Below are 56382 nucleotides of genomic sequence, written 5' to 3'. Positions count from 1 at the left end.
GAGACGAACAGCACGTGCACCACGTAGACCGGCAGGGTGTTGCGGCCGATGTACGTGATCCAGTCGGCGGCGCGCACTCCCGAGAGGAAGCGCGCGAGGACGAGGCCGGCGAGGACCGCGAGCACGCTCACGAGCACGAGGCCCACGGTGAGCAGCGGGAACGGTCCGCGGGCGACGAGGATGCCGGCCGCGGCCACCAGGAAGAGCACGCCGAAGCCGATCCCGCTCAGCAGTCCGCGGCGCTCGACGAACGCGAGGATCGCCGTGCGCAGGTGCAGCCCGATCAGGAAGAACATCAGGTAGCGGGACATGCCGTCCCAGGCGATGTTGCCGGTCCCCTCCGACGTCGTGGAGCGGATCGCGTACCAGGCCACGGCGATCGCGGTCGCGATGCCCACCTGCACGCGCCAGTCGACGCGTCCGTCGGCCAGCTTCGCGAGCACGAAGAAGATGGTGAGGGCGTAGAGGAACCAGAGCCCGTTGTGCGGCATGAGCGGCGACAGCAGCAGGTCGATCGGGTTCGTCTCGTCGGTTCCTCCGGGGTTCGGGACCACGGTGAAGAAGAGGAACCGCACGAGCGTCCACAGCAGGAACGCCCAGACGAGGAGGCTGAGGCGCGAGCGCCAGAGCTCGCGCCACGAGCGCTTGAGCACCGAGCCCGCGAAGAGCCCGGAGGCGAGGAAGAACAGCGGCATGCGGAAGACGATCAGGAGCAGGTTGATGTCGTCCCAGGCCCGCGGGGCGATGCCGGCCGAGATCGTCCACTGCACCGAGTGCGCGAGGGCGACCAGGATGATGGCGATCCCCTTCGCCGTATCCACCCAGGTGATGCGCGTGCGTGCCATGGTCCCTCGTCCGTCGTGATCATCGATGACAGTGGCGTCGGTGCCGAGCAAGTGTTGCACGGCTGTGGGGCCCCTGAAAGTGGTTCAGCGGCTCGGTGCGTTACGGGCATGTGACAGTCGGGCCCGGTGCGGGGGAGTGCCGAGCACGCGCCCCCCGACGGGGGCGGAGGCGTCACCGGCCGACTCCCGTGCCCGATGATCGTCGTATGACTCGCGCGACGCCTCCGACCGGCGGCGGACGACGCCGACGTCCCGTCCTCCTCGTCCTGCTCGGCATCCTGCTGATCGCAGGGGTCGTGGGAGTGGTCGTCGCCGTCACCGTGCCGAGGGACGGGGCGTCCTCGTCGCGCTCGACGGTCGACATGGAGGAGCGCGTCGCCGCGATCGCGGAGCGCTTCCCCGACGGATACCCGCAGCACAGCGTCCTGCTCACGGGCAGCTCGTCGTTCGGCCGGTGGACGACGTCGAAGGAGGACCTGCGCCCCCTCGAGACCTACAACCTCGGCATCGGCGGCACCACCGTGGCCGATCACCTGGCCCACCTCGACAGCATGATCGCGCCGTTCGATCCGCGCGCGGTCCTCGTCTACGTCGGTGCGAACGACATCAGCGGCGACGCCGACGGGCTCTCCGGTACCGAGACCGCCGACGCGGTCATCGAGTACCTCGGCCGGCTGGAGGAGGTCGCGCCGGACGCCGAGGTCTTCTACGTCGAGATCGCCGAGACGCCGGCGCGCGAGGCCGTCCGCGAGGAGGTCGAGACCGCGAACGACCTGATCCGCGCGTACGCCGACACCGACGACCGGGTCGTCTTCGTGCCGACGGCCGAGGCGCTGCTCACCCCCGAGGGCGCGATCGACCCGTCGCTCTTCGTCGAGGACGGCCTGCACTTCGACGACGCCGGCTACGACCGCTTCGCGGAGGCGATCCGCTCGGTCGTGCTGCCCGCACTGGAATAGTCGGATCCCTCCGCGGTCTTCGAGGGGCTACTCGTCGGCATTGTAGACCTTCCGGAACGCGTCCTTGCGCGCGATCCTCCCGCCGCGGAACTCGTAGATGTCGCAGCCGCGCGTGACCTGGACCTCGCCGTCGGGGCCCGTCCCGGTGAAGGACCACGTGCCCGCACCGCGGGTGCCCGCGATGAGGGGCTGCGCGTCCTCGTGGCGCTCCTGCCCGGTGTCGAAGGCGAGCATGAGCGCGAAGCCCTCCCGCACCTGCTCCCGGCCGGTCCAGGTGCGGCCGGGCTCGGGACCGACGGACGCGCTGTAGACGCAGTCGTCGGTGATGTGGCTCATCAGAGCCTCGAGGTCGTGGCGGGCCCAGGCGTCGCTGAACGCCGCGAGGATCTCGGGCGTCATCTCACTCGCGCTGGTCTCGGTCGAGGAGGAGTCGTTCATGAGCCGGTCCTTCGAGTCGGGGGACCGTCGTCGGTCGCTCTGCGAACCCTGGCAGGTGCGCGGTCGCGGTGGCAACAGCCTCTAGCGGTCATGTCCGGAAGCGGGCGATCGGGGGCTCGCGTCCACCACGTGCACGGTGACGCCCGCGTCGCTGATCTCGCGCAGCGCGGCCGGGTCGGCGGAGGAGTCGGTCACCAGGTCGTCGACCTCGCCCAGGTCGGCCATCTTCGCGAGGGTCGCCTGCCCGATCTTCGATCCGTCGGCGACGACGATCACGCGCTGCGCCTTGGCGACCATCGCGTGGTTCGTCCGCGCCTCGGTCTCGTCGTGGGTCGTGACTCCTCCTGCCGCGCTGATGCCGTCGGTGCCGAGGATCGCGGTGCCGACGTTGATCGCCCGGAAGGACGCCTCGGCCAGCGAGCCCACCGCCTCGAGCGAGCTCGGGCGGATGACGCCGCCGGTGATGAGGACCTGGAGCCGCGGCCATGCGACGCACTCCATCGCGATGGCGAGGGAGTTGGTGATCACGGTGAGCCCCGAGCGGTGCCGGAGCGCGCGGGCGACCTCGGCCGTCGTCGTCCCTCCGCTCAGGGCGAGTGCGTAGGGGCCGGCGGGGATCAGATCGACGGCTCGACGCGCGATGACCTGCTTCTCGTGCCGGAAGCGGGAGTCGCGCAGGCGGACGGGTATCTCGCTCCGGGATCCGCGCTCGCGGGCGCCGCCGTGGGTCCGCACGAGCTCGCCCTGCTCGTCGAGGTCGGCGAGGTCGCGGCGGAGGGTGGCGGCGGAGACGCCGAGATCCTCGGCGAGCTCCGCGAGGGACCGGCTCGAGTGCTCGTGCAGGAGCTGGAGGATCCGCCGCATCCGGTCGGCCCGCTTGCCCGACATCGAGCGTGCGGCGGCATCGGAGGTGCGGCTGGACGGCATGGTGCTCTCCTCACGGGCCCGAAACGAGCACTCTGATTGATCACTTTAGCCGGGATAGTGCGCGAAACGCTCACTTCGGCTCCATGATCTCGTCATGCCTCTCACCACCACCCGTGAACTGATCGACGCTGCCGTCGCTCGGAGCAGTGCCGTCTTCGGTTTCAACGTGATCACCCTCGAGCAGGCCGAGGCGGTCGTCGCGGGCGCCGAGGAGGCGGGTACCGGCGCGATCCTGCAGGTCAGCGAGAACGCGATCGGGTTCCACGACGGCGACATGGGACCTCTCCTGTCGGCGTGCGCCGGCATCGCCGCCGCGTCCTCCGTCCCCCTCGCGCTGCACCTCGACCACTTCCGTGACGAGGCGCTCATCGGAGAGGGGATCGAGCGCGCGGCGGGACTCGGAGTGAGTTCGATCATGGTCGACGCCTCGCACCGCTCCCACGACCGCAACGTCTCCGAGACCCTCCGAGCCGCGCAGCGGGCGCAGGAGCTCGGTCTCTGGGTCGAAGCGGAGCTCGGCGAGATCGGCGGGAAGGACGGCGCTCACTCCCCGCTGGTGCGGACGCGACCGCACGAGGCCGTCGACTTCGTCGCCGCCACCCGCGTGGACGCCCTGGCGGTCGCCGTCGGCAGCTCGCACGCGATGACGTCGGCGAGCGCGGAGCTCGACCTCGAACTGACGGCGCTCCTGGCGCAGGTCGTCGACGTGCCTCTCGTGCTGCACGGATCGTCCGGGGTGCGCGACGCGCTCCTCGTCTCCGCCGTCGCCGCGGGCGTCCGGAAGATCAACGTGGGCACCGCCTTGAACATCGCCTTCACCGAGCAGATCCGACTCGCGCTCGCCGAGGACCCCCGCATGCACGACCCCCGCCGCTACATCGCGGGCGGCAGGCAGGCGATCAGCAGGACGGTCGACCACCTCTGCGGCCTCCTGACCGGAGCGTCCGACAGCGGACTCGTCCGATGACGCACCACCGCGCCCTCTCGCGCCGCCCGCCCTCCCGAGCGGCCCACGCCGCTCCGACACCGCCGTCCCCCGACAGGAGAACCGTGACCGACCACCTGTGGAACACCGTCCGCGACCATCGAGCGGGCGAACCGCTCGGCGTCTACTCGGTGTGCTCCGCGCATCCGACCGTGCTCGAGGCCTCGATCCGCCAGGCGCTCGAGGACGGCACCTACCTCCTCGTCGAGGCGACCTCAAACCAGGTCGACCAGTTCGGCGGCTACACGGGCATGACCCCCGCCGATTTCCGGGAGTTCGTCTTCGGGATCGCCGACCGCCTCGGCTTCGCCCGCGACCGCCTCGTGCTTGGCGGCGACCACCTGGGACCCAACCGCTGGCAGCGCCTCGACGCCGAGCAGGCCATGGTGAACGCCGAGGCGCTCGTGGCGGCGTACGTCGAGGCCGGCTACACGAAGATCCACCTGGACTGCAGCATGGCCTGCGCGGGGGAGGAGGCGCCCCTGAGCGACGACGTCGTCGCCGAGCGCTCGGCCCGTCTGCTGCGCGTCGCCGAGGACACCGCGGCGCGGACCGGCCGCCGACAGCAGGTCCTCTACGTGATCGGCACGGAGGTGCCGGTGCCGGGCGGCGCCCACGAGACGCTGCACGAGCTGGTCCCGACGGCCCGCGAGGCGGCGCTCCTGACCCTGGACCGCCACCGCGCCGCGTTCCTCGCCGAGGGTCTCCTGCACGTCTGGCCGCGCATCATCGCCCTCGTCGTCCAGCCCGCCGTCGAGTTCGACCACCTCCAGGTCATCGACTACCGGAGCGACGCGACGCTCGATCTGCGCACCGTGCTCGACGACGAGCCGGGACTGGTGTTCGAGGCCCATTCGACGGACTATCAGGAGCCGGCCCGGCTCGCCGAGCTCGTCGGGGACCACTGGGCGATCCTGAAGGTCGGACCGGGACTGACCTTCGCGCTGCGGGAAGGGCTCTTCGCCCTCGCCGGCATCGAGGACCAGCTCGTCCCCGCCGGGAAGCGGTCGAACCTCGTCGAGGTCATCGAGCGCCGGATGCTGGAGCACTCCGGCTACTGGGAGGGCTACTACGAGGGCAGCGACGACGAGCAGCGCATCGCCCGCCGCTTCAGCTACAGCGATCGGATGCGCTACTACTGGCCGGACGCGGACATCGAGGCCGCCCAGGAGCGGCTCTACGACAACCTGACGGCGCAGGCGATCCCGCTGCCGCTGATCAGCCAGTTCCTCCCCGACCAGTACGCACGGATCCGCGCCGGCGATCTGAGCGCCGACCCGCGCGAGCTGGTCGTCGACAAGGTCCGCGACGCCCTGCGGCCCTACGCCCAGGCCTGCTCACCCTCCCACCGCGACATCGTCGTCCCCTGACCTCACGGAGCACACCATGACCACCACAGACCTCCCCGAGACCCTCGCGACAGCCCGCGAGATCGACCAGCAGCCCGATGTCTGGCGCGAGTGCGCCGGGATCGTCAGCGACCGGCGCCCGGCGATCGACGCCTTCCTCGCCCCGCTCCTCGCACGCCCCGACCTCCGGATCGTCCTGACCGGAGCGGGGACGTCGGCCTTCGTCGGCGACATCGCGGCCCCCGCCCTGACGCGTCTCCTCGGACGACGCGTCGACGCCGTGGCGACCACCGACCTCGTGTCGAACCCGCGCCAGCACCTGGCGGAGGACCTGCCGACGCTGCTCGTCTCGTTCGCCCGCTCGGGCAACAGCCCCGAGAGCTCCGCCGCGACGGTCCTCGCCGATGAGGTGCTCACCTCGGTCCGCCACCTCGTGATCACCTGCGATCCGACCGGCGCCCTCTACCTCGCGCACCACGGGCGGGACGCGTCGCACGTCGTCCTGATGCCGGCGCTGTCCAACGACAGCGGCTTCGCCATGACGTCCAGCTTCACGTCGATGCTCCTCGCCGCCCTCCTGATCTTCACCGGCGACGACGACGCGGCCGTCTCGAAGCTCCGGGCCGCCGCGTCGCAGATCCTGGACGACCGGCGCTCCGAGATCACCCGGCTCGCGTCCTCGGACTTCGAGCGCGTGATCTACCTGGGCAGCGGACCCCTCACCGGCCTCGCGCGGGAGTCGGCCCTGAAGCTGCTCGAGCTCACCGCCGGGAAGGTCGTGACCTATTACGACTCCGCCCTCGGGTTCCGCCACGGCCCGAAGGCGGTGCTGGACGCCACCACCCTCGTGATCGTCTACCTGTCCTCGGACGAGTACACGCGCCGCTACGACCTCGACATCGTCGCCGAGCTGCGCACGACGCTCTCGCCGGAACGCGTCGTCACCGTCTCGGCCACTCCGGTGCCCGAGTCGACGGCGGACGACTGGGTGCTCGCGGACCTCGACGGACTCGACGACTCCTCCCTCGCCGTCGCCTACGTCGTCGTCGCGCAGCTCCTGGGCCTGTCGTTCTCGATCGCCCTCGGGATGACCCCGGACAACCCGTTCCCCGACGGATCGGTCAACCGCGTCGTCCGCGGCGTGACGATCCACCCGCTCACGCCGTCCTCCGGCCGCGCCGGTCGCGGGGAGGAGTAGCCGTGGCTCTCTTCCTGGGTGTCGACGGCGGCGGGTCGAAGACCGACTTCGTGCTCCTCGACCACGACGGGCACATCGCGGCACGGACGACGACGGCGAGCTGCTACTACTTCACCGAGGGGATCGAGCTGGTCACCGGCATCCTGACCGCCGGTCTCGCCGAGATCACCGCGCAGGCCCGCATCACCCCGGCCGACATCGACCAGGCGTTCTTCGGCCTCCCCGGGTACGGCGAGGTCAGCTCGGACATCGAGCGCCTCGACGCCCTGCCCGGAGACGTCCTCGGACACACCCGCTTCACCTGCGACAACGACATGGTCTGCGGCTGGGCCGGCTCTCTCGGAGCCGTCGACGGCATCAACGTGATCAGCGGCACCGGCTCGATGACCTACGGCGAGCGTCAGGGCGCGACGCACCGCGTCGGCGGGTGGAGCGAGCTGTTCGGCGACGAGGGCTCCGGGTATTGGATCGCCGTCCAGGGGCTCAACGCCTTCAGCCGGATGAGCGACGGACGCCTCCCTCGGGGCCCGCTCTACGAGCTCATGCGCTCCCGGGCCGGGATCCTCGGCGACCTCGACCTCATCGATGTGGTGGTCAACCGGTGGAAGGGCCTCCGGGTGAACATCGGCGACCTCTCCAAGACGGTCGTCCAGGCCGCCGAGGCCGGCGACGAGGTGGCGCAGCGCATCCTCCGCGACGCCTGCAGCGAACTCGTCGAGATCGTCGAGACCACGCGCACGCACCTGGGCTTCCTCGACGAGCCGGTCCCCGTCTCCTACTCGGGAGGCATGTTCAGCACGGCGCTCATCCGCGACGGATTCGTGGCCGCGCTGTCCGCGCTGCCGGCGGACTACGACATCCGGACGCCGCGCTTCAGCCCGGGAGTCGGCGGAGCGCTGTACGCCGCGAAGACCGCGGGAACGCCCCTCCCCGAGAGCGCTCTGGCGCGACTCGCCTCGCACTAGACCCCCCACCGCACCACCCCCTCCTCCCCTCCCACCGACGTCAAAGCCGAGGTCATCGCATGAACACGACACGCTCCTGGATCTTCTACGCCGCCCTCCTGGTGCTCTTCTGGGGGGTGTGGGGAGCCTTCTCCTCCCTCCCGATCACCCTCTACGGCTACCCGGACGAGATGATCTACGTGATCTGGGCCTTCACCATGATCATCCCCGCGGCCTTCGCACTGCGGGGCCAGAAGTTCGACCGCCGACCCGCGGCGGCGATCTACGGCCTCCTCATCGGGCTGACGGGCGCCGGCGGGCAGCTGCTGCTCTTCAATGCGCTCTCGACCGGACCCGCCTACCTGATCTTCCCGATCATCTCCGTCTCGCCGGCGATCACCGTGCTGATGGCCGTGGCCCTCCTCCGCGAACGACTGCGACGACTCGCCGTCATCGGCCTCGTCGCCGCCCTCGCCGCCATCGTCCTGTTCAGCATCGCCGGCGCGTCCGGAGAGGCGACGCCGGGACCCTGGCTCGTGATCGCGATCCTCGTCAGCATCGCCTGGGGTGTGCAGGCGTTCTTCATGCGCAAGGCCGCGACCATCGGGGTGAACGACGCGACGACGTTCGCCTGGATGGCCGTGAGCGGACTCCTCCTGGTGCCGTTCGCCGTGATGAGCATGGGCGGCCTGCCCCTGGACGTGCCCTGGCAGGCTCCGGCGCTCACCGCCGCGACGCAGCTCCTCAACGCGGTCGGCGCCCTGTTCCTCGTCATGGCGCTGAGCCGCGGCAAGGCGTCCATCGTGGCTCCGACGACCAATGCGCTCGCGCCCGTGCTGACCATCGCCGTGTCCCTCGTCTTCTACCAGACCCTGCCCAGCGTCTTCGGGACGATCGCGATCGTTCTGGCGCTCGCCGGATCGACGCTGATGGTCTACAGCGACGAGAAGAGGGGGGAGTCGGTCCCCGCGAAGCTGGCGACTCCGGAGGAGGCGACGACCACGCGTCGCTGACGCCCCGCTCGTGACCGCCGCCCGGCCGGGCTCCTCGGAGTCCGGCCGGGCTTCGTCGTGTCACCGCGCCCTTCCCGGTCGACCTTCGCACTAATGTGAAGGTCGAATCGTCGGAGGAGAGCGGATGCGCATCGGAGAACTGTCGAAGCGGACGGGAGTCCCGTCCCGGATGCTTCGCTACTACGAGGAGCAGGGGCTCATCACCCCGCGGAGACTCGACAACGGGTACCGGGAGTACGACGACTACCTCATCGACCGCGTCGGCAAGGTCAGGGGACTCATCGACGCCGGCATCCCCACCCGGATCGTGACGAGCATCCTGCCCTGCCTGGGACAACCTCGGTCCATCGTCGTCGAGAACGCCGACCCCGGTCTCTTCGACCTGCTCGAGACCGAGCGCGACCGGATGAGCGAGAAGATCGACTTCCTCACGCACAACCGCGACGCCCTCACGAGCTATCTCGAGGATCTCGCTCGGGTGGGCGTCCGGTCGCGGAGCGAGGCGAGCTGAGCGGAGCTCCTCCGCGCGGCACCGCGAATTGACCTTCTCACTAGTGAGAATGTCGAGACTGGAGACGGACGCCCTCGTCGACGGTGCGGTGCTGTGTCCGGTCGGCGCTCGCGGGGGCATCGCGTCGGCCCGTGGCCGCGCATCCGCCCTCCCTCATGAACCGGAGTACGAACCCATGACTGCACGCGACGTCATCCTCGGGATGACCCTCACCGACGGCTACGGCAACCTCCACGGCGCCTGGCGCGCGCCCGGGGTCGATCCGGGAAACTACGCCGACATCGACGCGAGCATCCGGTACGCGCAGGCGGCGGAGCGAGGCCTGTTCGCGTTCCTCTTCACCCCCGACTTCCCGGCCGTGCGCGGGGATCTCGAGCACTCGACGATCAGCAACGTCCTCGATCCGATGGTCTCGCTCACCGCCGTCGCCCGGGCGACCGAGCGCATCGGCTTCGTCGCGACCGGGTCGACCACGTTCCAGGAGCCGTTCAACCTGGCACGCCAGTTCAAGGCGCTCGATGTGATCAGCCACGGCCGGGCGGGCTGGAACGCGGTGACGACGAGCGACCCGGCGGTCGCGGCGAACTACGGCCGACCGGTCGCCGAGCGCGGCGAGCGGTACGAGCGCGCGCACGAGGCGATCCAGATCACCCAGGCCCTCTGGGGGAGCTGGGAGCAGGACGCCTGGGTCAGGGATCAGCCCGGAGACCGCTTCATCGATCCGGCCAAGCTGCGACCGATCAACCTGCAGGGGCGGCACGTCGCGTCCCGCGGGCCCCTGGCGATCCCGCCGTCCGAGCAGGGTCAGCCCGTCGTGTTCACCTCCGGTGGCCCGAGCCCGCACCTGCTGTCGATCGCCGGGCGCTACGCCAGCGGCTTCATCGCCGAGGTGTGGACGATCGAGGAGGCCCGCGCTCAGCGCGAGCTCGTGCGTCGGGCCGCTCGGGACGCGGGCCGCGACCCGGACGAGGTGAAGTACTTCGCCGGTCTGATGACGACCGTCGCACCGACGGTCCGCGAGGGACTCGACCGACGGATCGCGATCGCCGGCGACATGATCGAGGCGCGCCTCTCCCACCTCGGCGCGATGATCGGCGTGCCGCTGAGCCCCGATCGGATCGACGTGCCGCTCTCCGAGCGCGAGCTCGCAGCGGCCCGGCCCTCCTCGGCCGACCCGCGGTCCGGTGTCGCCCTCGACGTCGCCCGCCGGGGCTGGTCCCCCCGGGACGTCCTCGCGCACGGCGTGATCGACTACCACCCGACCGTCGTCGGTCCGGGTGCGGTGCATGCGGACCACATCCAGGAGTGGATGGAGGCCGACGCGGTGGACGGCTTCTGGATCTCGCCGGACGTCTACGAGGACGGCGTCGACACCTTCGTCGACGAGGTCGTGCCCCTGCTGCAGCAGCGCGGGCTCTACCCGACCGAGTACCCCGGCGCCACGCTGCGGGAGAACCTCGGCGTGCCCGCGCAGTACGGGATCGACCCGCGCATCAGGGAGGAATGAGGCGGTGCGCGCTTGCGCACGCGGCGTCGGGCGGGGATACTGAAAACCACACGTTGCTAGGTTTCCTGCGCCGACACTGCGCAGCGGCACGCTCGAGGATGAGGGGAGTCGGACATGACCGGTCGTCGGACGGCTCTCGGACCGCTCGATGAGACCGACGCACTGCCGCGGATGCGCGCCAAGCTGGTCGGCGGCGTCCTCGCCTCCCCGAGCGCCCGGACCGGCGACGGATCGCACTCCACCGTCTGCCCGGAGGCGGCGCTCCTCGGCCCCGCCGTCATCCTCCCCCTCAGGAAAGTCCGATAGACCGGGTCGGTCCGCCTGATCCGGACCGGCTGCTCCACCCCACGAATGAAAGCGGTACCGACCATGACCCTTCCTCTGGCCTCCGTCCAGCTGTACACGCTGGCCAAGCAGTTCTCCGACGACCCGCACGGGTCGCTCGACAAGCTCGCCGCCATCGGCCTCCGGAACGTCGAGGCGTTCGACTTCGTGGGCCGCCCCGCCGAGATCCGCGCCGCCCTCGACGCGAGCGGCCTCGCCGCTCCGACCGGGCACGCCCCGCTGCTCTCGGACGAGCTGTGGACCCCGGACGGCTCCATCCCGACGCCCGCGCCCGAGGTCGTCTTCGAGGCGGCCGCGCAGATCGGCATCCGGACCGTCATCGACCCCTTCGTCCCGGTCGAGCGCTGGCTGACCGAGGACGGCGTCGCCGACATCGCCGACCGCCTGAACAAGGCCGCCGAGATCGCCGCGACCTTCGGCCTCAAGGTCGGCTACCACAACCACGCGCAGGAGTTCATCGCCTCCTTCGACGGGCAGACCGCGTACGAGCGCTTCATCGCGAGCACCGACGAGCGCGTGGAGATCGAGCTCGACCTGTTCTGGGCGCTGACCGGCGGCCAGGACGTCGCGGCGCTCGTCTCCAAGCTGGGCTCGCGCCTGGTGGCCGTGCACGTCAAGGACGGGATCGCTCCGGCCGAGAACCCGTTCGCTCCCGGGGCCGCCGCGTTCGGCTCCGACACCCTCGACCAGCGCCGCCCGGGCGAGGGCGACGTGCCGCTCGTCGAGGCGCTCAAGGCCGGAGAAGGGTCGATCGAGTACGCCGTCATCGAGTACGACAACGCCCCCGGAGACGTCTTCGCCGACATCCAGGCGAGCTACGACTTCCTCGTGAAGGGCGGGTACGCGGCATGAGCGGCCCCATCGGCATCGGCGTCATCGGCGTCGGCGTCATCAGCGACACCTACCTCGAGAACCTGGCCTCCTTCCCGGACGTCGAGGTGCTCGTCGTCGGCGACCTGATCCTCGACCGGGCGAAGAGCCAGGCCGAGAAGCACGGCATCCCCGCCTGGGGCTCGGCCGAGGACGTCCTCGCCCACCCCGATGTGCAGGTCGTCGTCAATCTGACGATCCCCGCCGCGCACATCGAGGTCTCGGCCGCCGCGATCGCCGCCGGCAAGCACGTCTGGAGCGAGAAGCCGCTCGGTCTCGACCGCGCGGCCGCCGCGCAGCTGCTGCAGGACGCCGCCGCGAAAGGCCTCCGGGTCGGCTCCGCGCCGGACACCGTCCTCGGCCCGGGCTTCCAGACCGCGAAGCGCGCGATCGCGGAGGGCGTCATCGGCGAGCCGATGTTCGCCTCCACCACGTTCCAGACCGTCGGACCGGACCTCTGGCACCCGAGCCCCGCGTTCCTCTTCGCCCAGGGCGCCGGCCCGCTGCTCGACATGGGCCCGTACTACTTCACCGGCCTCGTCAGCCTCTTCGGCCCGGTCGAGCGCGTGGCGGCCCTCGGGCGCAAGAAGCTCCAGGAGCGGGTCATCCGCTCCGGACCCGACGCCGGCACGACGTTCCCGGTCGAGGTCCCCACCTCGCTGCAGGTGCTGACCTCGTTCGCCGCGGGCCAGCAGGCGGCGAGCCTCCTGAGCTTCGACTCCGCTCTCGAGCGCCACGGCGTCTTCGAGATCCACGGGACGGAGGGATCGCTCGTGATCCCGGACCCGAACCAGTTCGAGGGCCGCACGGCGTTCGTGAAGGCCCCGACCTCGATCGCCGACGGCGCGTGGGGCGAGCAGGAGTGGACCGAGATCGAGCAGAAGGGCACGGTCGTGGGCCGCGGCCTCGGGCTGCTCGACATGGTCCGCGCCATCGCCGAGGACCGTCCGCACGTGGCCACCGGCGAGCTCGGCTTCCACGTGCTCGACGTCATGCTCTCGGCGCAGGAGTCGGCCGAGAACGGCGGATTCGTCGCGGTCGACAGCACCCTGTCGGCGCCGGTGCCGGCGGTGCCGGTCGACTTCGACCCGTTCGCGCAGACGGTCTGACGGTCCCTTCCGACACGAACGGCCCGCGACTCCGCTTCACAGGAGTCGCGGGCCGTTGACGAAGAATTCCCTCACGATCCACGAGCGTAGATTCCGCACACGGCGCGGCGAGCGCCATGCAGGAAAGCTCGGGTCGTCCCAACACGATCCTTTCCTGGTGCGTGTCTATAGCGCAGCGCATGGTCTCAGGACTCGCTGACGATCAGGTTTAGCGTGAGCAGTCCCTTAAGAGGGTGCGCAAGCGTTCGACGCCGCGGGGTCGGGCGTTGGTCGGAGCACGCTCGGGCTCTCTTCAAGTTCGGCTGCGTCAGCGGCCCTTTGACGACGTCCCTCAACGTGTGCCGCGGACAGTCGAGATGGCCGACCGCGCGGCGACCCTCCGCGCCGATGGTCATCGAGGCGGTGCAGGATACCGGTCGATGACTCGACTTCCACGCAATACGGCTTCGCATATCCTTTAGCTACAGATGGCGCAATATGCCCACCGTCAAGACGCCTCTGTCCTTTTGAAGCGGGCCAATGTACCCCGATCGGTCCCCTTAAGAGTCGACTTGAAGTGATGTCGGTGATCCCCTTGCTTGTGCGAGAAAGTCATTACTCAATACCATCCGGAGTGCGTGGAATTCGCTCACGCTGAACGTTGACTCACTAGTCCTTAAGGGAGATCGCTTTGTCCAAGCACGGAAGAACCATCACCTCGGCAATCACGTCAGCAATTCTCATCGTGGGTGCCTTCTCTCCCGGCGCGAGTGGCGAAAATTCCGATAGCTCTGCGATCAAGATGGCGACGCGCATCGACGGAGAAATAGTATTCACATCCGAGGTGCAAATCGCGGAGTCCGTGTCTCAGCTTCCTCCAAGCGGCGCCACGGCCAGTCGGGGAACTGATGTCGCACCGCAACTGATCGGTTTCAATCAGTGGGTTGATTGTTTCAGCCTTAATAATGAGAACGGGGTCTTCGCCGAATATAATCACTTTTATGACGGAGTCGGACAGGATGTTCGACTGAAATGCGGAAACAACACTTGGGGCTACAAGCACATTCGGAGCGGAACGAAGGGGGATAACGGCAAAGAATCTCTCTAGCAGGCCAAATTGGATGGTGCGCGCGCCGCCGGCTGGGACGCCGAAGCACAGGGTGTCGAATCGTGGGATGATCTGATGGCTGCGTCCGCTGGGAACGTCATCACCTGGCCCGAGTACCGTGCGGTGAACCCCGTCAACAAGAAGACTTGTGGCGTGACCGAGATCATTTTCGTCAACATGAACACCGGAGAGATCGTCTACTCTTATCTAGATCTGGTGATCTGGTCAAATACGAACGATCGCCTCCTCACCACTTACCCCCAGCCGAGAAGTACGTGCTACCCGAGCTAGCTCCTTGTTCGAGATGTTTGCGGTCGCAGGTTCGAGTGGCCGCAAACATCTAGAATGCGCGCTCGACAATACCTATCGGCCAGAGCAACGCTTCCATCTCTTGGAGAATTCGCTCTCCCTCGAGTACCCAACTGGACTCTCGTAGCGAATGCTGATCGGTGCTCCATTCGGATTGCCATCGCCTGAGAGCGTTCGCTAATTCTGCGGAAATTCCTAATTCCTCTGGATCGACCAGAGCATGGTCGTCGACCCAAACCGCGTATTTGAGGCCATGCTCAGGGCCCACGATTACATTTAGCAAGTTGCCATTTCGCGCGTTCTCCATACGGGCCTTCGTCAACGTTTCCGTCGAGAAGGCCGGAATCGGCCATTCGACCTGCGTTTCGGGGTCTACAATGATTCTTTTCAATGTGCTGCTCCTTTTGCGCTTTCGGGGGCAGTGGTACTGCCCTTCCGTTACGAGTCCAAAGGGCTTGACCTCACCGATGAAGACACCCTAGTCGCCCGTCACTCAATCGGGCAGTCGACGAAGTGTCCTGATGCTCGATTCGCAAATGCGAGTCTCGATATCGAGGATCGAAGGTGCCGAGGCCTACCGAACCCGTGGGTGAGCCGGTGACCAGCGGTACCGGTGCGCGCCGAAGGGTCGGGGTGCGTCCGACGTTCCTTCGGTGTCGCGCGGCTTGCTGAAGTCGGCTTCCCCTCTTGAATAGTCGAATCGAAAAGGGACCCTCGCGTGGCCCGATCGGTCGCGTTGCGGAGGCGCCGGTCGAGCGTCGCGGTGTTGGCGCAGGACTTCTCCGTCCTCCGGCACGTTCCTGGCGTTTCGTCGAGACACGACGATGGCAGCCTTTGCGCGAGGCAACGCACTCAGCGCGTTTCTGAACCAGACGCTGTACAGAAGCCCCTGGCTGGCGCCTGGGGAATGGAGGCGGAGGAGCGGTCGGACTTCGTGCGGCCGTCCGTCGTGGCAGCGTTCACGACCTGCTCGGGATCGGAGTCGGTCCTCATGACCGGCGTCATGCACTGCCGACGAGACGACCGGGAACCCGAGCCGCGCTGGTCGTCTCGTAGTAGCGGTCGGCGGGAACCGATCCCGTGCGCACCACGAGGATGCAGCACGCGATGATCCCCACTCCCATGCTGACCAGGAGGGCGTATCTCCACCGCTCGTAGGCGCGTTCGGGGATCGCGGAGGTGGCAGCCGCCAGGGCGAGTGTCGCCAGCGCCGCGACGGACAGGTCCGGCCAAGGGACGGCGAAGCCGGTGCACTGCGGAGGGATCGGCTCGTTGCACGCCAGCGCGACCCCGTCGAGAACGAATGCCAGCCCCACGACTGCGATCGCCGCGGCGCCGACCATCAGCACGGGCACCCTCGGAGACCGTCGAGCAGACACGAGGAGATCGTCACCGACCAGGGTGAACGATCGGCTTCATTGCGGTCAGTCGTCACGTACGCCCGGAAACACGGAAGGCCCGCCGAAGCGGGCCGCTCAACCACGAAAGGCCCGCCGAAGCGGGCCTTCCAGCACTCTCGCGAGTGGCACTGTCTCAACCAGTACTCGGTGGCTCCGAACCACCGAGTGGTCTGGATTCCGAGTGCGCCCGGAGGGATTCGAACCCCCAACCTTCTGATCCGTAGTCAGATGCTCTATCCGTTGAGCTACGGGCGCAGTCCATCGCGTGACCCCGGGGGGCGCACGCAACGAGGTACGACTATACACGCCGGCGGGCCCCTCCGCGAATCGGCGTGCGGGCGGAGGAGGGTGCTGCTCCTCCGCCCGCACGGCGCTCAGTCGACCGCGGTCATGCGCGCGCCCAGACCTTTCAGTCTCGCGACGGTCAGGGTGCCGACCGCCTGCGGAGCGCCGTCCGGCGAGAGCACTAAGGCGTTGCGGGCGACGTACAGGGCGCCGTCGCGCAGCTCGATCGCGGCCGGCGACGTCACGGCGAGTCCCGTGACCGGCGTCGAGGTGCGCGGCAGGATCAGGGCGACGCGGCCGGAGCCCTGCGGTCCTCCGAACAGCTCGGTCACGGCGATCGTGCCGGTGAGGCGGTCGACGGCCAGGCCGGTCGCGCTGATCAGGCCCTTCGCCACCGTGCGGATCTCGCCGGTGCCGGGGTGGATCTTCAGGACCGAGCCGCGGGCGCCGAGGCTCGGGTCCTCGGGGCCGCCGGGCAGCGAGGTGACGTACAGCCAGCCTCCGGGGCCGACCTCGATGTCGGTCGGGACGGGCTCGAAGGAGTAGCCGTAGCCGGCGCTGCAGGCGGGGAAGCCGAAGGCGGCGGCGGTCTCGGCGGTGATCGTGACGGGCGCGGTCGGCGGCAGGACGGCCACGGTCGAGATGTCCCCTCCGGGCGCGACCTTCACGATCGCGTTGCCGGCGGCGTCGGCGACGTACACGCCCGCGCTCGTCGCGGCGGAGGCGTAGGGGTGCACGTCCACGACTCCGGAGTAGGAGGCGGGGCCCGCGACCGACGGATCGACCTGGGCGGCGCACTCGGCCGGCAGGTCCACGAAGCCGTAGGTGTTGCCGGCGTCCGGGTTCGCGGTGGCCTCGTGCTCGCCGAGGTCGGCGAGGGTCGTGGGCGAACCGCCTCCGGTCGGCACGGAGCGCAGGAGCGCCGTCCCCTCCTCCTGTATCCCCTCGGTGTAGTAGACGGTGGAGCCCCTGACCGAGACGGCCCCGATCTCGGAGCCCGGGGCGGACGCGGCGACCGAGGTGGTGCCGTCGGGGGCGACGCGGGTGAGGAGGCCGGCGAAGTTCTGCGCGACGAAGGCGGTGCCGCGGGCGTCGACGGCGAAGCTCAGCGGAGAGAACAGACCGGTGGCCCGGTCGGTGACGGAGACGAAGGAGAGGGGGGAGGGAGCGGCCTGCGCGGTGGGCGCGAGGCCGAGGGTGGTGACGGCGACGGCTGCTGTCGCTGCGACGAGGAGGCGTTTGTTCACGAGATGCTCCTTTGCACTCGGGGTGCGGGCGGAGCGACAGGCGGATCATGCGGTCCGCTTCTCCGACCGCGACGGCGGGGATTCGCCGACGGGGGCAGAGTAGGCCGACCCCGGCCCGGTGTCCAGGTCATGGGACTGCCGTTCGCGACGGATCGGCCGCCCCGGTGCGCTCAGGCCTGAGCGCGGTGGTCCGCCCGGTACTGCGACGGGCTCGTGCCGTTCACGGCGCGGAACTGGCGCGAGAAGTAGAAGGCGTCGGAGTAGCCGACCGCCTGGGCGATCTCGGCGACGGTGTCGTCGGTGGTGATCAGCAGCTCGCGGGCGCGGGCGCTGCGCAGCCGCTTCACGTACTCCACGGCTCCGAGGCCCGTCGCGCGGGTGAACAGGGCCGAGAAGTGCGAGGGGCTGAGGCCGGCGAGGGCGGCGAGCTCGGTGATGCTGGTCGGCGACGCGAAGTGCTCGCGGAGGTGCTCCTGCGCCAGGCGGATGCGGTCGCCGGACTCGACGGGGCCGCGGGAGCGGTCGGCGGCGAGCTGCGCGAGGAGGTGGAACGCCGCTCCGCTCGCCGAGTAGAGGCTCGCGGCGGTCTCGTCGCGCTCGAGCGCGAGGACGGCCTGCTCGATCAGGGCCTTGGCGGCGAAGGCGTCACCGACCGGCACGACCGGGCCGGTGGCGTCGCCGAGAGCGGCCGAGACCAGCGCGGGCACGTCGGCGCCGCGCACGTGCAGCCACCAGACCGACCACGGCTCGGCGGGGTCGGCGCCGTAGCGGTGCGGGGTGCCGGCGGGCAGCACGACGGCCTGCCCGGACGACACCACCGTCGTCGCTCCGCCCGCGTGGACCGCGCCACGGCCGGCCGTGCACAGGATCACGATCGCCTCGTCCGCGCCGTGGGGGCGACTCCGGCTGTGGGACGCCGCATGCGGGAAGTGTCCAGCATCGGTCACGAGGAGCCGGTCGGTGATCGGCTCGGTGAGGGCCCTCTGCGCCAGCGGAGCCGGGAGCACTCGCAGTCTCTGCCCGAGGAAGCCGTCCGTCATCGCCACGTCGTCGAGTGTACGAGGAACGGAGGATCGTCCAGCTGGTCCGTCGGATCCGCCATGGGATCGGCGCGGGGCTCTGCCTAGGCTGGCGCGATGACGGCCCAGAACTCCGCAGCCCAGAACCCTGCAGCCCAGAACCCCGCAGCCCAGAACCCCGCAGTCCGGAACCGCGCACCCCTCTACCCCGACTCCCGCTACGTCCCGGTCCCGCTGCCCGCCCATCTGCCCGAGAGGCTGACGATAACCCTCTGGGACTTCTCCTGGTACGTCCGCACCGGCCCCGGCGAGCCGTTCGAGGACCTCGACGCGGCCTTCGCGGGCGCCGTCGAGCGCGGGTACAACACGATCCGCATCTGCGCGATGCCGTTCCTCCTCTTCGGCTCCGGCCTCGACACGCGCGCGCTCCGGCTGGGCCCGCTCGGCGGCGCCTACGGGCAGCGCGTGCGCTGGTACGACGTGCAGCAGGAGACGGTGATCGACGGCCGCGCGCACCTGCTCGCCCTGTTCGAGGCCGCGCGACGGCACGGCGTGTTCGTGATCGTCTCGTCGTGGGAGTACCAGCAGTCCTCGTCCTTCGCCCTCGAGCGCGACTGGTTCGACGCCCTGACGGCCGTGGCGCCGGAGGAGCGGGCCGAGCGGCTCGCCGAGGCGCAGGCCGCGCTGGTCGCGTTCGTCGCCGAGCACGGTCTCGACGACCGGATCGCCTACGTCGAGCTGCACAACGAGGTGCAGGCGGGGCACCTCACCGACGGGCTGGACGTCGACCTGACGGACATCGACGCGGCGACCGTCGCCCTCACTCCGCGCCTGACCCGGGGGATCGACCGGTTCCACGAGCTCGCGCCCGGGCTGCCGTGCGCCGTGAACTACGCGCACGTGCCCGTCGGCGGGATGCGCGGGATCCCGTGGAACTCGGACGTGCTGGCCCTCCATCCCTACATCTACGGCGTGCTGAACGAGATGATCAGCGAGTTCGGCCTGCGCGGACCCCTCGAGGGGTTCGAGCAGGAGCGCGCCGAGCGGGCGTTCCTGCTCGAGGGCGCCCCTCCGATAGCCGAGTGGACCCTGCCGCCCGAGTCGCAGTGGAAGCTGACGGCCACGATCGTGGGCCGCGGCGAGGTCTACGCGCACGACTGGGGCGACGCCTCCGCCATCGACCGCTGGCTCGAGGAGCACTACGCCCGGCACCACCTCGAGATGCGCTCGACGCTGCGGCAGTGGATCGCGGTCGCGGCCGATCACGCGGCGCTGCGGGGCGTCCCGCTCGTCTTCGGCGAGGGCTGGGTCGGCTACACGCCGCTCGAGGGCCGCTTCGAGGAGGGTGCGATCGGCGCCGAGTACTGCCGTCTCGCGATGACGGAGTCGCGGCGCGTCGGCGCCTGGGGCTCGATCGTCTGCTCGAACGCGGCTCCGCAGCACCCGATGTGGGACGACGTCGCGCTGCAGCTCGAGTGCAACGCGCTCTTCACGGGGGAGTGAGCTCGCACCGGGAGCGGCCGTCCGTCACTCCCGGTGGAACAGCAGCAGCTCGGGCAGGCTCGTCGTGAAGTAGTCGGTCGATCCGTCCTCGCGCACGGCCGCCGGTGCGGTGAAGGCGGGGCGCGCCTCGCCGAGCGATGTGGGAGGGGTGCCGAGCGGCAGTCCGAGGGCCGCGCGTGCCGCGTCCCAGGCCGCGAGCGCGCGTCCCTCGCCTCCCTCCCAGGGCTGGAACGGGCGCGATTCGAGCAGGTCGAGCGCCTCCGCGGCCCGTCCCGCGGCGGTGAGCAGCTCGGCGTACCCGACGGTGAGGTCGTCGCGTGAGAGCACGAGCGGCAGCTCGCTCTCGAGGCGGGCGAGCCGGTCGTCGTGGCCGAGGCGCGCGGCGAGCTGGTCGAGCTCGTAGAGGATCCGGGCGTCGTCGGGAGCGAGCTCGCGGGCGCGCAGGTAGGCCGACCACGCCGCGTCGTCGTCGCCGGAGTCGTTGTAGGCGGCGAGGCCGGCGTTGCGGTGGGTGACCGCGTCGGTGCTGCCGCCGGCGATCGCGCGTCGCCAGTGCTCGGCGGCCTCCCCGCGGCGTCCGGCGTCGTAGAGCAGCATCCCGAGGAGCGCGTGCGCGCGGGTGTCGGCGGGATCGGCGGCGACGGCCGCGACGAGCGCGTCGTGCGCGTCGAGGCCCGCGGGGAACGCCCGGACGGCGTCGACCGAGGCGGCGTCGCGACGGACGGCGGCGGCGTCATCGCGTCGGCCCTGCCGCTCGAGGAGGTGGGCGAGCAGGTAGCCGGCGGGTGCGGCGGCGCTGCCCGCCCCCTCCGGAGCGGGTGCACCGTGCAGGACCGACGCGAGCAGTCGCTCCGCCTCGGCCGTCTCGCCGAACGAGGCGAGGTCGAGGGCCGCGTCGATCCGCGCGAACGGATCGGCGGGGTCGCGTCCGTCGAGGGTCCGGGCGAGCTGGTCGAGCGGATCGAGCGCGAGGGTCTCGCCGAGCAGCCGCGCCGCCTCCTCCGCACGCCCGAGGGCGCGGAGGCAGACGACGGCGAGCGCGCGGGCGCGGAGGTCGTCGGTGTCCAGGCGCAGCGCGGTCCGCAGGTCGTCGAGGGCTGCGGAGTGGTCGCCGTCGGCCGCGAGGAGGCACGCGCTCTCGACGAGCGCGGCGTGCGCCCACTTGCCGTCCCACGCGGCCTTGCCGAACGCGGCGGCGGCCTCGCGCCGGCGGCCCAGGCGCACGAGGACCAGCCCGCGCAGGTGCAGCGCCTCGGTGTCGGCGGGGTTGCCGTTGTGCGCGGTGAGGCGGCGGAGCGACCCGTCGCAGTGCTCGAGCGCCACGTCGTACTCACCGCGGCCGTACGCGTGCTCGGCGAGCGCGAGGTGGACGCGCGCGTCCCCGGGATCGCGCCGTAGGGCCTCGCGCCAGTAGGGCAGCGGCGAGCGGGTCGGGTGCCGGTACTGCGCGAGGTGCACGCCCGTGAGGTACAGCTCGTCGACGGAGGCGGTCTCCCGCGGCGACGGCGGCTCGGTGGCCGTCTCCGGCTCCTCCTGCTGCACCCTCGCGGGCACCTCGTAGGCGAGCAGGGTCGCTCCGCCGGCGCGGACGATGACCGCGAGTCCCGCCGGATCGGTCCGGGAGGTGGGGACGTCCGCGACCAGCGGAGCGCCCGGTCCGAGGTCGACGGTCCACTCGCGCAGGACGGCGCCGTCGTCGAGGAGCTGGACGGTCGCGGCCGGGTGCCGCCGCGTCGTCGCGACTCCGATCCGGATGCGGCCGCCCTCGACGTCGAGGTGCACCGCCGTCTCGCGGGTCGCCTGGTGCGCGACTCCGATGCCGCTGATCGGGTACCAGTACTGCGTGAACGTCTTCGTCTCGCCCGGCATCAGCCACGAGAAGTCGGGCTGGTTGTCGGTGAAGACTCCGGCCATGAGTTCGACGTAGGGGCCGTCGGAGTCGGTCAGCTGCGCGTCCCAGGCATGCCCGAACGGCGCGTCCCCCCAGGTCCACTGCTTCTTGCCGGGCGCGACGCGGCGGTCGGCCCAGTGCACGAAGCCCGCGCCGGCGCGGTGGTCGTAGCCGCCGAAGAAGGAGTCCTCGGTGCGGACGACCATGTAGGAGGTGGGGACCGGGATGCTGCGGTAGAAGTCGAGGCGGTCCGCTCCCGGATCCTGCTCGGCCCGGGCGGGGTAGTCGACTCCGTAGTACGGGCGGTCGGCCGCGGGGAACGCGGTGATGGCGCGCCGTGCGTGATCGGCGACGTGCTGCACGTCGCGCGGGAAGAAGGACTGGTAGTCGTCGTGGACCCGGGCGGCGACGTTCGCCCACCAGAGGAAGGTGCGGCGCTCGCGGGTGCGGTTGTGCAGCCGCACGTCCAGCTCGACGAGGCTCGAGCCGGGTCGCAGGCGCACTCCGTGCAGCCCCTTCATGCGGCTGAGCGGGTCGTGGTCGCCGCACCAGACGACCACGGAGCCGTCCTCGTCGCGCCCGATCTCGTGGTCGGTGGGCAGGAAGGTGCCGGGGCGGTGGTGCTGCGGCCAGTTGAACTCGACGCCGCCGCTGACCCAGGGTCCGGCGAGGCCCACGAGGGCCGGCTTGATGACGGAGTTGCGGTAGAAGAAGTCGTAGCCGGTGGTCTTGTCGCGGCCCGAATGGATGCGTCCGCCGAGATCCGGGAGGACCACGACCTGCACGAACTCGTTCTCGAGCACGACGGCCCGCCATTCGCGGTCGACCGGCTCGGGCGCGATCCGGTCGATGAACGGCAGCGGGTACACCCGGCCGCTGGAGCCCTGGTAGACGCGGCGGTCGAGGAACATCGGCAGGCGGCTGGGCTCCTCCGGCGCGTAGGTGGACAGGATCAGCGCGGTCTCCCAGACAGCGGCACCGCCCTCGGCGAGCACGGCGGCGGCCTCGGCGGGCGCGGCGAGGAGGGGGGAGGAGGCGGCGGTGGATCCCATGCCCCGAGGGTAGGGAGGTGGGGTGCCCGGGGGAATGGCGGGGTGACCTGGACGATCCTCCGACGGCGATCCCTCCTCCCCACGATCTCGTCCGGTGAGTTCTCCACAGTGTCCCGCGCCCGCCCGCGGCCCACATCCAGATGGTCACTACTCTCCTCGCACGGGGCTGAAGCGGACCGTCGCCGGCGCGGATGCGCACGAGCGGCTGAGGAGAGGACTACGGATGAGTCGAACGGAACGATCGGGGCCGGCTGATCGTCGGAGGGGCGGCCTCCGGGCGGCGGTCACCGCGGCGACGGGCTGCGCGCTCGTCGGCGGACTGCTCGGCGGGGGAGCCCTGGCGCTGCCCGCGGCGGCGGCGGGCGACCCTCCGCGGACCACGCTCGACAACACCCTGCTGCACGGCGGAGCGACCAACGGGGGCGTCACGACCGTCTCGGCCTGGCTGCGCGCGGGCGAGGTGCTGCAGGTCGACCTGCATCCGCTGAAGGGCGGCTCGGGGTCGGGCGAGGGGGAGAGCGGCGGAGGGACCGCGGCGGTCACCGCGCCCGACGGCACCGTGCTCGACGCGCAGGTGTTCCCGCGCGGGGCGCCGCCGAGCACCGCCGCGGGCGGATCCTTCGTCGCCGACGCGACCGGCGTCTTCCGGGTGAGCGTGACCGACGACGACGTGACCGCGCCGGTCAACCTCGTCTGGAGCATCGGCGTCTCGTCGGCTGAGGGGGAGGCGATCGCGGGCCGGGTCTGGTCGACGTCCTACGGGATCCAGTCCGGAGCGCGCGAGAGTTATCCGCGCGCCGAGGACCGGCGCTCCACTTTCACGCTGCACGCCGTCACCGAGACGGGGGCGCGCTACGACATGACGCTGCGCGACTACGACGGAGTCGCGTCCACGCTCCAGGCGACGAACAAGGGCAACGTGCGGGTCGGCTCCTCCGATCCCTCCTACCTCTCGGTGCCGATGCCGCAGTCGACCGAGGCGGGAGGTATCGGAGAGCAGTACCTCCAGCCGTCGGGCCGCACGGGAGTCGACGGACTGCAGACGTACAAGCTGTTCCTCGATCCTCCCTCGGCCGATCTGCCCGCCTCGATCGCGCCCGCCTACGCCGCGCCCACCATCGCCGACCTCGCCTACCGGCGCTCCGGCTCGGGTTCGAACGCCGGCTCGCTGACCGGAGTGCTCGGCACCCAGCCCGGCACGGTCGGAGTCGACATCGACGCCGACGGCGACGGCCGCTGGGACGGCGAGCGCGACGTCCACCTGACCGAGATCGTCGCCGCGCCCGGGCCCTTCGCCGTCGCATGGGACGGCCTGGACGGCCGCGGCGACGCCGTCGACACGACCGACCCCGACGTCCGGTTCCGGGCCGCGATCGGCCGTACCAACGAGTTCCACTTCACCCGGGTCGACGCCGAGACCTCGGTCGGCGGCGTATCGATCGTGCGCTCCACCGGCGGCGGCGGCGATCCCGCGGCGATCCACTGGGACGACTCGCTGCTCGAGGAATCGAACTCCGAGCGCTACTCCGTCACCTCGCGCGTCTCCTCCGGCGCCGAGGGGGTCGACTCGAGCGCAGGGGTGCACCGCTGGCGCAGCGACGACACCGACCAGGACCGGACGCCCAACGCGAACGACTCCGTGCACGGGTCCTACGGGGACCTGCGCGCCATCGACGACTGGGCCTACGGAGCCGACGGGACGTCCGCCGAGGCGGGCCTCGGGGCGCTGGCCCCGCACGTCACGATCGGCAAGACCTCGTCGGTCGCCTCGGACGCGCCGCTGACCCCCGGAGCCCGGGTGCCCTACCGGGTGACCCTGACCTCCGACGGCACCGGCGACGCGGTGGACGCCTCGGCCGTGGACTTCCTCGACGAGGGGGTGCTCGACGACGCCGATCTGGACGAGGCCTCGATCCGCACCTCGCACGGCTCGGCGGCGGTCGATCCCGCGACCGGGCGGATCACCTGGGCGGCGGGGACCCTGCCGGTGGGCACGGTCGCGGAGCTCCTCTTCGACGTCGTCCTCCACGTCGGCGGAGACGGGGACCGCTCGCTCGTCAACACGGCCTGCCTCGCATCGGCGCCCTTCCAGCCCTCCGAGTCGACCGTCGGCACCGATGCGAACCCCTGCGCGACGGTGCCGCACACGGTGGGCGAGGCCCGGCTGTGGCTCCGCAAGACGGCCTCGCAGCCGTCGGCCGAGCACGGCGGCGCGGCGGGCTTCGACGTCGTCGTGGGCAACTCCGGCACCGTCGACGCGTCCGGAGTGACGGTCACCGACGTGCCTGCTCTCGAACACCTCCTGGACGCGACGATCGAGGACGGCGCCGGAGGAGTGCAGCCCGCGACCGAGCCGGTCACGGGACTCAGCATCCCGGCGGGCGGGCAGGTCGCCCTGCACGTCAGCGGCCGGGTGGCCGACGGCTACGACGCGCTCACGGTGCGCAACCGCGCGACGATCACCGAGCAGCCGACCGGCTTCGAGCCTCCCCTCGTCGAGAACGCCTGCGCCGACGAGCCCACCGCCTCCTGCGCCGAGATCCCGGTGCCGCCCCTCGAGGGCCGGCTCGAGATCGTCAAGACCGCCCTGACCGGGACGGTCGCGCACGGCGGTCGGGCCGGCTTCGAGATCGCGGTCCGCAACACGGGCGATCGACCGGCCGGAGGATTCACGGTCGTCGACCTGCCGACGCTCGCGCACCTCTCCGACGTGACGATCTCGCAGGACGGCGGCCCGGAGTCGGGGGACCTGTCGGTCGAGGGCCTGAACCTCGCTCCGGGAGCGACGACCGTGTTCCGCGTCACCGGCACCGTCGCGGACGGCGTCGACGCGTGGACGATCCCGAACCGCGCCTCGATCGACGATCTGCCCGAGGGCTTCGCGCCCACCGTCGTGGGCAACCCGTGCGCCGATGACACCGCGGCGTCCTGCGCCGAGGTGGTCGTGCCGCCGATCGGGGTGGTCCCCACGGTGATCGCGACCACCGCGACCCTCGCGTCGACCGGTGTCGCCGGTGGAGCGGGCGTGCTCGGCGCGGGGACGCTGCTGCTGGCCGGCGGCGGCCTGCTGCTGGTCCGACGCCTCCGTCCGAGGTCCGGCCGCGCCTGACGCGACCGCGGGTCCCCGCTGCCGACCGGCGCGGGGACCCGCACCCTCTTCCTCTCAGACCGCCCCGTCTCCAGCGGGCCCCGACCCAGAAGGCGCTGTCCATGACGTCCCCCTCCGATCTCCCGCTCCACGTCACGGAGCGCTTCGCCCTGCCCGGCGGACTCACCGGTGTCAGCACCTGGTCGGCTCCGGACCCCGAGCGCCTGGAGCAGCTGCTGCGGACCCGCGCCGGCCACCCGCACCCCGACCGCGAGCCGCCCCGGCGGCTCCACCTCGTCCCCGCCTCCCTCGTCCTGATCGAGGAGTCGCGCGGCGGTGTGCTCCACCGCCTCGACCCGCGGCAGGAGGCGCGCACCGACGTCCGCTGGGCGCGGGCGCTCCGCCGCTCGCGCCGACCCGCGTGGCTCCGCCGTCTCGTCGGGCCCGCGGACCTGCCGGACCCGGGATCCCCTCGATCCCTCGGCCGCCGGACGGAGCGGGCGGAGGGGATCGGCCCGTGACGGTCCGCACCCTCGCCGCGGTCGCGGAGCGCGACGGGCGCACGTGGCTCGTGCGCATCCCCGAGCTCGGCACCGCGGTGCGGGCGTCCACCGTCAGCGAGGTGGACACCGTGGCCCGCGCGGCGGCCGCCCTGCTCCTCGACCTCCCGGAGTCGGAGATCGAGGTCCTGTCGACCGTGCGCGTCACCCCGCAGGCAGGCCCGCGCGAGCCGGTCTCCCCGAACGGGCCGCCGCGCCCGTGACGGGGCGCGCAGGAGGGCGGGCCCCGTCCTCGGATCAGCCCTTCACGGCTCCGGAGGTCATGCCAGCGACGATCTGGCGGTTGAAGAAGATGTACATCACCAGCGGCGGGATCGTGATGAGCAGCACGTCCATGAAGAGCAGGTTCCACGACGACACCGACTGCGACGAGAAGTTGTACAGCGTCAGCTGCACGGTGGCGTTCTCGTCGCCCGGCAGGAAGTACAGGGCGTAGGTGAAGTCGTTGAACACGGTCACCGCCTGCACCACGATCACCGTCACGATCACGGGCTTCAGCAGCGGCAGCACCACCGTGAAGAACAGGCGGAACGGTCCGGCTCCGTCGATCGTCGCGGCCTCGTCGAGCTCGCGCGGGATCGTCGAGACGAAGGCGCGGAACAGGAGGATGCAGAACGAGAGGCCGAAGGCCACGTGCACGGCGATCAGGCCGGGCAGTGTCTTGAAGAGCTCGAGGCCCTGCAGCACCCAGATCGTCGGCACGACCGCCGGAGGGATGATCAGGCCTGCGAGCACGAACCCGTTGACGAGCGGGTTCCACCTCGACCGGCGGCGCTGGAGAACGTAGCCGACCATCGCGGCCAGGACCACCATGATCGCGACCGACACGATCGTCAGCACCGCGCTGTTCACGAACGCCCGCAGCAGCACGAAGTTCCGCGCCGAGACGACCTCCTGCAGGTTCTCGACGAAGTTCCACTGCGTCGGCAGCGTGAAGCCGAGCAGCGACGCCTCCTGCTGCGTCTTGGACGCGGTCAGCACGATGAAGAGGAAGGGCACGATGAAGACGATCACGGCGAGGACGATCGCGGTGATGCCGCCGCCCCAGCGCCAGAGGCGCGAGCCGCGGCCGACGCCGCGCTGCCGCACCTTCGCGGCCGGAGGATCGAGAGGGGTCGTCGAGAGCGGAGTGGGGGTGATCGGTGTCGCGGTCACAGCTCCTTGTCCTTCCGGTTGAGCCAGGCCGAGAGCGGGAAGATCAGCGCCGCCACGACGAGGAAGAGGATCACGTTGCCGGCGGTCGAGAGACCGTAGAAGCCCGCCTGGTACTGCTTGTAGATGACCGACGCGACCACGTCGCTCGTGAAGCCCGGCCCGCCCTTCGTCATCGCCCAGATCAGATCGAACGAGCGCAGCCCGCCGATGAGCGAGAGGAGGATCACGGTGACCGTGGCGGGACGCAGCAGCGGCAGAGTGATGTGCCGGAAGTTGTGCCAGGCGCCGGCGCCGTCGACGCGGGCCGCCTCGAAGTAGTCCTGCGGGATCGCGACGATGCCCGCGATGTAGATGAGCGTCGCGAGTCCGACGCCCTTCCAGACGTCGACCAGGGCGACCGAGAACAGGGCCCACTGCGGATCCGTCAGCCAGCCGGGGCCGGCCACTCCGAGCGCTGCCAGCCCCTGGTTCACGACGCCGTCGAACGGGTCCAGGAGCACCTTGAAGGTGATGCCGATGCCGATCGTCGACACCAGCACCGGGAAGAACACGACGCTGCGCAGGAATCCGCGGCCGATGATCTGCGAGCTGAGCAGCAGGCCCAGCAGCATCCCGAGGACGATCTTGAGCCCCGAGGTGATCGCCGCGTAGACGAACGTGTTGACGAACCCGGTCGTGAGCGCCGGGTCCTGGAAGAACGCGACGAAGTTGTCGAAGCCGATGAAGGTCGAGTCGAACAGCGTCCAGCGCGTGAGCGAGAAGTAGAGGGAGGCCGCGGTCGGCACGAGGAACAACACCACGTAGAAGACGCCGGCGGGCAGGTAGAACCAGGTCGGGTACGGGCTCTTCATGGCCCTGCGCCGCGCGGGCTTCTCGGGGGCTGGTGCGCTCGCCGGAGTGGGGCGCTCCTGCGTCAGTGCGGTCATCGGATCTCCGTCGATCGGGCGGGAAGGGGGAGGGGCGGCGCGACGTGCGCCGCCCCCGGGGTGCGGGGCCGGAGCCCCGCCGGTCACCAGCCCTCGAGGCCGAGCTGCTGGGCCTGCTTGGTCACGTCGTCGTCGTACTGCTGGGCGCCCTCGGCGGCCGAGGTGATCCCGGAGCCGACGGCCACGGTGATCTGCTCGAGCGCAGGTCCCTTGATGGGCGAGAGGAACTCCAGCGCGGGCGCCGTGTCCCCGCTGTCGAAGTAGGGCTGCATGTCCGAGATCATCGCGGGGACGTCCTCGGGGAGGTCGCAGCCGTCGATGACGTACGGGCCCTGCACGACGGTCTGCTCGCTCTGGATGTCGCAGCTCTCGGGCGAGACGAGGAACGCGAGGAAGTCCTTCGCCGCCTCGAGCTTCTCGCCCTCGACGGTCTTCGAGACGTAGACCGCGCCGGGCTGCCAGACGGTGAGCGGGTTCGAGTCCGCCGACTCGCCGGGGAGGGGGAACGTGCCGACCGTCTGCGCCGCGTCGGGGTAGTTGGCAACGAGGGGCTGCGACGCGAACGTCAGCATCGGGTACTGCGCTCCCTCGCCGGTGGCGACCATCCGCACGCCGTCGTCGTAGGTCGCCGAGGCGAAGTCCTCGTTGAACAGCCCGGCCTCGCCGGCCTCCTGCAGGTGCTCGAAACCGGCCAGAGCGGGCTGGTCGACGTACTTCGCGTCGCCGGCCGTGTACTCGTCGGCCCAGTCCGGGTTCTCGGCGAGGACGTTGGCGAAGTCGCCGAGGACCATGAGCTGCGAGGTCCAGGTGTCGCCGTAGGTCTGCACGATCGGGGCGACGTCGCCGGCGGCCTTGATCGCCTCGCTGTTCGCGAGGAACTCGTCCCACGTCGTCGGGACCGAGAGGCCGAGCTCGGCGTACACGTCCTTGTTGTAGAGCACCGCGCCGCCGAAGGACTGGCCCAGCGGAGCGCCGTAGAAGCCGGACTCGGTCGAGACGACGCGCTGGAAGTCCTCGGTCAGCGAGTCCTTCCACTCGACGTCCGAGAGGTCGGCGAGGTTCTGGTCCGGGTTCAGCGCCTGGAACAGCGATCCGGAGTTGTAGCCGAACAGGTCGGCCATCTCGCCCGTGGCCAGGCGGGTCTTGACGACGTTGTCGCCCTCGCTGCCGGCGGGGCGGGTCTCGACCTCGATCGTGACGTCGGGGTTCACCTCCTTGTAGGCGGTGACCAGGGCGTCCATCTGGGCGCCGGCGAGCTCCGTGTTGTCGATGAGGATCGACAGCGTCGATCCGTCGGCGGAATCGCCGCCGCCGGTGCTGCAGCCGGTGAGCGCGAGAGCGAGCGCCGCTCCTCCTGCGCCGAGGGCGAGCACTGCTCGCCGGTTCTGTCGGGTCGACATCCTTTACCTCCATGTAAAGACAACTTCGTTGTTGCGGGGTGCCCTGCGGCGGTCGGCCGCAGTGGCCGGAGGGCCGTCCGGCGGGCCGCGCAGGGAGAACATACGTCGGCGCCGTGAAACGTGTCAATCGATCTACACGAATTCGTGGACCGATCTACAGAATCGTGCTCCGCGCGTTACAGTGGCGTTCGCGGCGTCGCTCCCGAAGCCGTCCGGCGGAGGACCGCCGAGCATCACGACGAGGGGACCGCGATGAGCGCGACCGACGGACGACCCCGCGGACCGGCCACCATCCAGGACGTCGCGCTGCGTGCCGGAGTCTCGCGGGCAGCGGTCTCGAAGGTCATCCGCAACGCCTACGGAGTGAGCCCCGCCATGCGCGAGCGAGTCGCCGCGGCGATCGACGAGCTCGGCTACCGGCCCAGCGTCGCCGCCAGGGCCATGCGCGGTGCCAGCTTCACCATCGGCGTCGAGGTGCCCCAGCTCGACAACTCCTTCTTCAACCGCATCGTCACGGGTGCCGCCGCCGCGCTCGACGGCAGCCGCTACCAGCTGATCGTCGCCCCGGCCCAGAGCGACTCCCGCGAGGGCTTCCGGGCGATCGAGGCGCTCGTCGACCGCCAGGTCGACGGCCTGATCGCCGTCTCGCCGATGGTCGAGCCGTCGTGGCTCGAGAAGCTCGCCCTGCACACCCCGATCGTCATGCTCGGCCGGCACGACGACTCCGTCGGCTACGACACCGTCACCAACGACGACGTCTCCGGCACCGATCAGCTGATGGACCACCTGCTCGGACTCGGCCACCGGCGCATCGCGCACCTGACCGTGAGCGAGGACATCGTCCGCCGCGTCCTCGGCGCTCCGCACGCCGTCCGTCTCGCCCGGTACGAGGAGCGGATGCGGGCAGCGGGACTCGAGCCGGAGGTCGTCCATCTGGGGCCCGGCCAGGACGACGCCTACGCCCGCTCGCTCGAGCTGTTCCGCTCTCCAGATCGTCCGACCGCGCTGTTCGCGGGCAACGACGCTCTCGCGCTCGACGCCCTCTGGGCTCGCGCCGACGCCGGCCTGTCGGCCGAGCAGCTCTCGATCGTCGGCTACGACGACATCGAGGTCGCCGCCCATCCGGGCATCTCCCTGACGACGATCGACCAGTCCGGCGAGGACCTCGGCGAGCGGGCCGTCCGGCTGCTCCTCGAGCGTCTGGCCGGACGGACGGAGCCGACGCACTTCGAGGTGGAGCCGGTGCTGCGCGCCCGCTCCTCCTCCGCCCCGCTCGTCGGCGCGACCGACGACCCCACCACCACAGAAGGACGACGATGACCGACTGGACCGCCCGCTTCGCAGCCCCCGACGACGCCCTCGACGGCGCGCCCCTCCTCCGCCGCGAGACCGCGCTCGAGACCGGCCACGGTGCCGTCGTCTCGGCCGTCCTCCGGCTGTCGGCGCTCGGGATCGTCGAGGCCTGGATCGACGGCGTCCCCGTCTCGGACGAGCTCTTCACGCCCGGCTGGACCAGCTACGAGTGGCGCCTGCGCTACTCCGAGCACGACGTCACCGCCCTGATCGGCACCGACTCCGTGACCCTCGGCCTCGCCCTGGGCGACGGCTGGTACCGGGGTCGCCTGACCTGGGGCGAGGGAGCCGCGCCCTACGGCGACGAGATCGCGGGCTTCGCCGAGCTGCGCCTCCGCTTCGCCGACGGGTTCGAGCAGATCGTCGCCACGGGCGAGGGCTGGAGGGCCGGCGCGGGCGCGACCACCGCCGACAGCATCTACGACGGCCAGGACATCGACGCCCGCCGCGAGCCGCACGGCTGGAACCGTCCGGGCTTCGACGACTCCGGCTGGTCGGGCGTGCACGAGCTCGACGTCGACCTGAGGCTCCTCGAGCCGTACCTCGCCCCGCCGGTCCGGCGCCTGCGCGAGGTCGCGCCCCAGCGGATCTGGACCAGCCCGTCCGGCCGAACCCTCGTCGACTTCGGCGAGAACCTCGTCGGCTGGCTGCGCGTCCGGGTGCAGGGTCCGGAGGGGACCGTCGTCACGGTGCGCCACGCGGAGGTCCTCGAGGACGACGAGCTGGGCGTGCGCCCGCTGCGCGAGGCGAAGGCGACCGACCGCTTCACGCTCTCGGGCGGCGAGGACGTGTTCGAGCCGACGCTGACGTTCCACGGCTTCCGCTACGCCGAGATCGACGGCTGGCCCGGCGCCCTCGAGCCCGGCGCCCTCGAGCCCGGCGCCCTCGCCGCGGTCGTCGCGAGCAGCGACCTGCGCCGCATCGGCACCTTCCGCAGCTCCGACGAGCTCGTGAATCAGCTGCACGACAACGTCTACCGCGGCATGGTCGGCAACTTCCTCGACGTCCCCACCGACTGCCCGCAGCGCGACGAGCGCCTGGGCTGGACCGGCGACATCGCCGCGTTCGCACCGACCGCCGTGTACCTCGCCGACGCGCAGGACTTCCTCCGCGACTGGCTGCGCGACCTCGCCCTCGAGCAGACCCATCACGACGGCGCCGTGCCGTTCGTCGTGCCGGACGTGCTCAAGCGCCGCGCCGCCGGCACGGACTTCCCGCCGATGGACTCCACCGCGCTCTGGAGCGACGCGGCCGCCTGGGTGCCGTGGGCCGTCTGGGAGGCCTACGGCGACCCGACCGTGCTCGAGGAGTCGTTCCCGTCGATGGCTTCGCACGCCCGCCGCGTCCGCTCGAAGCTCTCGGGCACCGACGTCTGGGACACCGGCTTCCAGTTCGGCGACTGGCTCGACCCCGACGCGGCACCCGACGACCCCGCCGACGCGAAGGCCGACACCGGAGTCGTCGCCACGGCCTGCGCGTACCGCACCGCCCGGATCGTCGCCGACAGCGCCGCGGTGCTGGGCCTCGAGGAGGAGCGGGCCGAGTTCGCCGAGCTGGCCGAGCGCCTGCGCACGGGTTTCCGCTCGCAGTACGTCGCCGACCGCCGGATCGTCAGCGACTGCACGACCGTCTACTCCCTCGCGATCGTCTTCGGCCTCCTCGACGACGACGAGCTCGGCTGGGCCGGCGACCGGCTCGAGGAGCTCGTGGCCGAGAGCGGCTACACGATCTCGACGGGCTTCGCCGGCACTCCGTTCATCACCGACGCCCTGTCGTCGACCGGTCACGTCGACGCCGCCTACCGCCTCCTCCTGCAGCGCGAGTGCCCGTCGTGGCTCTACCCCGTGACCATGGGTGCGACCACGATCTGGGAGCGCTGGGACTCGATGCTCCCCGACGGCACCATCAACCCCGGCGAGATGACGAGCTTCAACCACTACGCCCTGGGCGCCGTCGCCGACTGGCTGCACCGCGTCGTCGGCGGCCTCGCCCCGCTCGAGCCCGGCTACTCCCGCATCCTCGTCGCCCCCCAGCCCGGCGACCGGCTGCAGTGGGCGGAGTCGACCCTCGAGACCCCGCACGGCCTCGCCCGCGTGCGCTGGGACCGCACCGCCGAGGGCGTCCAGCTCGCCGTCACGGTCCCGGAGGGATCGACCGCGGTCGTCCGCTCGCCCGGCGCCGAGGACCGCGAGCTGGCGGCGGGGGAGCACGCGCTCATGCTGTAGCGGGTAGATGAAAGGCGATCAGAGTCTTTCTGCTGTTCTGTGAGCCGGAGTACCGGAGATTTCCCGTGTCGCACCGAGAGGCGAACACTTGGCCGACAGATGCCCTTTACGCTCGGACTCGTGAGCGCCGCAGCCAACTGGTACCCCGACCCGACCGATCCGTCGATACTCCGGTACTGGGACGGTGCCTCATGGACGGAGCACACCCACCCGGTGGCTCCGGTCACCGAGACGAACGCTGACCGGGAGCCGGTGTCCCGGCGTGAGAGCCGCCGCGCGGAGAAGCGAGCGGAGCAGAGCACCGCGGACTCCGCTGCCGATGCCTCTCCAGGCGTCGATGTCCCCTTCTTCGGGGCGAGGAAGAGGGCGAGGGAACTGGGGTCGCGCGTCGCCGAGCTCGAGGACGCTCTTGAGCGCTACGGAATCCTTGATCTCACCGAGCTCGACGCGGAGAAGAACCGTCGGCGCATGGAGATCGCCGAGGAGCAGAGCCGATGGCAGCAGGAACTCGAGTCGCGCTCGGCGCAGGAGGAGGCGCGAGCGGCTTCCGTGCGGGCCGCCCTTGCCGAAGTGGAGGCACAGCTCCTGGACCGCGGGCGTGAGCTCGACGGCGTCCTGTCGCAGATCGTCGGTGTCCGCCAGACGGCAGACATCCAGGAGCTCGGCCTGTACGACTACGAGCATCCGGCGGAGGCGTCGGCCGATCTCGCGACCCGGCTCGAGGGCGTGCGGTCCCGGATCAAAGCCGCGGTCAGGGACAAGACCGCCGCCCGCGCATCGAGCGGTTTCACCTTCAACGGCTCCGAAGCGCAGGGTCGACGCTTCGTGAGCGACATGACGAAGATCCTGCTGCGCGCGTACAACGCCGAAGCCGAGAACTGCGTCAAGACGGTCCGCGCAGGCAACCTCGCCGTCGCACAGGCTCGCCTGAGCAAGGCGGTCGAGATGATCGAGCGTCAGGGAAAGATGATCACGCTGACCATCGATCCCGACTACCACCACTTGCGGCTGACCGAGATCCAGCTCGCCAATCAGCATCTTCAGGCTCTCCAGCGGGAGAAGGAGATGGAGCGGGCCCGTCGGGAGGAGCTGCGAGAGCAGCGCAAGGCCGAGCAGGAACTGGCGCGAGAGCACGAGCGGCTCGACAAAGAGAAGGCGCACTACACGGCCACGCTCGCCGCGCTGGAAGCGAACGGGGACGCCGAGGGAGCCCAGCGTCTGCGTGCACGTATCGCGGATGTCGATCGAGCGCTGCACGACGTCGACTATCGCGCGGCCAACATCCGCGCGGGCTACGTCTACGTCATCTCCAATCGGGGTGCGTTCGGCGATCAGATGGTCAAGATCGGCATGACGAGGCGTCTCGAGCCGATGGACCGGGTGAACGAGCTGGGCGACGCCTCGGTGCCGTTCCGTTTCGACGTTCACGCCCTGTTCTTCGCCGACGACGCGGTCGGGGTCGAGTCGATGCTGCACCAGGTGTTCTCGGACAAGCGGGTGAATCGCATCAACCTCCGACGCGAGTTCTTCTACGTGACTCCTGAGGAGGTGCTTCTTGAGTTGAAGGCGCATGCGGTGGAGATCCTCGAGTTCCGAACCGAGGTAGCTTCCGAGGAGTACCTCGCGAGCGTCGCAGCCGGATCGGTCGGTTGAGCTAGGGGACCCGCCCGCTCGGTTCGGAGGGCGTGAGTGCCCTCGCTCGCCTCTCGACGGAGGTGGACTCCGGCCTCCGGATGTCGGGCCCGGCGGGTCAGCTTTCCGCAACGTAGGTGCGGATGAGGGAGGCGAAGCGCCCCTGCGGCACGTCCGATCCCCTCAACATCAGGCGGAGGCCGGGCGCTCCTGCGAGCCGGTGCAGCGCGAGCGCGGCGTCCCGGCGAGCTCCGGGGGCGGCGGCGTCGCCTATGTGCCAGCCGCCGAGGGCATCGGCGTCGTGAGCCTCCCTGATGAGGAGCAGTGTGAAGAGGTCCGCCAGGTCCTTCTGCGATCGGCGCGACTCGTACGCGAGCGCCTTGACGATCAGCGCCCGCTCCACTCCGGGCACTCGAGTGGCGAACCGCAGGGGAGCGCCCGCGAGGAGGACCGCCGTGACATCGAGGGCGATCGTGCCGCTCAACGCGAGGTGCAGTCCGGGCGCACCATCGAATCCGCGTCCTCCGTACTCCGCCTTCTCGAACCCGCCGCCGGTCGCCGGTACCAGGACGTCGATCTCACGCTCGCCCAGGATGTAGTGGTTGCCCGCCGTCGACGTGTATCCACGAGACGTCAGACTCGCGTGAAGCGCTCCCGATGCCGCGATGACGGGCGAGACGGCGGCATCCGCGTCGACTGTCCGGCGCGTGGTCGTCGACGGACTCGGAAAGGCGGCGGACAGGAGCGCCACCATCTGACCGCCGACGATGCAGGCCTCCTCGAGATCGGCGATCGCGAGCGAGGCGTCGTGGAGGGCGAGAAAAGCTGCATCGTCGGCGCGCGACAGAGAAGGAAGCGCGACGGCTCTCATCGCGTCCACGACGTCATCGCCGTGCTCAGAAGGCGATCGACTGCCTCGGAGGAATCGGCACCACCGGTGGACCGGAGGTCCCAGGCGGCGACGAGGGGATCGACGGTCCGGCCGTCCGGGTACCACGCTGTCGCGGTGGCCCGGATCGTCCGGTCCGCCGGGATCGTGACGTGCAACGAGGCCTCGCGGGGATCGGTCCGGCCGAAGCCGGCTTCCTCGAGCGGAAGACTGTGATCGCAGTAGACCCGCGCTCGTCTCGGGATCCTCCACGGGGCGAGACGGTCGGCGGCCGTGTCACCGGAGAGCAGCACTGAGACGTCGGTGGTCGACGCGATCTCCCCCTGCTCCACGACCGGGCGGGGAGAGAACCAGAACTCGGAGAGCCCGCCCGGGCCCGGATAGTCGGCGAGGAAGCGCTCGACGAGCGACGTCGGGTCGTGCGCGAGCCATCCGCCCGAGGTCCTCCCGGCCAAAGCCGGGTCCGCCGCGAGGAGCTTCGAGATGCTCATCTGCGAGACGCCGCACTCCCCGGCGAGGGTCGTCTGCGATCTGGGCTCCCGAGTTCGCACGAGCGCCCGGTAGAGCGCGAAGCGCGCGTACGGCGCACGAGGGCTGATGCGGTGGGCCGGCTCCTCTCCGCGGGTGCTCCGCTCCTCTCCTCCGAGGATCACGACGCCGTCGTCGAGGCCGAAGAGGGCGAAGCGCGTGTCCTCGAGCGCCACGCGTCGGGCTGCCGCGTTCACGCGGGGTGTCACGAACCCCGTGACCGTGCCCGGGTCCGCCGACGCCCGGCGCGCCCGCATCTCGGACGGAGTAGGCGGACGAGAGCCGACGACGAGATGCACATGGATCACGTCACGGAAGGGCAGCGCTATCCGCAGGTGCCGGGCATCGGAGATGTCCGCTGCGATCCCCGTATCGAGGAGCAACTCGCTCAAAGACGATGGCCCTGCAGTGCTCACCTGCTCATTCTAAAACTCTACGAACCAATTGAGTGGAAAGGGTTTAGATATGCCAACCGGTGCTTCGCGAGCCACGTGAGTCGTGCAACCGAGTATGCATCTCGTGCAACAATGCACTTCATGACCGATAGTGCAACGACCACGCGCGCCCACCAGGTCGCCGAGCGGCGCGCACAGCTCGCCCGCCGGGCGCGCGAGCTCGCGGTCGAGCGCGGGCTGCACGGTTTCACCGTCGACGAGCTCTGCGACGACGTCGGGCTCTCGCGGCGCACCTTCTTCAACCACTTCCCCTCGAAGGAGCAGGCCGTGCTCGGCCGCCCCGAGGACGGACTCGAGGGCGAGGCGGCCCAGCGCTTCCTCGCGGGTGGCGGCCGGCCCGGGCGCCTGTCCGACGACCTGCTCGACGCGCTCGCCGACCTCGCGATCGAGCACTTCGAGGCCATCGGACTCACTCCCGAGCGCGCGCACGAGCTCTTCGCGCTGCTCGAGCGCGAGCCCAAGCTGCTCGCCGCGCTCCTCCAGGTCGGCAGCGAGCGCGACCGCCTGCTCGAGAGCCTGTCTGTCGAGCGCGAGGGCCTCGAGCCGGGCGATCCGCGACTCCGCCTGGCCGTCCAGCTCGTCGGCACCGTCGCACGCCTGGCCGTGGAGGAGGCGCTCACGTCCGAGTCCCCGGCCCCGTTCCCCGAGATCCTCCGCTCCCGCCTCGCCGAGGCCCGCGCCCTGTTCGCTCCCGCCGCCCCCGTCACCCCCGAAGAGGACCGATGACCACCGCCCCCGCCAAGCCGCTCCTGCTCACGCAGCGCAGGATCTGGATCATCTTCTCGGCGCTCATCGCCGGCATGCTGCTCTCGAGCCTCGACCAGACCATCGTCTCGACCGCGATGCCCACCATCGTGGGGCAGCTCGGCGGAGTCGAGCACCAGGCCTGGATCACCACGGCCTACCTCCTCGCCACCACGATCGTCATGCCGATCTACGGCAAGTTCGGCGATGTGCTCGGCCGGCGGAACCTGTTCCTGATCGCGATCGCGCTCTTCACGATCGCCTCCGTCGGCTGCGCGTTCGCGGGCGACTTCTGGAGCTTCGTGGTGTTCCGCGCCCTGCAGGGCCTCGGCGGCGGCGGGCTGATGATCCTGTCGCAGGCGATCATCGCCGACATCGTGCCGGCCAACGAGCGCGGCAAGTACCTCGGCCCGATCGGCGCCGTGTTCGGCCTCTCGGCCATCGCCGGCCCCCTGCTCGGCGGCCTGTTCGTCGACCACCTCACCTGGCAGTGGGCGTTCTACATCAACATCCCGGTCGGCATCGCCGCGTTCGCGATCGCCTGGTTCGCGCTCACCCTGCCCAGCAGGAAGGCGCAGAAGCGGATCGACATCCCCGGAGTCGTGCTGCTCTCGGCCGCGACCACGTTCCTCATCTTCTTCAGCGACTTCGGCGGCGACGCGCAGCACGGCTGGGGCGCTCCCGAGACCTGGCTCTTCGGCGCCGGCCTCGTGCTCTCGGTCGCCGGGTTCGTCTGGGTCGAGTCCCGCGCCGAGGATCCGATCATCCCGCTGAGCCTCTTCCGCAACCCGATCTTCCTCAACGCCACCGCGATCGGCCTGACCCTGGGCCTGGGCATGTTCGCGGCGATCGGATTCATCCCCACTTTCCTGCAGATGGCGTCCGGCACCTCCGCGGCCGCGTCGGGCCTGCTGATGCTGCCGATGATGGCGGGCCTGATGGGCACGTCGATCCTGTCCGGCATCGCAATCACGAAGACCGGCAAGTACAAGGTGTTCCCGATCGTCGGCACGATCCTCACCGCGATCGCGATGACCGCGATGACCACGCTCGCCGCCGAGACCCCGATCTGGCTGATCTGCGTCTACCTGTTCGTCTTCGGCGCCGGGCTCGGCCTGATCATGCAGGTCGTGGTCCTCGTCGTGCAGAACGCCGTCCCGGCCGAGCAGATCGGCACGGCGACCAGCACGAACAACTACTTCCGCGAGGTCGGCGCCGCCCTGGGTGTCGCGATCTTCGGCACGATCTTCACGAACTCGCTCACCGAGAAGCTGACCGCGGTCTTCGCGGGAGCCGGCGACTCCGCCGCGGGCGCCTCGGCCGCCACCCTCGACCCGCAGACGCTGAGCACCCTGCCCGACGAGGTCCGCGACGGAGTGGTGACCGCCTACGCCGACTCGCTCGCGCCGGTCTTCTGGTACCTCATCCCGTTCATTTTGCTGGCCCTCGTGCTCGCGATCTTCCTCAAGCAGATCCCGCTGTCGGATCAGGCCGGCATGGTCGCGCGCGGCGAGGCCGTCGGCGGCGAGGAGGCGGAGCGCCTGTTCCGCGAGGAGAGCGGAGCGGCCGCGGACGCGACTCCGACGGGCAGCGTCTCGACGCGCTAGCTCAGGCGGCGATCCCGTCTTCGTCGGGCGGTGTCGCCGCGTCCTCGAGGATCTCGCGCACGCTCACCGGAGCGGCGGGTCCGGCGAGCTCCGCCTCCAGGGCGAGCCGGGCCCGCTCGACGCCCGCGAGCAGCACCGCGAACGCCTCCTCGAGCGACTCGGTGTCGCGCAGCAGCACGCGCTCGCCGCTCGGATCGAGCCGGACGGTGCGGTGGACGGGGCGCCCCGGGTCGGTGTCGAGCGTGATGACGCCGACGACGGTGCCCGCGCGGCGGGCACGCGCGATCCAGCGGTTGGAGTGGGTGCGGAGCAGGATCATGGCCGGTGCCGTCCTCGGGTGACAGTGGTGCGCGGCAGGGGGAGTGGGTGGATCCTCTCCGAGCATCCTTTACGACGCCCCGCCGTGTCCTGTACTTGACAGCAGAGCGTCACCCCACGACCCGCCCGCGCGCTCCCGCTGCGACCCGCAGCGCCCGCACGAACTCGGGCACCACCGGGTTGCCGGTGTCCGCCACCAGCACCCCGATCTCGCGCATCGCCCTCGGATCGTCGATCGGGATCTCGCGCACTCCGTCGTCGATCGAGGACGGGCTCGCGGGCAGGATCGTCATCCCCAGCCCCGCTGCCGCCAGCCCGCGTGCGGCCCGGTAGTCGCCCACCTCGAACACCGGCTCCGGGTCGCGGCCGTCGTGGCGCAGGAGCCGCCGCGCCGACTCGTGCAGTCCGTAGCCGGCCGACAGCATGATCAGATCGAGCCCGCGCAGATCCTCCACCGTCACCGAGCGGCGCGAGGCGAGCGGATGGCGGTGGTGCACCACCGCGAGCAGCGGCTCGGTGTAGAGGGTGGTCGTGGTGGTGCCGGACAGGGTCGGCGGATCGGCGACGATCGCGAGCTCGGCCTCGCCGTCGGCCACCGCGCGAAGGCACAGCGCCCGCGACCCATGCCGGAGGCCGAAGCCCACTCGCGGCCAGCGACGGCGGAAGCGGCGGATCACGTCCGGCACGTAGCTCTCGCCGAGCAGCGTCTGGAAGGCGATCGAGATGCGCCCGTCCTCGAGCTCGCCGGCCTGGCGCACCTCGGCGAGCCCCGTGCGGATGACCGCCATCCCGTCCTGCGCCGCCTCGGCGAGCCGGCGCCCCGCCTCCGTCAGCACCACTCCGCGGCCCTCGCGGCGCACCAGCGGCGTGCGCACGAGCTCGGCGAGCCGCGCGAGCGAGCGGCTCGCCGTCGGCTGCGGCACTCCCAGCTCCTCGGCCGCGGCGGTGACGCTGCCGGTCTGGGCGACGGCCACGAGCACGGGCAGCAGCTTCAGGATCGCGGGCCAGACGGCGTCGTCGCTCATGTCCGAATCGTATAGGTCGGGCCGCGATCGCCATTGGTCATCCGTTCCGAGCCGATCTAGCCTCGCAGTCATGAGCACCGTCGAGCGTCCGCGAACGGCGGAGCGCACCGACCGCCGCATGACCCTCGCGCTCCTGGCCGCCGGAGTCGCCACCTTCGCCGAGCTCTACGCCGTGCAGAGCGTGCTCCCGCAGCTCGCTCGCGAGTTCGCGCTCACCCCGGCCGAGGCCGCGCTCACCGTCTCGGCCGCCACGCTCGGCCTCGCGCTGATGGTGCTGCCGTGGGCGTCGATCGCCGAGCGCATCGGCCGGCTCGAGTCGATGCGCATCGCCGTGCTCTCGTCGGTGGTCCTCGCGCTGCTCGCCTGCGTCGCGCCGTCCTTCGAGGTGCTGCTCGTGCTCCGCTTCCTCGGCGGAGCGGTCCTCGGGGCGGTGCCGGCCCTCGCCGTCGCCGCGATCCACGACCGGGTCGGCGGAGCGGTCGCCACGGCCGCCGCCGCGGCCTACGTCTCGGGGACCACGATCGGGGGAGCCGCGGGCCGCCTTATCGCCGGGCCCCTCGCTCCGCTGCTCGGCTGGCGCCCCGCGCTGCTCGTCGTGACGCTGGTCTGCGCCGCCGCCGCGCTCGCGTTCGCGCTCCTCGCCCCCCGAGGACCCTCGGCTCGGGCCGTCGCTCCGGAGCGGGGGAGCGGCTGGTCCAAGACCGTGCGCGTCCTGCGCGATCCGGTGCTGCTGGCGCTCGCCGTGCAGACCGTGCTCGTCGTCGGCGTGTTCGTCGCGGTCTACAACTACCTCGCCTTCCGCCTCGAGGCGCCGCCGTTCGCCCTCCCGCCCGCGCTGGCCTCACTGCTGTTCGCGACCTACCTGGCGGGCACGGTCTCCTCGCGCCTCGCCGGCCGCTGGGCTCCGCGCATCGGACCGCGCACGCTCATGCGCGTCGGCATCGCCGCCATGGTCGTCGGCCTCGCGGTGATGCTCTCGGACGTCGTCGCCGTCGTGATCGCCGGCCTCGTCGTGCTCACCGCCGGCTTCTTCGCCGTGCACGCGACCGGAGCGGCGTGGACCGGCGCGCGGGCGGCTCCGGCCCTGCGCGGTCACGCCGGCGCGGTCTACACGATCGCCTTCTACGTCGGCTCCGGAGTGGGCGGCTGGCTCCTCGGCCTCGTCGTCGAGGCGGGCGGCTGGCCGCTCTTCACCGCGGTGACGATCGCGCTGCTCCTCGTCGGCGCGGCCGTCGCGAGCCTCCCGTCGCGCGCGGCGGTCTCCCGCTGACGCTCGCTCCTCCGCCGCCCGTGGGGGAGGATGGGCGCGAACGCACGAGCCCGGGGGGACATGTGAGCGACGCACGCCGGACGCACGACACCGACGCGGGGACCGATCCGCGCTACCACGCCGCGTTCCAGCGCGGCTACGACGGTCCCGCTCCCGAGCGGGGCGCGAAGGCGGAGGAGCGGTTCCGCCGCCCGAGGCGCCGCGACACCGCCGCGACCCGCCCGCGCACCACCGCGCTCCCGACGTCGGAGCCGGTCCTCGACCCGATCCGCACGCTCGGCTTCGAGCGGCAGGCGGAGCGCACCTCGACGGCGCCGGAACCCCTCTCGTCCCTGCCGCAGGACGACTCCGATGAGCGGCCGACCGAGCCGGAGGAGAAGGCGTGGTCGGCCCTCGACTTCCGCGTTCCGCTCGTCCTCGCCGCGATGGGCGTCCTGTTCGTGGTGATCGGAGTCTCGGTCCTGTGGTCGGGGAGCTCGATGGTCTACTACTCCGACGGCAGTCCGACGGATCAGCTGATGATGCTCGTCGGGAGCTTCGTGCCCGGCCCGGCGATCACCGTCGGAACGCTGTCGCTGGGAGCCGCCGTGGCCGTGAAGGCCGTCCGCACGTGAGCCGGCGGCCTGTCTTCTGGCGCGGGCTCCTGCTCGCGTGGACGATCCTGCTCTGGCTGGTCGTCGCCGCCGTCCTCGCCGTGGCCGCGTCCCTCCCGACGAGCTACGAGTGGTCGAACGACGAGATCCCTCCGATCGCGATCCTGCAGAACGCCCTGCGGGTCGTCGCGCCGGCGGTGCTGACCGCCGCCTTCGCCCAGACCGCCGCGACCGTCGCCCTCTCCGTCGCCCGCACGAAGCGCCCCGCCCCCGTCCCCGCGGAGGAGGACGACCCCTGGCAGCAGGACGCCGTCCTCCTCACCCGCTGACCCCGCGCAACCGAGGGAACCCCGACCCGTCGAGGGAGCCCGCAGCAGCGGGACGTCTCGACGGTCCGGGGTTCCCTCGGTTGCAGCGCGCCCCTACTTCCCCAGCGCCGAGAACCGGAACAGGTACGTCGCGTCGAGCGTGTCCTCCAGACCCGTCACGCCCGACGCCGCCACGACCGTCTCGCGGCCCTGCAGCAGCGGGACGATCGGCGCGTCGGCCGCCGTCACGCGCTGCAGCTCCTGGATCGCGGCCGTGCGCGCCCCGAGGTCCGTGGCCGTCGCCTCCGTGTCGATCAGTGCGTCGACCTCGGCGCTCGTGTAGCCGTTCGCGACCGAGGATCCGGTCGACGAGTACGCCGCGCGGAGGAAGTTGTCGGGGTCCGGGTAGTCCGGGAAGAAGCCGAGCTGGTACGCGGGGTAACCCGACTCGGGCACCAGCTCGGTGACGTAGCTGGTCCACTCCGTCGACTGCAGGTCGACCGTGAACAGCCCGGATTCCTCGAGCTGCGACTTCACCAGCGCGTACTCCTGGGCCGAGTCGGGCCCGTAGTGGTCGCTCGTGTACTGGATCGGCAGGGCGACGGGCACCGGCACCCCGGCGGCGGCGAGCAGCGCGGCGGCGGCGTCTGGGTCGGGAGTCGCTCCGTAGGCGTCGGCGAACGCCTCCGTCGCGCCGGTCTGCCCGTCGAGCACGACCGAGTAGGCGGGTGCGTAGGTGCCGCGGTAGACCTGCTCCGCCAGCTCCTCGCGGTCGACGAGCGACGCGACCGCCTGGCGGATCGCGAGCTTCTGCTCCGGAGTGCCGCCCGGCTGCGTGGTCACGTTGAAGGTGAGGAAGCGCACCGAGCCGCCCGGGCCGTCGACGACCTGAAGATCGGAGTCGTCGCGCAGGTCCTCGACGTCGGTCGCGGTGAGCGAGCGATAGGCCACGTCCACCCCGCCGTTCTCGACGTCCAGGCGCAGGTTCGTCGACGAGGTGTACGGCTTCAGCACGACCTGCGAGGTCACGGGAGCATCGCCCGAGTAGGCCTCGTTCGCCGCGAGCAGCAGAAGTCCGCCGTCCTCGTAGCTCTCGACCGCGTAGGGGCCCGAGCCGATCACGTCGGCGTCCTCCAGCAGCTCGTCGGCGGGGTACACCTCCTCGTCCACGATCGGACCGGCCATGCTCGAGAGCACGTACGACCAGGTCTGGTCGTCCGGCACCGCGAGCGTGAACACCACGTCCTCGCCGTCCTGCGCCACCGACTCCATGTTCGCGAGCAGAGGGGAGGGCCCGTTGTCGGCCGCGATGTCGACCACGCGCTGGAACGAGAAGACGACGTCCGACGCGGTCAGCTCGTCGCCGTTCGAGAAGGTCAGCCCGGGCGCGATCGAGCAGCGGTACGTCGTCGGGTCGTCGAACCCGCACTCCTCCGCGGCCTCCGGAACCGGCGTGGTGTCGCCGTCCTCGTAGCTCAGCAGGTGCTGGTAGATCTGGTTCTGCGGAGTGAAACTGCCGCGGTCCCAGGCGCCGGCCGGGTCGAGCGAGACGATCGAGTCGGTCGTGCCGATCACGAGGCGGTCGGAGGAGCCGCCGCCGTCGCTCGCGCCGGTGCAGGCGGCGAGGAGGGCGGTCGTGCCGAGCAGGGCGAGGGCGCCGAGTGCGCGGGAGGAGTGCATGCTGCTGCTTTCGTCGGAGGGAAGGGGAGGGGCGGACTCAGCCGAGCCGGAAGCGGGCCAGCGGCTCGCCCCCGTCGACCAGATCGGCGAGCAGGTCGCCGAGGACCGGCCCGAACTTGAAGCCGTGGCCCGAGAAGCCGGTGGCGAGCGCCACCCGCCCGATCCGGTCGATCACGAAGTCCTCGGTGGGGGTGGTGTCGTAGAGGCAGCTGATCGCCTCGGCGCTCGCCGCGTCGACGCCGGGCAGCCACTCCTCGAGGTAGGCGACGAGGCGCGCGTGCCGCTCGGGCTCGGGGCGGAAGTCGCGGTGGTCGGGGTCGACGACGCGTCCGGTGCCGTGCTCGCCGACCTTCACGCCGACTCCGGGGGTCGCGAGTCCGTAGATCACGGGCCGGTCGCCGCGGTGGTGCACGAAGCTCGGCCACGCGTCCAGCGGCAGCTCCGTCGTGACGTGCACGGGCTGCTCCTGGGTCACGCGCAGCGGAGGAAGGTGCCGGCCCGCCGCCTCGACCAGTCCGCCCACGAGTGCCGGGGTCCACGATCCGCCCGCCACGACGACGGCGTCGGCGGTGAGCGGGCCCTCGTCGGTGACGACCCGCACGCCTCCGTCGCGTTCCTCGATGCTCTGCACGCCCGCGCGCTCGCGGACGATCGCGCCGTGCGCTTCGGCCGACGCCAGCAGCGCCTCGATCGCGGCGGTCGCGTCGAGCCGCCCGCCCTCGGGGTGCAGCAGCACGTCGGTCTCGAAGCGGAGTCCCGGCCAGCGGCGCGAGGCCTCGGCGGCGTCGAGGCGCTCCACCGCGATCCCGTCGCGCACGAACGCGTCCTCGATCTCGCGCAGGGCGTCGGCGTCGCCGTGGTCGATCGCTCCCGTCGCGGTGAGGAGGCTCCGCCCGCTCTCGCGCTCGAGCCGGGCCCATTCGCGGGCGGCGCGGCCGGTGAGGGCGCGGTAGTCGTCCTGCGGGTAGCCCCGGCGGAAGATGCGCGTCGCGCCGTGGGAGGAGCCGCGGTCGTGGCCGCGCTCGAAGCGCTCGAACACGATCACGCGGTCGCCGCGCTCGGCGAGGGAGCGGGCGGCGGCGGCTCCGACCAGCCCCGCGCCCACGACGACGACGTCGCGGCCGCTCATCGCGCCTCCTCCGCGTCGACCTCGCGCCGCGGCGGCATCGCGGCGAGCACGGCGGCCTCGTCGGCGAAGGGCTGCGGAGCGAAGCGGCCGGGCGCGTACCGGCTCGCGTCGCCGAGGCTGCTGCGGCCCTCGAGCACGAGCTCGGCGACGAGACGGCCGAGGCCGGGCCCGTGCGTCACTCCGCTCTCGTTGTCGCCCGCGGCGACGAACAGCCCGGGCAGCTCGGGGATCGGGCCGGCGAGGAAGCGCCGATCGGCGGTGTAGGAGACGACGCCCTGGGTCCACTCGGTGTCGCGCACCGCGTCGGCGGAGGAGGGGAGCAGGCGGGCGAGGATCGGCGCGAGGTGCGCGTCCATCCGCTCGATCAGGTCGGTGCGCTGCGGGCGGCGGTCGGCCGCGGCCTCGCCGAGCGCCTCGTAGCCGACGCCGTTGCCGTAGGTGAGGCCGCCGAGGTGCTCACGCACCCAGAGGCCGTCGAGCTCGGGCAGCATCAGCGTGGGCAGCGGAGGGAGTCCGAAGGGCCGCGTAGTCAGCCGGCTCGCGACGACCCGCGCCAGCGGCAGCCGCCGGCCGAGCGGGGCGAGGAGCGCGTTCGTCCACGACCCCGCGGCGAGCACGACCGCGTCGGCGCCGAGGACCCGACCGTCGGCCGTGCGCACCCCGCTCGCGCGCCCGTCCGCCGCGACGACCTCGGCGACGGCGGTGTGCTCGATCACCTCGACCCCCGCGGCGCGGGCGGCGGCGACGAGCGCGAGCCCCGCATCCGGAGCGCTGATCTGGATGCCGCCGGGGTGCACGAAGCCGCCCGCGACGGCCGCCGGGTCGAGACCGGGCACGAGCTCGGCCGCCTCGTCGGGCGAGAGCGACCGCGCCCCCTCGGGGCGCAGCGGATGCGCGGCGAGGGGTCCGAGGTGGTCGCGGACCCCCTCCTCCGTCACGGCGAGCCAGGCGCTGCCGGTCTCGCGCAGGTGGATCGGCCCGGCGAGCCCGCGGTAGAAGTCGATGCCGTACTGCTCGAGGTCGCGCTCGGACTCGTTCCAGTACCAGGCGTAGCCCGCGGCCCAGAGGCCGACGAAGCCGGCCCCCGCGGCGGTGGTGCCGTGCGCCGCGGCTCCGGAGTCGACCAGCACGACCCGCGCCCCCGCTCGCGCGAGGTGCAGCGCGGTGGCGGTCCCGAACAGACCGGCCCCGACGACGATGCAATCCCTACTCATGCTAGGTAGTGAAGCAGCCCGCCCGGCCGGGGTCGAATCGATGTGACTCCCGGTGTCAGCCCTGCCGCGCCTTCAGCCGCGGGTTCTGCTTGTTGATCACGAACACCCGGCCGCGGCGCCGCACGATCTGCGAGCCGGGCTGGTCCTTGAGGTTCTTGAGCGAATTGCGGACCTTCATGCGTTCCTCCGTGTTGTCGATGTTAATGAGAACAGTTCTCGATAGTAGGGTATGCCCGTCCGGTGCCGACCGGGCCAGGAGGAGGACCCATGCCAGCCGAGCGCTCCGTCGTCTCGATCGTCAGCGACGGTGACCCGGAGCGGCGCCGCCGCATCGCCGCGCTGCTCGCCCTGCGTCTCGAGGGCCACGTCGTCGAGAACGACCGTCAGCTCGAGCCCGTGGAGGCGGCCGCGTTCGTGCACTTCTGCGGACCGGGCACCACCTCCGATCACGCCCCGCTCGAGCAGCTCGCCGCCCTGCTCGAGGACGGCTGCGGGCCGCTCTGCCTCGGGCACGTGGTGACGGTGGTCGAGCCGGCCGCCCTCTGGGTCGCGGTGCGGACCGCGGACGACTTCTCGGGCCCCGAGCCCGGCGTGACCGCCGTCGAGCGGCTCGTCGAGCAGCTCGAGTGGAGCACGCTCGTCGTCGTCGCGGGTCCGGCGGAGGGGCAGCGGGCCGCCCACGAGGCCGGTCTCGCCCTGATCGCCCTCCTCGCCCCCTCCGCGTCGGCCGTCTCGCTCGCCGCGCTCACCGCCGGCCGCGTCGTGCCGCCTCCGGTGCCGGTCGAGGCGCTCCGGCGCGTGCGGCGCGCGCCCGGCTGGATCGGCGAGCTCGGCGGGCGCCGGGCCCTGCGCCTCTCGTCGGAGGTGCCGCTCGGCACCGTCGTCTTCCGCGACCCGCGGCCGTTCCACCCGGGCCGCCTCGGCGCGCTCGTCGAGCAGTTCCCGCAGCGGGTCGGCGACGTCGTGCGCTCGCGCGGCTTCGTCACCCTCGCCACCCGCGCCGAGCGCGCCCTGTCGTGGTCGAGCGTGGGGGAGGTGCTCGGCCTCTCGCCGACCCCCGCCGACCTCGACCTCTCGGAGGTCGTCACCGGGCAGGAGCTGGTGCTCTACGGCCTCTCGCTCGAGACGCGGCGGGTCACGTCGGCGCTCGCGGAGTGCCTGCTGACCCCGTCCGAGCTGCTGGCGGGGCCGCGGGCGTGGGCCCGCTACTCCGACCCGTTCCCGACGGGGGACTGATCGCTGCGTCTGGGTAGAGTCGAGCGCGCATCCGCTGTTCGAGGAAGGGGCCGCTCATGACCGACCTCGTGGTCGCCGACCTCGCCGCTGTCGTGTACTCGTCGGGCAAGGTCTTCGACGGCCTGTCCACTGGACGTCTCGACACCGAGAACTTCCTGCGGTCGGGCGATCTGACGGGCGTCACCTCGCGCTCGGACCTCGCGCTGCTGGAGGATCTCCGCGACGCGTCGCAGTTCATCATCGACACCCGCGACCGACCGATCGATGCGGCGTACGTCCGCGACGTGAACGCGCAGCTCACCCGCAGCGCCGCGCTGCATCCCGGGCGGTTCCGCCGCGACGACGACAGGATCGGTGTCAGCACGCCGTTCGGCCGGCACGAGCCCGCGGCCCCCGACCTCGTCGGAGTGCAGCGGATCGTCGATCGGGCCCTGGCGGAGCCCGACGCGTCCGAGCAGGCGCTGGACCTGTTCGTGCACCTGGCGAAAGCCCAGCCGTTCATGGACGGGAACAAGAGGACCGCGATCCTCGTGGCCAACGCTCTGGTGATCCGCGAGCAACCGCCCCGCACGCTCACGGTTCCCGTGGACGAGCAGGACCCGACGGCGGCGCGCCGCTTCACCGAGCTGCTCGCGCGGGCCTACGTCTTCGACGAGCACGACGGCATCAAGCACCTGCTTCGCGAGCAGGGCTTCGCGCCCGTCGCTCCACACGGGTCGAACCGCTCCTCGTCCTGACGGGCCGCTACGCCGGCCGCACCAGGAAGTCGACCAGCCGCCGCACCGATGCCGGCACGCTCTGCCGCCGGCCGACCGTCGGCAGGACGATCGCGCCGAGGATCGCGTAGCCGATCTCGTCGACCGGGGTGTCCTCGGGCAGCTGACCGGCGCGCACCGCGCTCGCGAACCGCTCCGACAGCGTCTGGTCGACGCCGAACGCGTCGATGAGCCGCTCGCCGACCGCGGCGTCCTCGGACCCGGCCGCGACGAGCGAGCGGATGAGGGTCGTGCCCTGCTCGGTCGCCGCGAGCTCCAGGATCGGTGTCAGCCAGTCCTCCAGGTCGCGGCGCAGGTCGCCCGTGTCGGCGATCTCGATCTCGATCGCGACGAGGCGGCCGTCGATCATGCAGTCGGCGATCAGCGCCCCGCGCGAGGGCCACCAGCGGTAGACCGTCTGCTTCGAGACACCCGCCTCCTTGGCGATGCCCTCCATCGTGAGGTGGTCCCAGCCCTGCTGAGCGAAGAGCCGCGCCGTCGCCTCGAGGACCGATTCGCGCGCCGCGACGCTGCGGACCGGGCCGCTCCGATGCTCCGTCATGTTCTCAGGCTACTCCCATTGCCTAGACGAGACGTACCGTATGATCTAGCGCGTCCCCCTTCCCCCGCACGTCAGGAGACCTCCGTGGCCACCCTGCTCTTCCGTCTCGGCTCGTTCGCCGCTCGTCGCGCGTGGGCGGTGATCGTCGCCTGGGTCGTGATCCTCGGAGTCTCGGTGGGCGCGTTCCTCGCGGCCGGCGGCACGCTGACCAACAGCTTCGACATCCCGGGCACGGCGTCCGGCGCGGTCACCGATCAGCTCGCCGAGAAGCTGCCCGACACGGCGGGCGGCACCGGCACGGTCGTCTACCGCACCGACGACGGCTCGGCCCTGACCGCCGAGCAGGAGTCCGCGATCTCGGCGCTCGCCGCCTCCGCCGCCGACCTCGACGGGGTGGCCGCGGTCGTCGATCCGTTCCAGGCGCGGCAGTCGCAGCTCGACGGAGCCGCGCAGCTGGCCGACGGCCGCGCGCAGCTCGAGGCGGGGGAGGAGCAGCTGGAGGCCGGGCAGGCGCAGCTCGACGCCGGCCGCGCGCAGCTCGACGCCGCGCAGCAGCAGCTCACCGCCGCCCGCGAGCAGGCCGTGGCGGCCGGTGCGCCGGCGCAGCAGCTCGCGGCGATCGACGCGCAGCAGGCGCAGCTCGATCCGCAGAAGGCGCTCCTCGACGAGCAGCAGGCGACCCTCGACGCGTCCCGTCAGGAGCTCGAGGCCGGGGCCGAGCCCCTCGACCTCGGCGAGGAGCTGCTCGGCTATGCCGACGGCATCGGAGTCGTGTCCGACGACGGCTCCACCGCCATCGTGAACATCTCGTTCACCGATCCGCGCCTCGAGCTGTCCGAGGAGGTCAAGCAGGGTGTCGTCGACCACTTCGAGGAGTCCCCGGTCGCCGGCGCCGACGTCAGCTTCGCGACCGACCTCGCCCAGGGCGTCCCGCAGATCTTCGGAGTCGGCGAGGTCGTCGGCCTCGTGTTCGCGGCGGTCGTCCTCATCGTGATGCTCGGCTCCCTCGTCGCCGCGGCCCTCCCGATCGTGACCGCGCTGGTCGGCGTCGGAGTGGGCGTCACCGCTTCGCTCGCCTTCTCCGGCGTCATCGACATGGCGTCGGTCACCCCCGTCCTCGGCGTGATGCTCGGCCTCGCGGTCGGCATCGACTACTCCCTCTTCATCGTGAACCGGCACCGGAGGCAGCTGCTCGCGGGAGTCGAGGTCCGCGAGTCGATCGGACTGGCCAACGGCACCTCCGGCACCGCGGTCGTCTTCGCCGGCTCGACCGTCGTCGTCGCACTGCTCGCCCTGAACATCACCGGCATCCCGTTCCTCGCGCTCATGGGCACCGTCGGCGCGATCTGCGTCGCGGTGGCCGTGCTCATCGCGATCACCCTCGCACCCGCGATCCTCGGCCTCCTCGGCACGCGACTCCTGCGCCGCAAGGCCCGCGCCGCCGTCGGCACGCAGAAGGTGCTCGCGCCCGCCCGGCCCATGTCGACCGTCCGCGCCGTCGTCACGGTCGTCGGCACGATCGTCGCCCTGCTGATCATCGCGATCCCGTCGCTCTCGATGCGCCTCGGCCTGCCCGACGGCTCCAGCGAGCCCGAGGGCTCGACCAGCGCCCGCGCCTTCGAGATCGTGGGCGACGAGTTCGGCGCCGGCGCGAACGGCCCGCTGCTCGTCAGCGCCTCCGTGCCGAGCGGAGTCGCCGACGACGACCTCCTGCGCACGCAGGTCGACATCGCCCGCACGATCTCGGAGCAGGACGACGTGGTCGCCGTCGCGCCCGTCGCCACGTCCGACGACGGCACGCTCCTGGCCTTCCAGGTGCTGCCCGCCGAGGGCCCCAACAGCGCCTCCACCGAGCAGCTCGTGCAGGACCTCCGCGACCTGCCTCCCGTGGGTGACGGCATCGTGCTCGGAGTGGCCGGCCAGGCCGCGACCAACATCGACATCTCGGAGGGGCTGAACGCGGTCCTGCCGACCTACCTGGCGGTCGTCGTCGGGCTCTCGCTGCTCATCATGATCATGGTGTTCCGCTCGCTGCTCGTCCCGGTCATCGCCACGGGAGGCTTCATCCTGTCGCTGTTCGCGACCTACGGCCTGATCACCGCGGTGTTCCAGTTCGGCTGGGGCGCAGACCTGATCGGCCTGCACGCCACCGGTCCGATCCTGAGCTTCCTGCCCGTGATCCTCGTCGGCATCCTCTTCGGGCTCGCGATGGACTACCAGCTCTTCCTCGCGTCGGGGATGCGGGAGGCGTACGTGCACGGCGCGAACGCCCGCCTCGCCGTGGCGCAGGGCTTCCAGGCCGGCAAGTCCGTCGTGATCGCCGCCGCGCTGATCATGGTGGCGGTGTTCGGCGGCTTCATCTTCTCGGAGTCGACCATCATCCGCTCGATGGGCTTCGGCCTCGCGTTCGGCGTGCTCCTCGACGCCTTCGTCGTCCGGATGCTGCTGATGCCCGCTCTGATGCACCTGCTCGGCCGCTCCGCCTGGTGGCTGCCCCGCTGGCTCGACCGGCTGCTGCCCGACGTCGACATCGAGGGCGCGTCGCTCGAGCGGACGCACCCGCACCCGCACGCCTGAACGACGGAACCCCGGCCCGCCGAGGGAACCCGCAGCTGCGGGCTCTCTCGACGGTCCGGGGTTCCCTGGAGCCGGTGACTCCTCCTAGGAGGTGTACCCGGCCTGGATGGACTCGAGGACCTGGTCCGTGCTCGACCCGTCGACCCAGTCGACGATCCCCTTGAAGAAGCTGTCCGAGCCGACCGCCTTGGGCATCAGGTCGGACGCGTCGAAGCGGAACGTGGTGTCCTCGCTCTGCAGGATCGCGATCGAGTCCTTCAGCAGCTCGCTGCTCGCGTTCTCGGGGTCGAGGCCCTTGTTGGCCGAGATGACTCCGCCGAGCGAGACGCGGCTGTTGGCCCAGTCGGCGCTCGCGAGGTACTCCTGCACCTTCGCGGTGTCCTCGTCGTCGGCGAACGCGGCGACGAACTCGCCACCGCCGGTCACGGCCTGGTCGTCCTCGGCGCTGATCGGCGGAGTGAGGAACGCCCACACGTCGCCGTCCTCGGCCACCGTCGCGTCGGCGCCGATGATGAAGCCCTCGAAGAACGACGCCTGGTGGGTCAGCGCGCAGGAGTCGTTCGCGATGTTCTGCGCGACGTCGCCGAATGCGGTCGAGTTGATCGACGAGACGTCGCCGTAGCCCGCGTTGACGAGCGTCGGGTCGAGGAGGATCGAGCCGACGGAGTCGAACGCCGCCTTGATCTGGGGGTCGGTGAAGGGCACATCGCCCGCGACCCACTGGTCGTACACGTCGGGGCCGGCCTCGCGCAGCACCGCGTCCTCGATCCAGTCCGTTCCCGGCCAGCCCGACGCGGCATCGGAGGCGAAGCCGGCGCACCACGAGGGCCCGCCGCTCTTCTCGGCGATCGTCTTCCCGAGCGCCTCCATCTCGTCCCAGGTCGTCGGAACCGAGACGCCCCACTCCGCGAACTTCGCCGGGGAGTACCAGACGTAGCCCTTCACGCTCGCCATCAGCGGAGCGCCGTACTGCGTCCCGTCGACCTGGCCGTACTTCTGCCAGTCCTCCGACCAGTTGTTCTGGACGTTCGTGAGGGCGCCCTCGGGCAGCTCCTTCACCTTCCCCGAGGCCACCGTGTCGGCCAGCAGCCCCGGCTGCGGGAAGATCGCGAGGTCCGGAGTGTCGCCGCCCTGCACCTTGATGCCGATCTGCTGCTCGAAGCCCTTGTCGCCCGTGTACTTGATGTCGATGCCCGACTCCTCCTCCCAGTCCGCCCAGGACTCCTCGAGGAGCGTCGCCTCGTCACCGTTGATGGTGCCGTAGACGTTCACGACCCCGTCGGCGGTGCCGACCGAGCCGCCGCCGGAGCCGCCGCCCGCGTTCGGATCGTTCGGGTCGCTGCTGCTCGAGCAGCCCGCGAGCGCGAGTCCGGCCGCCGCCAGAACGGCGACCGGAAGGGTGAGACGGCGGTGCAGGGACGATCGCATGGGTACTCCTCAGTGAGTGGGATCGGCGGGCCGGTGATCGGCGAGTGGAGGATCGGCTGGTCGCGGAGGCGGGCCGTCGCGGCGTGCCTGGCCAGGATAGACCGGAAGAGAGCGCTCTCTCGGTAACGATTCGGTACTGGCGGGGATCGCCTGGCGTGACCGTTCGGACCAAGCCGGCAGCCTCGTGATGTTCAAAGGAGGCTGAGCAGGAAGCGGCCCCCTCACGCTCGCCGAGCTGTAATTCGAAGCATGCTCGTCTTCGTCGAGCGGATGGTGGTTCTAACACGAGCGATATTCGCCGGCGTTCGAATCCGCTCTTCGTAATGTCGGGCTCATGCCCACCCTCACCCCGGCCGATCTATCACTCGAGCTCGGAGTTCCGCAGAAACGAATTCGCGACGTTCTCCGAGAATTCTTCGGAACTCTCGACATCGGCACGACGCGCTGGGAACTCAGCGATGAGCAAGCGGATGCGGTTCGCGATCGCCTCCGGGTGGAACCAGTCGAGATCCCACGGTTCTCCCTTTCCGTCGGTGACCAGGTGCTGCGTCGCGCCGTTCATCGAGCGTATGGAGGCCAGCAGCAGGGCGGAATCTCCACTCCGCGATCTCTCGGTGAGATCTTCATCTTCACTGATCCCGCGAAAGGCGCACGGCACGGCTACGACAGGTTCGAAGGCCTGCGGGAGGACGGTTCCTACTCCTACACGGGTGAGGGTCAGGTGGGAGATCAGGTGTTCCTTCGCGGAAATCTTGCCCTCCGGGATGCGGCCAAGAATGGTCGAATCATCCGGCTTTTCACGGTCCAGAACACCCGCGTCACGTATATCGGAGCGTTTACAACAGGCCTTCCGACCTATCGCTACGAGATCATCCCGGACAACGAGGGAACGTTGCGCCGGGGGATCATCTTCAATCTGCTCCCGGTCGATGCCGACGTCACGACGCTGCCCGCTTACGGCGGTGCGAAGCCCGCCGATGCTCACGTCAGCGAGTGGGCAGCTCCCGCCTATTCCGACATCGTCGTGGCAGGAGAGGAGTCAGCACCGATCGACGAGCGAGTTGTCTCCCGTGTCGAATTCGAGCTGCAAGCGGCCTTCGGCGAATGGCTGACGAGGAATGGAACTCCTCCCAGTCGACTGACACTTCCCGTTGGTTCTTCGCGCATCGAGCCGGATCTCTACGTGACGACCAGTGGCTGGATCGTGGAGGCGAAGAAGTCGACCGCGCGCTCGTACGTGCGAACGGCAATCGGGCAGGTCCTCGACTACGCCCATGTCGCCAACGAGAAGGGGCTCGCGGCTGTTCCGGTCATCCTGCTTCCTGGCCACCCCGAGGTGGACCTCCAGCAACTCATCACGAGCTTGAACATCATTACGGCCGTGCGGCACGGCGAGGAGTTCGAGCTGATTGAGGCTTAGGCCTTTGCGGTGAGCTTCGCCACAGCAGGAAGATCCGGGGTGGCCCACTCGAGGGCAGGCAACTCGTCCCGAGTCAGCCAGCGAAGCGCGTCGTGATCCGTGCTCGTGAGCGGCGGGTCACCGTGCAGAGTCGTCCACCAGCAGCTCAATCGGATGACGCGAGGGCCCACCTCGGTGTCGTCGACCGTGAGCAAATGACCCACGCTGACGACCACTCCCAGCTCCTCGGCGATCTCCCGCTCAAGCGCCTGCTCAGGCGTCTCCCCAGGCTCGATCTTCCCGCCCGGGAACTCCCACAGACCGCCGGCCGATTTCTCAGACCTGCGCCGGCAGGCGAGGATGCGATCCCCGTCGGTGATGACAGCGGCCACGACCTCGAGAATCTGCATCCGACGATCATGGTCGCCGACAGGCTGGGCATCCGTCACTTCTTCAGCGGGTCGTTCCCCCAGTTCATCAGCGAGTACCGCCACTTCGTCTCCGTCACGTCCCCGTCCGGACGCTGCGCCGAGTGCCGGTGCACGTAGCCGACGACCTTCTTCATGTGGGCGTAGTCGTCGTCGCTGAGGTCGGCCTGCTTGGTGCCGAGGATCTCGATGATGCGGCGGCCGCTGTGGTGGCCGACCGATTCGCCGCCGTCGGACTTCTGGCCGACCTCCTTCGACTCGTCGGTCTCGAGCCAGCTCTCGATCTCCTTCGCCGTCATGTTCACGGCCTCGTGGAAGTCGTCGCGGATGCTCCGCTGCTCGTCCTGATCCGGCATGTCACTCCTCCCGTCGCGGACGCCGGGCGCCCTCGTGCTCCTACCAGAGCGTCTGCGCGGGGAGAGGTCAAGCCCCGACCGCACACCCCCGCCCACGCGTAGCGTCGCCCGTATACGGGGGCCAGAGCTCCCGCCTGTCGACCGAGAAGAGAAGAGACACGCATGCCGTCACGGAACACGCTCGTCCGCAGCCTCCACGACCTCGGCGCCGCCGCCTGGTTCGGCGGATCCCTCATGGGTGCCGTCGGGCTGAACGGAGCCGCCGCGACCTCCTCCGACCCGTCCGAGCGCCTCCGCGTCGCGTCGGTCGGCTGGGCCCGCTGGAGCCCGGTGCAGTTCGCCGCGATCATCGCCCACGGCGTCGGAGGCATCGGCCTGATCCTCGCGAACAAGACCCGCCTCGCGAATCAGCAGGAGAGCCGCACCAACACGATCATCAAGACCGTCGTCACCGGTCTCGCCGGCGCCGCCTCGGTCACCGCTGCGATCGCGGGAGCGACTCAGGCCAAGCACATCGACGAGGGAGCAGAGGGAGTCACCGAGGCCTCGCCGTCGAATTCGCCCGAGATGACCACTGCCCTGCGCGTGCAGAAGGCCACCCAGTGGCTGATCCCGGTGCTGACCTCGGTCATCATCATCCTCGGCGCCCAGCAGGGCGAGCAGCAGCGCCCGGTGAAGGGCCTCTTCGAGACCACGGCGCGCATGTTCCGCAAGTAACGGGGTTCGCGGTTCACAACGAAGGAAGGATC

Annotated in this window: 53 protein-coding genes and 1 tRNA gene (1 of these 54 only partly in view); 30 read left to right on the top strand and 24 right to left on the bottom strand. The window is 70.9% G+C overall.

Going from position 1 to position 56382, the window contains the following annotated elements:
* Nucleotides 1-845, bottom strand: the 5' portion of a protein-coding gene (locus tag C1I63_RS01830; RefSeq protein ID WP_107573549.1) for an acyltransferase family protein. Its footprint begins 211 nt before the window's first position; 845 of the gene's 1056 nt are visible here — the first part of the coding sequence; it begins with the start codon at nt 843-845; its stop codon lies beyond the left edge, outside the window.
* Nucleotides 846-1051: 206 nt separating this feature from the next.
* Here C1I63_RS01830 and C1I63_RS01825 point away from each other — a divergent pair, with 206 nt between their 5' ends.
* Nucleotides 1052-1804 carry a GDSL-type esterase/lipase family protein gene (locus C1I63_RS01825; RefSeq protein WP_107573548.1) on the top strand — a complete coding sequence of 251 codons (753 nt, stop codon included), beginning with the start codon at nt 1052-1054 and terminating at the stop codon, nt 1802-1804.
* Nucleotides 1805-1831: 27 nt separating this feature from the next.
* Here C1I63_RS01825 and C1I63_RS01820 read toward each other — a convergent pair whose 3' ends face one another.
* Together C1I63_RS01820 and C1I63_RS01815 are read right to left on the bottom strand one after the other, a co-directional pair.
* The gene (locus C1I63_RS01820; protein ID WP_211315544.1) at nt 1832-2242 is read right to left on the bottom strand and encodes a nuclear transport factor 2 family protein; all 411 of its coding nucleotides are present in this window, start codon (nt 2240-2242) and stop codon (nt 1832-1834) included.
* A gap of 81 nt (nt 2243-2323) precedes the next feature.
* Nucleotides 2324-3169: a DeoR/GlpR family DNA-binding transcription regulator gene (locus C1I63_RS01815; protein WP_211315543.1), complete on the bottom strand. Its 846-nt coding sequence runs from the start codon at nt 3167-3169 to the stop codon at nt 2324-2326.
* A gap of 94 nt (nt 3170-3263) precedes the next feature.
* Here C1I63_RS01815 and C1I63_RS01810 point away from each other — a divergent pair, with 94 nt between their 5' ends.
* From C1I63_RS01810 to C1I63_RS19340, 12 genes are all read left to right on the top strand, one after another.
* Nucleotides 3264-4136, top strand: coding sequence for a class II fructose-bisphosphate aldolase (locus tag C1I63_RS01810; RefSeq protein WP_107573547.1), 873 nt, complete (start codon nt 3264-3266; stop codon nt 4134-4136).
* An 83-nt stretch (nt 4137-4219) separates the two neighbouring features.
* Nucleotides 4220-5524: a D-tagatose-bisphosphate aldolase, class II, non-catalytic subunit gene (locus tag C1I63_RS01805; RefSeq protein WP_244906948.1), complete on the top strand. Its 1305-nt coding sequence runs from the start codon at nt 4220-4222 to the stop codon at nt 5522-5524.
* Nucleotides 5525-5540: 16 nt separating this feature from the next.
* Entirely contained in the window at nt 5541-6701 is a 1161-nt protein-coding gene (locus C1I63_RS01800) for an SIS domain-containing protein (protein WP_107573545.1), read from the top strand.
* A gap of 2 nt (nt 6702-6703) precedes the next feature.
* Entirely contained in the window at nt 6704-7666 is a 963-nt protein-coding gene (locus tag C1I63_RS01795; protein WP_107573544.1) for an N-acetylglucosamine kinase, read from the top strand.
* Nucleotides 7667-7725: 59 nt separating this feature from the next.
* Nucleotides 7726-8658 (top strand): DMT family transporter, encoded by a 933-nt coding sequence (locus tag C1I63_RS01790; protein ID WP_107573543.1) that lies wholly within the window; start codon nt 7726-7728, stop codon nt 8656-8658.
* Nucleotides 8659-8782: 124 nt separating this feature from the next.
* On the top strand, nt 8783-9169 hold the full coding sequence (locus tag C1I63_RS01785) for a MerR family transcriptional regulator (RefSeq protein WP_107573542.1): 387 nt from the start codon (nt 8783-8785) through the stop codon (nt 9167-9169).
* A gap of 175 nt (nt 9170-9344) precedes the next feature.
* Nucleotides 9345-10676 (top strand): NtaA/DmoA family FMN-dependent monooxygenase, encoded by a 1332-nt coding sequence (locus tag C1I63_RS01780; protein WP_107573541.1) that lies wholly within the window; start codon nt 9345-9347, stop codon nt 10674-10676.
* A 114-nt stretch (nt 10677-10790) separates the two neighbouring features.
* On the top strand, nt 10791-10982 hold the full coding sequence (locus C1I63_RS01775; protein ID WP_107573540.1) for a hypothetical protein: 192 nt from the start codon (nt 10791-10793) through the stop codon (nt 10980-10982).
* A gap of 63 nt (nt 10983-11045) precedes the next feature.
* On the top strand, nt 11046-11873 hold the full coding sequence (locus tag C1I63_RS01770; protein ID WP_107573539.1) for a sugar phosphate isomerase/epimerase family protein: 828 nt from the start codon (nt 11046-11048) through the stop codon (nt 11871-11873).
* On the top strand, nt 11870-13000 hold the full coding sequence (locus C1I63_RS01765) for a Gfo/Idh/MocA family protein (RefSeq protein ID WP_107573538.1): 1131 nt from the start codon (nt 11870-11872) through the stop codon (nt 12998-13000). Before C1I63_RS01770 ends, C1I63_RS01765 begins: the two co-directional genes overlap by 4 nt.
* A gap of 670 nt (nt 13001-13670) precedes the next feature.
* Nucleotides 13671-14087 carry a hypothetical protein gene (locus C1I63_RS19345; protein ID WP_146168339.1) on the top strand — a complete coding sequence of 139 codons (417 nt, stop codon included), beginning with the start codon at nt 13671-13673 and terminating at the stop codon, nt 14085-14087.
* 9 nt (nt 14088-14096) lie between these two features.
* Nucleotides 14097-14378 carry a hypothetical protein gene (locus C1I63_RS19340; protein ID WP_146168338.1) on the top strand — a complete coding sequence of 94 codons (282 nt, stop codon included), beginning with the start codon at nt 14097-14099 and terminating at the stop codon, nt 14376-14378.
* A 49-nt stretch (nt 14379-14427) separates the two neighbouring features.
* Here C1I63_RS19340 and C1I63_RS19335 read toward each other — a convergent pair whose 3' ends face one another.
* From C1I63_RS19335 to C1I63_RS01745, 5 genes are all read right to left on the bottom strand, one after another.
* Entirely contained in the window at nt 14428-14787 is a 360-nt protein-coding gene (locus tag C1I63_RS19335) for a hypothetical protein (protein ID WP_146168337.1), read from the bottom strand.
* 610 nt (nt 14788-15397) lie between these two features.
* Complete coding sequence (locus tag C1I63_RS01760; protein WP_146168336.1) at nt 15398-15775, bottom strand: hypothetical protein; 378 nt, start codon at nt 15773-15775, stop codon at nt 15398-15400.
* Nucleotides 15776-15978: 203 nt separating this feature from the next.
* Nucleotides 15979-16051 (bottom strand) — tRNA-Arg (locus tag C1I63_RS01755).
* 119 nt (nt 16052-16170) lie between these two features.
* Nucleotides 16171-17328: a ScyD/ScyE family protein gene (locus tag C1I63_RS01750; RefSeq protein ID WP_107573536.1), complete on the bottom strand. Its 1158-nt coding sequence runs from the start codon at nt 17326-17328 to the stop codon at nt 16171-16173.
* A gap of 170 nt (nt 17329-17498) precedes the next feature.
* Nucleotides 17499-18368, bottom strand: coding sequence for an AraC family transcriptional regulator (locus C1I63_RS01745; protein WP_107573535.1), 870 nt, complete (start codon nt 18366-18368; stop codon nt 17499-17501).
* Nucleotides 18369-18464: 96 nt separating this feature from the next.
* Between C1I63_RS01745 and C1I63_RS01740 the strand changes: the two genes are divergently transcribed.
* Nucleotides 18465-19850 (top strand): cellulase-like family protein, encoded by a 1386-nt coding sequence (locus C1I63_RS01740; protein WP_107573534.1) that lies wholly within the window; start codon nt 18465-18467, stop codon nt 19848-19850.
* A gap of 24 nt (nt 19851-19874) precedes the next feature.
* Here C1I63_RS01740 and C1I63_RS01735 read toward each other — a convergent pair whose 3' ends face one another.
* Nucleotides 19875-22793, bottom strand: a complete 2919-nt coding sequence (locus C1I63_RS01735; protein WP_107573533.1) for a DUF5107 domain-containing protein — start codon at nt 22791-22793, stop codon at nt 19875-19877.
* A 223-nt stretch (nt 22794-23016) separates the two neighbouring features.
* On the opposite strand from C1I63_RS01735, the gene C1I63_RS01730 reads away from it, so the two are divergent.
* From C1I63_RS01730 to C1I63_RS01720, 3 genes are all read left to right on the top strand, one after another.
* On the top strand, nt 23017-25902 hold the full coding sequence (locus tag C1I63_RS01730) for a DUF7927 domain-containing protein (RefSeq protein WP_107573532.1): 2886 nt from the start codon (nt 23017-23019) through the stop codon (nt 25900-25902).
* 101 nt (nt 25903-26003) lie between these two features.
* Entirely contained in the window at nt 26004-26402 is a 399-nt protein-coding gene (locus tag C1I63_RS01725; protein WP_055790168.1) for a hypothetical protein, read from the top strand.
* The gene (locus tag C1I63_RS01720; protein ID WP_107573531.1) at nt 26399-26644 is read left to right on the top strand and encodes a hypothetical protein; all 246 of its coding nucleotides are present in this window, start codon (nt 26399-26401) and stop codon (nt 26642-26644) included. Before C1I63_RS01725 ends, C1I63_RS01720 begins: the two co-directional genes overlap by 4 nt.
* Nucleotides 26645-26678: 34 nt before the next feature.
* Here the strand turns inward: C1I63_RS01720 and C1I63_RS01715 are convergent, their stop codons facing one another.
* The 3 genes from C1I63_RS01715 to C1I63_RS01705 all read right to left on the bottom strand — a co-directional run bounded on the left by C1I63_RS01715 (nt 26679) and on the right by C1I63_RS01705 (nt 29922).
* Nucleotides 26679-27476: a carbohydrate ABC transporter permease gene (locus tag C1I63_RS01715; RefSeq protein ID WP_235576995.1), complete on the bottom strand. Its 798-nt coding sequence runs from the start codon at nt 27474-27476 to the stop codon at nt 26679-26681.
* Between the two features lie 116 nt (nt 27477-27592).
* On the bottom strand, nt 27593-28522 hold the full coding sequence (locus C1I63_RS01710; protein WP_107573530.1) for a carbohydrate ABC transporter permease: 930 nt from the start codon (nt 28520-28522) through the stop codon (nt 27593-27595).
* Nucleotides 28523-28605: 83 nt separating this feature from the next.
* Nucleotides 28606-29922, bottom strand: coding sequence for an ABC transporter substrate-binding protein (locus C1I63_RS01705; RefSeq protein ID WP_055790175.1), 1317 nt, complete (start codon nt 29920-29922; stop codon nt 28606-28608).
* A gap of 252 nt (nt 29923-30174) precedes the next feature.
* Here C1I63_RS01705 and C1I63_RS01700 point away from each other — a divergent pair, with 252 nt between their 5' ends.
* The 3 genes from C1I63_RS01700 to C1I63_RS01690 all read left to right on the top strand — a co-directional run bounded on the left by C1I63_RS01700 (nt 30175) and on the right by C1I63_RS01690 (nt 35153).
* Nucleotides 30175-31242, top strand: a complete 1068-nt coding sequence (locus tag C1I63_RS01700; RefSeq protein WP_107573529.1) for a LacI family DNA-binding transcriptional regulator — start codon at nt 30175-30177, stop codon at nt 31240-31242.
* Entirely contained in the window at nt 31239-33500 is a 2262-nt protein-coding gene (locus tag C1I63_RS01695; RefSeq protein WP_107573528.1) for an alpha-L-rhamnosidase, read from the top strand. Before C1I63_RS01700 ends, C1I63_RS01695 begins: the two co-directional genes overlap by 4 nt.
* 120 nt (nt 33501-33620) lie before the next feature.
* Complete coding sequence (locus C1I63_RS01690; RefSeq protein WP_107575686.1) at nt 33621-35153, top strand: SNIPE associated domain-containing protein; 1533 nt, start codon at nt 33621-33623, stop codon at nt 35151-35153.
* 97 nt (nt 35154-35250) lie between these two features.
* Here the strand turns inward: C1I63_RS01690 and C1I63_RS01685 are convergent, their stop codons facing one another.
* Complete coding sequence (locus C1I63_RS01685) at nt 35251-36012, bottom strand: hypothetical protein (RefSeq protein WP_107573527.1); 762 nt, start codon at nt 36010-36012, stop codon at nt 35251-35253.
* Entirely contained in the window at nt 36000-36746 is a 747-nt protein-coding gene (locus C1I63_RS01680) for a hypothetical protein (protein WP_146168335.1), read from the bottom strand. Before C1I63_RS01680 ends, C1I63_RS01685 begins: the two co-directional genes overlap by 13 nt.
* Before the next feature lie 339 nt (nt 36747-37085).
* Here C1I63_RS01680 and C1I63_RS01675 point away from each other — a divergent pair, with 339 nt between their 5' ends.
* The gene (locus C1I63_RS01675) at nt 37086-37730 is read left to right on the top strand and encodes a TetR/AcrR family transcriptional regulator (RefSeq protein ID WP_170116289.1); all 645 of its coding nucleotides are present in this window, start codon (nt 37086-37088) and stop codon (nt 37728-37730) included.
* Nucleotides 37727-39355, top strand: coding sequence for an MDR family MFS transporter (locus C1I63_RS01670; RefSeq protein WP_107573524.1), 1629 nt, complete (start codon nt 37727-37729; stop codon nt 39353-39355). The genes C1I63_RS01675 and C1I63_RS01670 overlap by 4 nt, the downstream gene beginning before the upstream one ends.
* A gap of 1 nt (nt 39356) precedes the next feature.
* Here C1I63_RS01670 and C1I63_RS01665 read toward each other — a convergent pair whose 3' ends face one another.
* Both C1I63_RS01665 and C1I63_RS01660 read right to left on the bottom strand, forming a co-directional pair.
* Entirely contained in the window at nt 39357-39674 is a 318-nt protein-coding gene (locus tag C1I63_RS01665) for a hypothetical protein (RefSeq protein WP_107573523.1), read from the bottom strand.
* 109 nt (nt 39675-39783) lie between these two features.
* Nucleotides 39784-40698 carry a LysR family transcriptional regulator gene (locus C1I63_RS01660; RefSeq protein WP_170116288.1) on the bottom strand — a complete coding sequence of 305 codons (915 nt, stop codon included), beginning with the start codon at nt 40696-40698 and terminating at the stop codon, nt 39784-39786.
* 70 nt (nt 40699-40768) lie between these two features.
* On the opposite strand from C1I63_RS01660, the gene C1I63_RS01655 reads away from it, so the two are divergent.
* The 3 genes from C1I63_RS01655 to C1I63_RS01645 all read left to right on the top strand — a co-directional run bounded on the left by C1I63_RS01655 (nt 40769) and on the right by C1I63_RS01645 (nt 42890).
* Nucleotides 40769-41968, top strand: a complete 1200-nt coding sequence (locus C1I63_RS01655; protein WP_170116287.1) for an MFS transporter — start codon at nt 40769-40771, stop codon at nt 41966-41968.
* A 62-nt stretch (nt 41969-42030) separates the two neighbouring features.
* Nucleotides 42031-42582, top strand: coding sequence for a hypothetical protein (locus tag C1I63_RS01650; protein WP_107573521.1), 552 nt, complete (start codon nt 42031-42033; stop codon nt 42580-42582).
* Nucleotides 42579-42890: a hypothetical protein gene (locus C1I63_RS01645; protein ID WP_107573520.1), complete on the top strand. Its 312-nt coding sequence runs from the start codon at nt 42579-42581 to the stop codon at nt 42888-42890. Before C1I63_RS01650 ends, C1I63_RS01645 begins: the two co-directional genes overlap by 4 nt.
* Before the next feature lie 93 nt (nt 42891-42983).
* On the opposite strand, the gene C1I63_RS01640 is transcribed toward C1I63_RS01645, so the two are convergent.
* Genes C1I63_RS01640 through ykgO form a run of 4 tightly spaced genes read right to left on the bottom strand, consistent with a single transcriptional unit; the run spans nt 42984 to nt 47070 of the window.
* Entirely contained in the window at nt 42984-44549 is a 1566-nt protein-coding gene (locus C1I63_RS01640) for an ABC transporter substrate-binding protein (RefSeq protein WP_107573519.1), read from the bottom strand.
* A gap of 37 nt (nt 44550-44586) precedes the next feature.
* Nucleotides 44587-45678, bottom strand: a complete 1092-nt coding sequence (locus C1I63_RS01635; RefSeq protein WP_107573518.1) for an FAD-dependent oxidoreductase — start codon at nt 45676-45678, stop codon at nt 44587-44589.
* The gene (locus C1I63_RS01630; RefSeq protein ID WP_107573517.1) at nt 45675-46892 is read right to left on the bottom strand and encodes an NAD(P)/FAD-dependent oxidoreductase; all 1218 of its coding nucleotides are present in this window, start codon (nt 46890-46892) and stop codon (nt 45675-45677) included. The genes C1I63_RS01635 and C1I63_RS01630 overlap by 4 nt, the downstream gene beginning before the upstream one ends.
* 55 nt (nt 46893-46947) lie before the next feature.
* Nucleotides 46948-47070: a type B 50S ribosomal protein L36 gene (gene ykgO / locus C1I63_RS01625; protein ID WP_055790224.1), complete on the bottom strand. Its 123-nt coding sequence runs from the start codon at nt 47068-47070 to the stop codon at nt 46948-46950.
* A gap of 89 nt (nt 47071-47159) precedes the next feature.
* On the opposite strand from ykgO, the gene C1I63_RS01620 reads away from it, so the two are divergent.
* Together C1I63_RS01620 and C1I63_RS01615 are read left to right on the top strand one after the other, a co-directional pair.
* Nucleotides 47160-48128 carry a CobW family GTP-binding protein gene (locus tag C1I63_RS01620; protein ID WP_107573516.1) on the top strand — a complete coding sequence of 323 codons (969 nt, stop codon included), beginning with the start codon at nt 47160-47162 and terminating at the stop codon, nt 48126-48128.
* Nucleotides 48129-48184: 56 nt separating this feature from the next.
* Nucleotides 48185-48865, top strand: coding sequence for a Fic family protein (locus tag C1I63_RS01615; protein WP_107573515.1), 681 nt, complete (start codon nt 48185-48187; stop codon nt 48863-48865).
* 7 nt (nt 48866-48872) lie between these two features.
* Here C1I63_RS01615 and C1I63_RS01610 read toward each other — a convergent pair whose 3' ends face one another.
* Nucleotides 48873-49445, bottom strand: a complete 573-nt coding sequence (locus C1I63_RS01610) for a TetR/AcrR family transcriptional regulator (RefSeq protein ID WP_055790232.1) — start codon at nt 49443-49445, stop codon at nt 48873-48875.
* A gap of 84 nt (nt 49446-49529) precedes the next feature.
* Here C1I63_RS01610 and C1I63_RS01605 point away from each other — a divergent pair, with 84 nt between their 5' ends.
* Nucleotides 49530-52022 (top strand): MMPL family transporter, encoded by a 2493-nt coding sequence (locus tag C1I63_RS01605; protein ID WP_107573514.1) that lies wholly within the window; start codon nt 49530-49532, stop codon nt 52020-52022.
* 84 nt (nt 52023-52106) lie between these two features.
* Here C1I63_RS01605 and C1I63_RS01600 read toward each other — a convergent pair whose 3' ends face one another.
* The gene (locus C1I63_RS01600; protein ID WP_107573513.1) at nt 52107-53450 is read right to left on the bottom strand and encodes an ABC transporter substrate-binding protein; all 1344 of its coding nucleotides are present in this window, start codon (nt 53448-53450) and stop codon (nt 52107-52109) included.
* 334 nt (nt 53451-53784) lie between these two features.
* Between C1I63_RS01600 and C1I63_RS01595 the strand changes: the two genes are divergently transcribed.
* Nucleotides 53785-54870 carry an SRA domain-containing endonuclease gene (locus tag C1I63_RS01595; protein ID WP_107573512.1) on the top strand — a complete coding sequence of 362 codons (1086 nt, stop codon included), beginning with the start codon at nt 53785-53787 and terminating at the stop codon, nt 54868-54870.
* Here the strand turns inward: C1I63_RS01595 and C1I63_RS01590 are convergent.
* Both C1I63_RS01590 and C1I63_RS01585 read right to left on the bottom strand, forming a co-directional pair.
* Entirely contained in the window at nt 54867-55259 is a 393-nt protein-coding gene (locus tag C1I63_RS01590) for a (deoxy)nucleoside triphosphate pyrophosphohydrolase (protein ID WP_107573511.1), read from the bottom strand. The two genes, C1I63_RS01595 and C1I63_RS01590, sit on opposite strands and share 4 nt — an antisense overlap.
* 35 nt (nt 55260-55294) lie before the next feature.
* Nucleotides 55295-55633 carry a DUF3140 domain-containing protein gene (locus C1I63_RS01585; protein WP_107573510.1) on the bottom strand — a complete coding sequence of 113 codons (339 nt, stop codon included), beginning with the start codon at nt 55631-55633 and terminating at the stop codon, nt 55295-55297.
* A gap of 162 nt (nt 55634-55795) precedes the next feature.
* On the opposite strand from C1I63_RS01585, the gene C1I63_RS01580 reads away from it, so the two are divergent.
* Complete coding sequence (locus tag C1I63_RS01580) at nt 55796-56350, top strand: hypothetical protein (RefSeq protein ID WP_107573509.1); 555 nt, start codon at nt 55796-55798, stop codon at nt 56348-56350.
* Nucleotides 56351-56382 lie beyond the last annotated feature (32 nt).

The organism is Rathayibacter caricis DSM 15933, assembly GCF_003044275.1.
GTDB lineage: Bacteria > Actinomycetota > Actinomycetes > Actinomycetales > Microbacteriaceae > Rathayibacter > Rathayibacter caricis.
This window is presented reverse-complemented; position numbering and strand designations above follow the sequence as displayed.

Excerpts from the sequence above, each read along its gene's own strand:
- C1I63_RS01825 (WP_107573548.1), top strand. The coding sequence starts at position 1,052 with ATGACTCGCGCGACGCCTCCGACCGGCGGCGGACGACGCCGACGTCCC.
- C1I63_RS01820 (WP_211315544.1), bottom strand. The coding sequence starts at position 2,242 with ATGAACGACTCCTCCTCGACCGAGACCAGCGCGAGTGAGATGACGCCC.
- C1I63_RS01815 (WP_211315543.1), bottom strand. The coding sequence starts at position 3,169 with ATGCCGTCCAGCCGCACCTCCGATGCCGCCGCACGCTCGATGTCGGGC.
- C1I63_RS01810 (WP_107573547.1), top strand. The coding sequence starts at position 3,264 with ATGCCTCTCACCACCACCCGTGAACTGATCGACGCTGCCGTCGCTCGG.
- C1I63_RS01800 (WP_107573545.1), top strand. The coding sequence starts at position 5,541 with ATGACCACCACAGACCTCCCCGAGACCCTCGCGACAGCCCGCGAGATC.
- C1I63_RS01790 (WP_107573543.1), top strand. The coding sequence starts at position 7,726 with ATGAACACGACACGCTCCTGGATCTTCTACGCCGCCCTCCTGGTGCTC.
- C1I63_RS01785 (WP_107573542.1), top strand. The coding sequence starts at position 8,783 with ATGCGCATCGGAGAACTGTCGAAGCGGACGGGAGTCCCGTCCCGGATG.
- C1I63_RS01780 (WP_107573541.1), top strand. The coding sequence starts at position 9,345 with ATGACTGCACGCGACGTCATCCTCGGGATGACCCTCACCGACGGCTAC.
- C1I63_RS01775 (WP_107573540.1), top strand. The coding sequence starts at position 10,791 with ATGACCGGTCGTCGGACGGCTCTCGGACCGCTCGATGAGACCGACGCA.
- C1I63_RS01770 (WP_107573539.1), top strand. The coding sequence starts at position 11,046 with ATGACCCTTCCTCTGGCCTCCGTCCAGCTGTACACGCTGGCCAAGCAG.
- C1I63_RS01765 (WP_107573538.1), top strand. The coding sequence starts at position 11,870 with ATGAGCGGCCCCATCGGCATCGGCGTCATCGGCGTCGGCGTCATCAGC.
- C1I63_RS01745 (WP_107573535.1), bottom strand. The coding sequence starts at position 18,368 with ATGACGGACGGCTTCCTCGGGCAGAGACTGCGAGTGCTCCCGGCTCCG.
- C1I63_RS01740 (WP_107573534.1), top strand. The coding sequence starts at position 18,465 with ATGACGGCCCAGAACTCCGCAGCCCAGAACCCTGCAGCCCAGAACCCC.
- C1I63_RS01735 (WP_107573533.1), bottom strand. The coding sequence starts at position 22,793 with ATGGGATCCACCGCCGCCTCCTCCCCCCTCCTCGCCGCGCCCGCCGAG.
- C1I63_RS01730 (WP_107573532.1), top strand. The coding sequence starts at position 23,017 with ATGAGTCGAACGGAACGATCGGGGCCGGCTGATCGTCGGAGGGGCGGC.
- C1I63_RS01725 (WP_055790168.1), top strand. The coding sequence starts at position 26,004 with ATGACGTCCCCCTCCGATCTCCCGCTCCACGTCACGGAGCGCTTCGCC.
- C1I63_RS01710 (WP_107573530.1), bottom strand. The coding sequence starts at position 28,522 with ATGACCGCACTGACGCAGGAGCGCCCCACTCCGGCGAGCGCACCAGCC.
- C1I63_RS01705 (WP_055790175.1), bottom strand. The coding sequence starts at position 29,922 with ATGTCGACCCGACAGAACCGGCGAGCAGTGCTCGCCCTCGGCGCAGGA.
- C1I63_RS01700 (WP_107573529.1), top strand. The coding sequence starts at position 30,175 with ATGAGCGCGACCGACGGACGACCCCGCGGACCGGCCACCATCCAGGAC.
- C1I63_RS01695 (WP_107573528.1), top strand. The coding sequence starts at position 31,239 with ATGACCGACTGGACCGCCCGCTTCGCAGCCCCCGACGACGCCCTCGAC.
- C1I63_RS01675 (WP_170116289.1), top strand. The coding sequence starts at position 37,086 with ATGACCGATAGTGCAACGACCACGCGCGCCCACCAGGTCGCCGAGCGG.
- C1I63_RS01670 (WP_107573524.1), top strand. The coding sequence starts at position 37,727 with ATGACCACCGCCCCCGCCAAGCCGCTCCTGCTCACGCAGCGCAGGATC.
- C1I63_RS01665 (WP_107573523.1), bottom strand. The coding sequence starts at position 39,674 with ATGATCCTGCTCCGCACCCACTCCAACCGCTGGATCGCGCGTGCCCGC.
- C1I63_RS01660 (WP_170116288.1), bottom strand. The coding sequence starts at position 40,698 with ATGAGCGACGACGCCGTCTGGCCCGCGATCCTGAAGCTGCTGCCCGTG.
- C1I63_RS01655 (WP_170116287.1), top strand. The coding sequence starts at position 40,769 with ATGAGCACCGTCGAGCGTCCGCGAACGGCGGAGCGCACCGACCGCCGC.
- C1I63_RS01640 (WP_107573519.1), bottom strand. The coding sequence starts at position 44,549 with ATGCACTCCTCCCGCGCACTCGGCGCCCTCGCCCTGCTCGGCACGACC.
- C1I63_RS01635 (WP_107573518.1), bottom strand. The coding sequence starts at position 45,678 with ATGAGCGGCCGCGACGTCGTCGTCGTGGGCGCGGGGCTGGTCGGAGCC.
- C1I63_RS01630 (WP_107573517.1), bottom strand. The coding sequence starts at position 46,892 with ATGAGTAGGGATTGCATCGTCGTCGGGGCCGGTCTGTTCGGGACCGCC.
- ykgO (WP_055790224.1), bottom strand. The coding sequence starts at position 47,070 with ATGAAGGTCCGCAATTCGCTCAAGAACCTCAAGGACCAGCCCGGCTCG.
- C1I63_RS01620 (WP_107573516.1), top strand. The coding sequence starts at position 47,160 with ATGCCAGCCGAGCGCTCCGTCGTCTCGATCGTCAGCGACGGTGACCCG.
- C1I63_RS01615 (WP_107573515.1), top strand. The coding sequence starts at position 48,185 with ATGACCGACCTCGTGGTCGCCGACCTCGCCGCTGTCGTGTACTCGTCG.
- C1I63_RS01610 (WP_055790232.1), bottom strand. The coding sequence starts at position 49,445 with ATGACGGAGCATCGGAGCGGCCCGGTCCGCAGCGTCGCGGCGCGCGAA.
- C1I63_RS01600 (WP_107573513.1), bottom strand. The coding sequence starts at position 53,450 with ATGCGATCGTCCCTGCACCGCCGTCTCACCCTTCCGGTCGCCGTTCTG.
- C1I63_RS01595 (WP_107573512.1), top strand. The coding sequence starts at position 53,785 with ATGCCCACCCTCACCCCGGCCGATCTATCACTCGAGCTCGGAGTTCCG.
- C1I63_RS01590 (WP_107573511.1), bottom strand. The coding sequence starts at position 55,259 with ATGCAGATTCTCGAGGTCGTGGCCGCTGTCATCACCGACGGGGATCGC.
- C1I63_RS01585 (WP_107573510.1), bottom strand. The coding sequence starts at position 55,633 with ATGCCGGATCAGGACGAGCAGCGGAGCATCCGCGACGACTTCCACGAG.
- C1I63_RS01580 (WP_107573509.1), top strand. The coding sequence starts at position 55,796 with ATGCCGTCACGGAACACGCTCGTCCGCAGCCTCCACGACCTCGGCGCC.